Source organism: Methylobacterium sp. AC832, assembly GCF_979256025.1.
The window spans coordinates 1-57142 of the sequence record NZ_CEEDMV010000013.1 but is presented as its reverse complement, the minus strand read 5'-3'; the positions used below and the strand labels follow the sequence as shown (position 1 = coordinate 57142).

Sequence of the window (57142 nt, the reverse complement as noted above, 5' to 3'; positions counted from 1 at the left end):
CCATTCCGGTCCCTCGCATACCCCCTTGATCGCATGTGAGATTGAAGGACGGCTTTCGAAAGGAGCTTAAAGCTTTCTTGCCGCGAAACGGAGCATCGCCCGATCCGCACCGGCGACGTCGTGGACGCATCGGATGCCGGCCGGCTCGACGCGTCGCGCTTCACGGGCAGGCCGCGATGGTGTAGGCGCGACGGCTTGTTCCTGGGCCGCCCCTCCCCCGAGGGTAGCCCGCGAGACGCAGGCACCATGACCCTTTCGCTGTCAGAGACTTCTTCGCAGCCGGACGCCTCCGGCTCCATGCCGACCCGCATCGAGGCCACCTTCGCCCGCTGCCGCGCGGAGAAGCGCGCTGCCTTGGTGACCTACGTGATGGCGGGCGATCCCGATGCCGAGACCTCCTTGAAGGTGCTTCAGGCGCTGCCGGAGGCCGGCGCCGATATCGTCGAGTTCGGGCTCCCCTTCACCGACCCGATGGCCGATGGGCCGGCCATCCAGGCGGCGGCCTTGCGCGCCCTGAAGGGTGGACAGGACCTGGTCAAGACCCTCGGCCTCGTCCGTCGTTTCCGCGAAGGCAACACCGCCACGCCGGTCATCCTGATGGGATACTACAACCCGATCCACGCCTACGGCGTCGACCGCTTTCTCGACGATGCGGTCGCGGCGGGCCTCGACGGGCTGATCGTCGTCGACCTTCCCCCCGAAGAGGATGACGAGCTCTGCCTGCCGGCTCTGGCGAAGGGCCTGGCCTTCATTCGGCTGGCGACGCCCACCACGGATGAGCGCCGCCTTCCCGCCGTCCTCGCGAACACGGCCGGCTTCGTCTATTATGTGTCGATCAACGGAATCACCGGCACGGCGACACCGGATTTCGGCCGGGTGGCCGAGGCGGTGGGCCGTATCCGCAATCATACGGAGTTGCCCGTGGTGGTCGGCTTCGGTGTTCGGACGGGCGTGCAAGCGGCCGAGATCGCCAAGGGCGCGGACGGGGTGGTCGTCGGGTCGGCTCTGGTCGACGTGGTCCACCGGGCCGTCGTGGATGGCCGGGACGCCGCCGGAGCGGTGAGCGCCCTCGTGCGCGAACTGGCCGAGGGCGTGCGCGGGCGTTCCGCCTGAGCGCTGCCCCGGACCGATAATTCCGCGAGCCGGTCTCCGGCTCATCCGAGACCCCTTCCCTCAAGAATGGTCAGTCGACGATGGTTGAACCCATGAACTGGATCTCGGAGGTCGTGCGCCCCAAGATCAAGACCCTGTTCAAGCGCGAGACCCCAGAGAACCTGTGGGTCAAATGCCCCGATAGCGGGCAGATGGTGTTCCATAAGGAAGTCGAGGGGAACCATTGGGTCATCCCGGGCTCCGAGCACCATCTGAAGATGAGCGCGCAAGCGCGCCTCAAGATGATGTTCGACGAGGGCACCTGGATCGACGTGCCGCTGCCGGAAGTGGCGACGGACCCGCTGAAGTTCCGCGACGAGAAGCGCTACGCCGACCGCCTGAAGGATGCCCGCGCGAAGACCGGGATGCCGGACGCCTTCAAGATCGGCTTCGGCCGGGTCTCGGGTCTGCCGATGACATTGGCCGTGCAGGACTTCGCCTTCATGGCCGGCTCGCTCGGCATGGCGGCGGGAGAGGCCTTCGTGCGGGGCGCCGAGACGGCCCTCGACAAGCGCACGCCCTACATTCTGTTTTCGGCCTCCGGCGGCGCGCGCATGCAGGAAGGCATCCTTTCGCTGATGCAGATGCCCCGCACCACGGTGGCGGTCCGTCGGCTGAAGGCGGCGAAGCTTCCCTATATCGTCGTACTCACCAACCCGACCACGGGGGGCGTCACCGCCTCCTACGCCATGCTCGGCGATGTCCATCTCGCCGAACCCGGCGCCCTGATCTGCTTTGCCGGGCCTCGCGTCATCGAACAGACGATCCGAGAGAAACTGCCCGACGGTTTCCAGCGTGCCGAGTATTTGCAGGAACACGGAATGGTCGATCAGGTCGTGCATCGGCATGCCCTGAAGGATACGATCTCACGGCTCTGCGGTTTGCTGATGAACCAGCCCGCGGCGACACCGGCGCGCGCGGGCGCCGTTGCCGAACCGGCTTGAGCCCACGCGCGATACGGCGAGCCGATCCATGGATTCTTCCGACGCGCTGATGGCGCGCTTCCTGGCCCTTCATCCGCGTACGATCGATCTGTCCCTCGGGCGGATCGAGCGCCTGCTCGAACGGCTCGGACACCCTGAGCGCAAGCTGCCTCCGGTCATTCATGTGGCCGGCACCAACGGCAAGGGATCGACCATCGCTTTCATGCGGGCGATCCTCGAAGCCGGCGGTCTCGCCGCGCATGTCTATACCTCACCGCATCTCGTGCGATTCCACGAGCGTATCCGCATCGGCGCGGTGGGCGGCGGCAGCTACGTGCCCGAGGACCAGCTGGCCGACGCCCTGGCACGCTGCGAGGCCGCGAATGCCGGCGAACCGATCACCGTGTTCGAGATCACCACGGCCGCGGCCCTCCTCCTGTTCTCGGAAGCTCCGGCGGACGTGCTCCTGCTCGAAGTGGGCCTCGGCGGGCGTGTCGACGCCACCAACGTGATCGATCGTCCGGCGGCGGCCGTCGTCACGCCGATCGGCCGCGACCATGCGGAATATCTCGGCGATACCGTCGAGGCGGTGGCGACGGAGAAGGCCGGCATCTTCAAACGCGGCTGCCCGGCGATCATCGCCGCCCAGGATTACAAGGAAGCGGATTCGGTCCTCTGCCGCTTCGCCGAAGAAATCGGCGCCACGCCGATCCGGGTCGGCAACCAGGATTTCTCCGTCCATGCCGAGCGTGGGCGGATCGTCTATCAGGACGAGCTCGACCTGTTCGACCTGCCGCAGCCCCGGCTCAACGGACGTCACCAATTCACCAACGCCGCCACGGCGATCGCCGCCCTGCGCGCCGCGGGATTCGGCGATATCGGCGTCGAGGCCATCGAGACCGGTCTGAACAAAGTCGAGTGGCCGGGTCGCCTTCAGCGCCTCAACCGCGGCCGCCTCGCCGACATGGCACCGGCCGGCGCGGAACTCTGGCTCGACGGCGGCCACAATATCGACGGCGGCCGCATCCTCGCGACCGCGATGGCGGATCTCGGCGAGCGTAGCGACGTGCCGCTGGTCCTGGTGGCGGGCCTGCTCGGCACGAAGGACGCGGAGGGATTCCTGCGTAACTTCGTCGGGTTGGCGCGCGGTCTGATCGCGGTCCCCATCGGAGGTCAGATGGCGGCGCGCCCCGCCGAGGAGGTGGCGCAGATCGCCGCCGATGTCGGCCTCACCGCCTATGTGGCCTCCAGCGTCGAGGCCGCCCTGGAAAGCCTCGCCGACTTCGCCTTCGAGCAGCCGCCGCGCATCCTGATCTGCGGCTCGCTTTATCTCGCGGGCAACGTCCTGACCGCCAACGGTACGCCCCCGACCTGATCGCGCCGGCGGATTCGTCGCCGGCTCGGGCGTTCGTCGCGATTGCGAAGTCCGGCGAACCCTCCGGCGGGATCGTCGCCAGCTTCCGACAGGGTTAAAACATCGTTTGCCTTGGACAACCGCCGCGATCGAGAGTCTCGGGCGCCGATGCGGCGTGACGGAGACAACGTCTGTCCTTATTGTCCGGCGCCGAAGCCCCGAAACGATCCCCGCTTTTCACCGAAGCAGCCACACTTGTGGCATCGGGCATTGGGTGTGGCTCCTGCGCTACATCTCAGCTGCCCAAAATCGACTAGTTTGATTGTGGATCGGGCAACTCGCTGGGGATCAACGATGAAAAAGCTTCTTACCTCTTTCGCGGCCTTCACGGCCCTCACGGCTGCGGCCACCGCCGCCGACCTTCCGCGTCGCGCTGCACCGCCGGTCTTCGTGCCGGTGCCGGTGTTCACCTGGACCGGCTTCTACTTCGGTATCAACGCCGGTTACGGCTTCGACGCCGGTAGCGACAGCAACCGCTACAACCTCCCGGCCGGCTCCGTGCTGAACTCGGGCACCACCAATGGTGTTCTGTCGGTCGGCAACGGCAACAACAGCGAAGGTTTCGTTGGCGGTGGTCAGGTCGGCTACAACTACCAGTTCACCCCGGGCTCGGGCCTGGTCGTCGGTCTCGAAGCTGACGCTCAGTACACCGATTTCAGCAACCGTTCGCGTCTGTTCCCCGGTACGGCTGTAAGCTTCACCGGCACCCCGGGTGTTGCTGGTGGCTCCGCTGTCCGGACCCCCGGTAGCGAGATGAACTTCTTCGGTACCGTTCGCGGCCGCGTCGGTTACGCCTTCGACCGCGTCCTGTTCTACGGCACCGGCGGCTTCGCCTACGGCGACGGCGGCGCTGGTGGCGACGACTTCCGCACCGGCTACACCGCTGGTGGTGGTATCGAGTACGCTCTCCCCACCGACTCGTTCCTGAACTTCTTCCGCTCTTCGGCCGTGACGCTGAAGGTCGAAGGCCTCTACGTGAACCTCGAGCAGGATGGCCGCGGCGCCCGCTCCGTCTACAACCCTGCCACGGACGTGCTCACGCTCAGCCCCTCGGCTCGCGAGACCGAGTTCGCTGTCGTCCGCGCCGGTCTGAACTACAAGTTCGGCTCGTACTAAGCCGATACGTCGCAACGTCGACACAGGTCTCGAAACGGAGAAGCCCGGCCTTTATGGCCGGGTTTTTTCGTTTCCGAACCACGGCAAGCACCGGCCGGTGCGCTCCACCGGACATAAAAAAAGCCCGGCCATGAACGGCCGGGCTTTGTCCTCGAAAGCTTAGCGAGTGCGCTCAGGCGCTGGCCTGGATCCAACGGGACAGATCGCCCTTTGGAGCCGCGCCGACCTTCTGGCTCGCGAGCTCACCGCCCTTGAAGATGAGAAGGGTGGGAATCGAGCGGATGCCATATTTGGCGGCAATGCCGGGATTCTCGTCGACATTGACCTTGGCGATCTTCACCCGGCCTTGCATGTCAGCGGAGATTTCTTCGAGAGCCGGGCCGATCTGACGGCAGGGGCCGCACCATTCCGCCCAGAAATCCACGACCACGGGCTCGACGGACTTGAGAACGTCCTGCTCGAAGCTCGCGTCGGTCACTTTTACCGTCGCCATCACGATCCCTTTCACATTTCACGGGCGGCGCGACCTTGCCTGCGCCAGCTTGAGAACGAGAGTTGGCGACGTGAACCGGGACGGTCAAGGCGTAAGATGCCCAAGGCGGTACAGCCGTCCGATTCCCGCATGCATCATCCACCGATGTTCGACCCGGCGGGATGTGGGGCGCATGAATCACGTTGCCCCTCGCCAAAGCCATCGCCTCGCCCCATCTCCCCCTGTGATCGGCGATCCTTGAGGCGAGCGTTCCATCACGCACGCCCCTATGAAGCCGGTGCGAGATGAGTTCGACCGCCGTCCGGCGATCGAGCTTCGCAACAGGCCAAGAGCTGGTTTCCTGAAAGCCGGCCATGGAGGATATCACCACGTGACGCGCATCTCTCCGACCTTGCTTGCCTCCTTCGCCGCCCTGAGCCTCGGTACCGGTGCGTTCGCCCAGGATGGCAATTCCGGAACGCCTCAGCCGAGGATCGGAGGCGAGTCCTTCGCGGCGCCCCAGCACGAGGCCAAGGGGGGAGAGCCCGCCGAAACGGAACCCGCCAACACCACCTACAAGCCCCTGCTTCCCAACCAGACCCGTGCGCCGAAGCCCCTCGAGGCCACCAAGGTGCAGAGCGCCGTCGTCGCCAAGGGCCTCGACAGCGCCTGGGCCATGGAGTTCCTGCCGGATGGCCGCATGCTGGTCACGGAGAAAGCCGGCAAGCTGCGCATCGTCGCCAAGGACGGCACGCTCGGCCAGCCCATCGCCGGCGTTCCGAAGGTGGACGCGCGAGGCCAGGGCGGCCTCCTCGACGTGGCGCTGAGCCCGAGCTTCGTCTCCGACCGTCTCATCTATTTCAGCTATTCCGAGCCGCGCGATAAGGGCAACGGAACGACGGTGGCCCGCGCCAAGCTGATCGAGGAGAAAGATGGCGGCCGTCTCGATGAGATGAAGGTCATCTTCCGCCAGACGCCGTCCTATGAGGGCGACAAGCATTTCGGCTCCCGCCTCGTCTTCGCGCCGGACGGCAAGCTGTTCGTCACCGTCGGCGAGCGCTCGGACAAGGGACCGCGCGTCCAGGCCCAGGACCTCACCAGCGGCCTCGGCAAGGTCTTCCGCATCGACACCGACGGCAATGCGCCGAAGGACAACCCGTTCACGGGTGGTGAGAAGGCCAAGCCCGAAATCTGGTCCTACGGGCACCGTAACGTGCAGTCCGCGGCCCTGGATGGGCAGGGACGCCTCTGGACCGTCGAACACGGGCCGCGCGGCGGCGACGAGCTCAATCGTCCCCGGCCCGGATTGAATTACGGCTGGCCGGAAGTGACCTACGGCATCGAGTATAGCGGCGAGAAGATCGGCGAAGGTAAGACCCAGGCGGGCGGTACGGTCCAGCCGGTCTATTACTGGGATCCGGTCATCGGCCCGTCCGGCATGGCGCTCTATAACGGCACCCTGTTCCCGGCCTGGAAGGATGCCTTCCTCGTCGGCGGCTTGGTGAGCGGCGGCATCGTCGCCTTGAAGCTCGACGGCGACAAGGTGGTGACCGAGGAGCGCATCCCCCTCGATCACCGCATCCGCGACGTGAAGGTCGCCAGCGATGGGTCGGTCTATGCCGTGACGGACGGCCCGGACGGACAGATCCTCAAGCTCACGCCTTGATGCCGGGCTGAGCCGGACGATTCGACAGCGAGGCGAGCGCCGCCGAAATGGTGGGCTCGCCGAGATGGCGGATGACCGGCCCCGAGGTCCAGACCAGCAGCGCCTCGACGGGACGTCCCGGATAGATGTCCCGTAGGAGTGCCACATAGAGCGCGACCTGCGCCGCCTCGTCGCCCGGAACCGGGGCGCGATCAGGCGGTGGCCGGCTCGTCTTGAAATCCGCGAGCACGATCCTGTCGGGGCGGATGCTCAGGCGGTCGATCCGTCCGAAGACCGCCCGCTCTTCGCCGCCGACGCTGACGCGTCCCGAGACCGCGACTTCAGCCCTCGCATCGCTGGCGAAGAGTGCCTCCAGGGCAGGATCCTCCACCAGTCGCAGGACGTCCCTCACCAACCTTTCCTGTTCCGCCACCGAAAGGGACGGCGCCCGTGCCTTGACGAAGGCGGAGGCAGCGCTCGCTCGCTGATGCCGCTCGAGGCGGGGAAGGTGTTCGATCAGCGAGTGAATGAGGATACCGCGGCGGCGGGCATGCGGGTTCGCCTGCCGACGCGGCAGCGTGCGCTGCCCATCCGCGGCTCCGAGTGCCCCGGAGGGATTGAGCGGCGGCGCGACCTCGACCTCGCTGCGCGCCACTTGCCGCAACCATGGGGGAATCGACGAGATCGCCTCGTCGTTTGCGGAAGACCGGGCGGCGACGGGTTCCGCTGTGCCCTCGCGCCACAGGAGCGCGGGCCCATAAGCCGTCTCGATGGATTCGCCTGCCCCCAGGACCTGTTCCAACCCCTTCCGCACCATCTCGCACCAGGCATTCTCGCCCTGCTCCTCGTGGCCGCGATAGGGCGCGATGGTGAGGCGGTCCGCGGCGCGGGTCAGGGCCACATAGAGGAGACGGTTGTGCTCCTCGCGGGCACGGGCCTGATGCTCCGCACGGGCGGCGGCGACGGCCTGCGTATCCTGCGACTTCGACCCGGCCCAGACCGGCGGCAGGGCTTGGCCGCGCACGCCCGGCATGGCGAGGAGTTGCGGATCGTTGCGCCCGAGCGGCTCGCATCCGTCGATCATCACCACGACGGGTGCTTCGAGCCCCTTGGCGCCGTGGATCGTCATCACCCGGACCTCGTTGCGGCCGGATTCGAGGTCGCGCTTGACGGTGAGGCCGTTGACGCCGCGCCCCGGAGTGATGTCGTAACGGGTGAGGAAGCAATCGAGGGACGGAGCCTCGGATGCCTGCTCGGCCTCGGCCGCCTTCATCAGGAACACGTCGATGGCGTCCCCTGCCTCGCCACCGAGGCGGGATACCAGCCGCATCCGTCCTTCATGCGGCCCGAGCAGGCTCGCGTAGAACCCGAACGGCCCGTGCCGGGCCGCCAGGTCGATCCACAATGTGAGGGCTGCATGCCCGCGTCTCGCGGCCGGATCGCCCGCTTCGGCGTGGCGGGCCAGGGCATCCTCGAGCGTCTCCGCCTCCCCGCGGCCGGCGGCGATGCGAACGAGGTCGTCGTCGTCGAGCCCGACCAGCGGCGTCTTCAGGGCGCCGGCCAGGGTGAGATCGTCGGCCGGCAGCAACCCCGCCCGGCCGATGGAGACGAGGTCGTTCACCGCGATATGGGCGGTGATGTCCAGGCGGTCCTGGCCCGCCACGGGCACACCGCAGAGCTTCAGGGCGCGGATCACCTCCTCGAACGCCGCCGAGCGCTTCCGCACCAGGACGAGCACGTCCCCGGGGCGCCAGACGCGGCCGCCCTCGTCCCCGGTCGTGGTCCAGGCCTTCACCGCCCGCGCCACCCGGCGGGCGGTGACGATGGACGGCGCGTTGGCCTCTGTCGCGTCCACCGGTGCCGCCCAGGCATCGGGCTCCTCTTCCTCGGCGGGCACTTCGACGGGCCAGATCTCCACCACCCCCGGCGCCTCCCGCCGGGCCGTCTCATGCGTGGTGCCCACGGCGGCATCGTCGAAGGACAGGCCCTGGTAATGCTCGGGAACGGCGAAGGTGGCGTCCACCGCGCGGAGAATGCCTTTCGTCGAGCGGAACGACAGGTTCAGCGTCACGTCCTCGAAGGGCAGACCGGCCTGCTCGGAGGCCGTGCGCCATTCACGATGCACGGTCGAGAATTCGCGTGGTTCGGCGCCCTGGAAACTGTAGATTGATTGCTTGGGGTCACCCACCGCGAAACGGGTGCGAAGAACCTCGCGGGCGCCCTCGCCGCTGGCGAAATCGGCGGTGATGCGGCGCAGGATATCCCATTGGCGCGGATTGGTGTCCTGCGCCTCGTCCACGAGGACGTGGTCGATGCCGCGATCGAGCTTGTACAGGACCCAGGTCGCATCGACCCGCGAGAGCAGATCGAGGGCCTTGTGGATGAGGTCGTCGAAATCGAGGGCGCCGAGCCGCGCCTTCTGGCTCTCCACCCTGCGGTGGATCTCCGAGGCCAGGACGAACAGGGCCTGTGTCCGCTCCAGCGCCCGCGCCGCGCGCAGCGTATCGAAGAGCGGGTCGAGCCTGTCCCGCTCGGCGAGAAGGGCCTCCTTGACCTCGGCGGGGACATCCTTGGTGCCGAGGCTCTTGTCGGCTTTGGGCGTCCCCTTCTCGGTGAAGAAGACCGAACGGTAGAGATCGAGCTTCTCGATCGGGTCCTTCGCCGTCTCGGCGGCCACGAGCTTGTCGGCCAGCCCCTCATCGGTGGATTTTCCCGTGCGCAAGCGCTGCGCGAGCTCGCTCCACTGGTCGAGCCCACCGGTGAGCATCCGTTCCAGGATCGCTTCCGCGGTGTCGGCGGCGCGCAGGCCCAGGGCCTCGGACAAGGCCGCGACCGGCGCGGCGAGCCCGTCGGATCCGTCGAACAGGGACCGCGCCCGCATCGCCGCGCGCAGGACCGAGCGGAGGGTGTCGCCCGTGGCCTCCGGCCCGACGCGGTCCCAGGCCGCACGGAGTTCGGGGTTCCTCGCCGTCATCGCCAGGGCGAGCACCCTGTCGGTCTCGGCGGCGAACATGTCGGAGGCCTGGTTCTCGTCCAGCACCTGGAAACGGGCGGGGACGTTGGCCTCGAACGGGAACATGTGCAGCAGACGCTCGCACAGGGCGTGCAGCGTCTCGATCTTGAGGCCGCCCGGCGTTTCGACGGCACGGGCGAACAGGCGCCGCGCCACTTTCAGCAGGCGGCGGGCGGGCGGTTTGCCGGTCAGTTCGGTGAGTTCGGCCGTCAGCGCGGCATCGTCGAGGGTGACCCAACGCCCGAGGGTGCGGAACACCCGGATCGACATGTTCGCGGCGGCGGCCTTGGTGAAGGTGAGACACAGGATGCGTGCCGGCGGCGCGCCGTTCAGCAGGAGTCTCACGACGCGGTCGGTGAGAACCTTGGTCTTTCCCGCCCCCGCATTGGCGGAGACCCAGGCCGAGGCCAGGGGATCGGCGGCGCGGCGCTGGCTCGCCTTGGTGAGATCGTCGACGACGAAGGGCAACCTGTCTGCTCCGGGCTTGGCTCCCTCTCTCCATAGAGAAGGATGATCGCCCCGCCAAAGCACCCTATGTTCGGCGGGACGATTCTTTCAGGGCACCCCGTTCATGCACAGCCACAGCATCGAGACTTGGCGGCACCGCCACGATTTCCTCGGGACATCGCATGCGCGCAACGAGCGCCGGACCGTCCTCGTCGTCGGCCTCACCCTGGCGATGATGGTCGCCGAGATCGTGGGCGGGACGATCTTCGGCTCGATGGCCCTCACCGCCGACGGCTGGCACATGTCCACCCACGCGGCGGCGCTCGGTATCGCCGCCCTGGCCTATCGCTTCGCCCGTCTTCATGCCGACGACCCGCGCTTCGCCTTCGGCACCGCCAAGCTCGGGGATTTGTCCGCCTTCGCCAGTGCCATCATCCTCGCCATGATCGCGCTGGCCATCGGCTACGAGAGTCTCACTCGCCTCGGCAATCCTCAGGCCATCGCCTTCGGCGAAGCCCTGCCGATCGCGATCCTCGGCCTCCTCGTGAACCTCGCAAGCGCCTGGCTGCTTCACGGCGACGGGCACGACCACGGACATCACCACGATCACGATCACGGCCACGCCCATCACGAGGGGCACGGCCATCACGAGGGGCACGCCCATCACGAGGGGCACGGCCATGCCGATCACGGGGACACCAATTTACGCGCGGCCTATGTCCACGTCCTGGCCGATGCGCTGACATCGGTGCTGGCCATCGCCGCCCTGCTGGCGGGTCGCTATCTCGGCATCGCCTGGCTCGATCCGGCCATGGGCCTGGTCGGCGCGGCGGTGATCGTCGCATGGTCCTGGAGCCTGATCCGCTCCGCCGGCGCGACATTGCTCGATGCGGTGCCGGACCGGAATCTCGCCCACTCCGTGCGGACGCGGCTGGAAACGAACGGCGACACGATCACCGACCTCCACCTCTGGCGCCTCGGCCCTGGCCATACCGGGCTGATCGTCTCGCTGGTGTCCGACCACCCGCAGGCACCGGCGGCGTACAAGGCGAAGCTCGCCGATCTGGAAGGCCTCTCGCACATCACCGTGGAGGCGAATCTCTGCCCGAACCATGGGGCGGAACAGATTCGCGCTTAGGCTCACTTCCCGCGATTCGCGGATTTCCTCGGGCAGGACATCAAAGCACCCTCGATCGTCTCGGGTCCGCATTCTCGGGAAGGAAGGACGTCCTCACCCCTCGCCTTCCCCGGCCAGCGACCATTCCAGCACGCGGGCGAGGTGGTCGTAATCGCCGTAGGACCTGGCATATTTCGGGTAGGGCCGTGAGACATAGGCCGCCTCCCCCGCCATGAAGCGGGCGACGAGACCGCGAAACCGCCGCTCATGCTCCTCGACGATGGCGTCCAGGGTGCGCGGGTCGCCGCGCGGCGGCTTGACGGCGAGCGGCTCGAACGGCTTCCGGCCGCCAGTGGCATGGACATAGAGCAGATCCGGCGTCTCACGAGTCCGCGTCACGCCGTCGAACGCGCCGGCCTTCAGCATCGCCGCTTCCAGGGTGAGCTGGGGTGAGAAACCGGCGAAGACCTCTTTGTTGCTCGGCGGCTGTCCGGTCTTGAAATCGACGATACAGGCGGTTCCGTCGCGACGCTGCTCGATCCGGTCGGCCCGCCCGCGAAGCGTGAACGTGTCCTTGCCCATGGGGAGCGCCCAACGGCCGAACATTTCGGCCCGCACCCGGTCCAGGGCCGGACGGCGCTCGGTCTCCCAGTCCAGGAACTCGGCGGCGAGGCGCTCGTAGCGCGGCCACCATTCGGCGTAGAGTTCCGGGAAGTCCTGCCGAATCTCGGCGAATTCGTCATCGGCGAGGGCGTGCAGACGCTCGGCCGCGTCCTCCGGCAGGATGTCGGGATAGGTCTGCGCGAAATCGCCGAGGACCGCGTGGATCAGCGTTCCGCGCTCGCTGGCGCCGGGGCGGCCGGCAACGGGTTCCAGCGGATCGAGCCCGAGCACGTGCCGGGCGAAGATGATGTAGGGGTCGCGCACCAGCGTCTCGACCTCGGTGACGCTGAGGCTCCGGGGGAACAGGGCCGGGTCGGGCTTCGGCTTCGGCTGGGTCAGGCGCGGGGGGACTGGCCCCTCCCCGCGGTCGAGCGCTCCGGCATAGCCGAGGAAGCGCCGGCCATTCTCGCGGGCACGGTCCCAGCAGGCCTCGCCGGCGAAGGCCTGAAGCCGTTGGATGAAGCGCGACGGCACCGTCGGCGCCCCTTCGCGCTTGGCCGAGCGGGTGATGACGGCATCGTGGCAGCCGAGCGCCTGCACGAAATCATGGGCGGTCTGCCCGATCCGCCGCTCGGGCGGATTGAGGCCGATGCGCTCGCGCATGGGCCGGTTGAGGAACGCATCGGTGACCGTCTTCATCGGCCAGACGCCTTCGTCGAGCCCGCCGAGAACGATGCGGTCGGCATCGAGCAGCCGGGCTTCGAGGAGGCCGAGGATGCGCAGGCGCGGATGGGGGCGCTCTCCGCCACAGGCCACCACCCGCTCGCGCGCCAACGCCGTGAAGAAAGCCGGATAGTCGAGGGGCATTCCCGGCAGGAGGCCGGGCTCCGAGGTGGACAGGTCGTCGAACAGGGTATCGAGGACACAGAGCGAGTTGTCCTCCACGGGGTCCTCGCCCTCGGGCCGGGCGATCAGGCGTTCGAACACCGCCGCATGGCTGCGCCCCAGGGCCACCAGATCGGCGCTCCCCTCCTCCTCTGAGCGAAGGAATCCATCGAACGCCTGTTCGAGGCCGTCGACGATCCGGGCCGCCAGGTCCCAATCGATGTCGGTGAGGCGGCGCTGGGCGCGGGGGATGCGTCCCGTCGCCTTTCGCCGGTCGGCGAGCACACGACGCAAGCCGTCGAATCCCGGAGCCGGTGCCGGCCCTCGCAGGGCTCCGATCTCGAGGGCGGCCGCGCCGCGCCGGACCTCGTCCCGCGTCATCGACAGGTGGACCAGCGGATGGGCCAGGAGTGAGATCACTCGATGCGGCTTCAAATCCGCCACCATCTCGGCCGCCATGCGCGCCAGACGCCCGGCCGGGCTGACGGAGAGCGCCTCGCCGGCCGAATCCTCGGCGACGATCCCCCAGCGCGCGAGTTCGGCCGCCACCCGTATGGCGAGGTTGCGGTCGGGGGTGACGAGGGCGGCGGTGGCGCCGGGCGTCTCCAACGTCTCGCGCAGCGCGATGGCGGCGGCCAGGGCTTCTTCGCGCTCGTCGGCCGCCTCGATCACCGAGATGCCCGCCATGCCGGTCTCGGCGGTCTCGCGCCGCTCATCGGCGGTGAGGTCCGACCAGGCATCGGTGGTCTCGGCCGGGCGCAGGGCCTGGGACAGCAGGGCCGTGCGTGCTTGGCCTTGTGGCGTCGCTTGTCCGAGAGAGGCGATCGCGCCCCGGTCGAGATCGAGGCAGCCGGGGCCGAGGAGGCGATGCAGGATGGCCTGGGGATGGCCGTGGGCGATCTCACGCTCCGCCCCCTCCCCCGTCTCGATGGCGTTCCAGCCCGACTCGTCGAGATCGAGATCGAGCCCAGGCAGCACCACCGCGCCCCTAGGTAGCGCGGCGACGGCGGCGATCAGCTTGGCTGTCGCCGGCACCGACCCTGTGGAGCCAGCGATGATGACCGGGTCCGCGGGCTTGTCGCGCCGCAGCCGCGTCGCCTCCGCGAGGATGAGGGTGCGCGAGCGGGCCACCGGATCGCTCAAGGCGCGGTCGTGCAGGATCTTGGGCCAGTTCTCGGCTGCGATACGCACGAAATCCAGGGTCAGGCCGAAATATTGCGAGTACTCGGCCTCCACCGCCCCGGCGATCTCGGTCCAGGGCACACCCTCCACGGTGAGGGCGTCCATCAGCTTTTCGAGATCCGAGGCGAGATAGACCGCATCCGCCGGCGAGGAGGGGACGACGAAGGGGACATCGTCGCCCATGGGGAGAAGCTTGCGATCGATGGTCTCGGCCCAGGCCTGGACGAGGCGGGCGAGAATCAGCCGGCGCTCCAGGGGCGGCATCGCCGGGGCGAGCTGGTCGGCGCCGTCTTCCAGCAAGGGATTCGCGGCGACGTCGAGTTCGGCCTCGTCCGCCTCGCCCAAAGGGATCAGGCGTGGCAGTAGCGCGCTGCCGACCCGCTCCGCCAGGATCGCGGAGAGTGCCCGCGTGGCGCGTCGCGTGGGGAGATAGAGGGTGACGCTGGCCAGCGCGAAGGGATCGCCGGAGACATTCCCCACGAGCTGACCGGACAACAGCGCCTCGGCGAGGGTCGGCAGGAAAGGGGCGCTGGGCGGGATCGTGAAGACGTGGGACTCTGTCATTCCGTCAGTCCGATCGGTTCGCGTCACTGTACCTGCGCGCTCGCCTTCACCCGCGCCTCGGCGGCCTCGATCGCCTCCGGGGTTCCGACATGGAGCCATTGGCCGTCGAGGCGCAGGCCGAACAGCCGCTCCCTCTCGATGGCGCGGTCGAACAGCAGGTTGAGGGAGAACGAACCTTCCGGCGTGTCGGCGAAGAGCTCCGGCTTGAGGATGGCGACACCGGCATAGATGAAGGGCGCTACCTCGCGCTCGCCGCGACGCTGGAGCGCGCCACCGGCATTCATCACGAAATCACCCTTGCCCTCGTAGCCGAGGCTCGTCGCCGTCGGCGCGACGAGGAGCAGGATGTCCATCCGCTCCGGCTCCCAGGTTTCGAGGAGACGGCCGAGATTGGGCTTGGGCCCTTCGAGCCAGAACGAATCCGAATTGAGCACGACGAAGGGAGCGGCGCCGAGTAGCGGCAGCGCCTTCTTCACACCGCCTCCGGTCTCGAGCAGCGCCTCGCGCTCGTCGGAGATCCGGATCGCCGGAGCGGTGCGGCGGCGGGCCAGGTGCCCTTCGAGCAGGTCGGCGAGGTAGTGGACGTTGACCACCGCATCCATGATGCCGGCTTCCGCCGCCCTGTCCAACGCGTGGTCGAGCAGGGCGCGGCCGGCCACTTCGACCAGCGGTTTGGGCACCGTCGCAGTGATCGGACGCATGCGTTTGCCGAGGCCGGCGGCGAGGACGAAGGCCTGATGGATGGCGGGCACGGGGCTGTCGGACATTCCGTCGGCGTCTCGGGCGCGAGGGCTGTGGCATCGTCCCGGATGGGACATCCGGGGCGATGATCGCGAAGCACCAGCGGGTGCGGCGGCATCGTGGGGAACTCGCTCCCCGGGTCAAGCCCGAAAGCGCGGCCCCGCCAGCCCGGCTATCGGGCGGGAGCTACGTCAGGCCTCGCCTTCGTCCGGAGCCGCCTCGCTCACGAGATGCGGCAGGTGCTCCTGGTGCCAGAGGCGCAGGCGGGTGAGCGCCGGATGGGCGAGATTGCGGGCGAGATAGCCCTCGATCCGCGGCAGATGCGCCAGATAGGCCGGCTTGCCGTCCCGCTTGTCGAGGCGGGCGAAGATGCCAAGGATCTTGGTGGCGCGCTGCGCCGCCATCACCGCATAGGCCCGCGCGAAACCCTGCATGTCGAAATCGGGCTCGCGGTTGCGCCGCTCGCGCACATAGAGGCCGAGCAGGCGCAGCTCGAAATCCGCCGTGGCGTCGACGCGGGCGTCCTGTAGCAGAGAGGCGAGATCGTAGGCCGGGTGGCCGAGGACGGCATCCTGGAAGTCGATGACGCCGATGCGCTCCAGCCCCTCGCGGTCGGGCAGCCAGATCAGGTTCGGCGAATGATAGTCGCGCAGGGTCCAGGTCGGACGCTCCGGCTCGACCCCGCGCAGGACCTCGGCCCAGAGCGCCACGAATTCGGAGCGGGCGGGCGTGGGCAGCGAGGCACCCCGCACCGAGGGGCAGTACCAGTCCGGCAGGAGTTCGGTTTCGAACAGCAGGGCTTCGAGATCGTAGGGCGGCAGGACGTGGTCGATGCCGTCGGCGACGGGGAGAACCCCGGGAAGCTCGGTGGCATGGAGCTTGGCCAAGAGGCGCACCGCCTCGGCGTAACGCTCGGGGCGCGGACCGTTGGCATCCACCACCGGTTCCGAGCCGAGATCCTCGATGATGAGCAGGCCTTCGTCGAGATCCTCGCCGTAGATGCGGGGCGCCGAGAAGCCGAGGGCGCGGAGGCCACGGTCGACGCCGACGAAGGCGTGGACGCTCTCGGCGAGCTTGACGATGGCACTGTAGGGCTTGCCGTTGCGCACCGGCGGGCCATCGGGCCGGGCCGGGGAAATCATCAGCACGGCCTTGGTCCCGTCCGGCTTCACCAGACGCTCATAGAGCCGGGAGGACGCATCACCCTGCATGAGGATGCGTTCCGCCTCGTCCCAACCGCTGCGGTCGAGCAAAGCGCGCAGGGCGCGGGCGCGCTTCATGCGGGCGCGCATCTCGCCCTGGCCGTCGATGCGGGCCAAACGCGAGCCTTCCCCGAATTCCGGCCGCAGCGACAGGTCCACGGTCAGGATCGGGCCATCGCGCTGACCGAGGCGCTCGGGCCATTCCACGAGGGTGATCGCCGTATCGGTCATCTCGTCGAAGCCGAGCTCCACCAACTCGTCCGGACCGCGCAAGCGATAGAGGTCCGCATGGACGATCTGCCGGCCATTCTTCGCTTCGTAAGGCTGGATCAGGGTGAAGGTCGGGCTCGGCACTTCGAGTTCCGGATCGCCCGTGAGTTCGCGGATCAACGCCCGCGCCAGGGTGGTCTTGCCGCCACCGAGCCCTCCGGACAGCGCGACGATGTCGCCCGGCTGCAGGAATTCGGCGAGGAAGCGGCCGAGATCCTCGGTCGCGCCCTCGTCGGGAAGGACAAAGGCCCAGGCGGGTTTGGTCTCGCGCCGGGGCTCGCCCGAACCGTCCTCACTCACCGCCACATCCTCCGTCCGCGCCATTCGCTAGACCGCCGCGACGCCGGACCATGGAATGGCCGGGACGCAAGGCGGGCTGCTCATCTAACGCGGGCATCCTTAAACAAAATCGTCACGTACCCTAAGGGGTGCGACGCGTCCGGGCCAGCGGCGCAATCCGCGCGGCCGCGTTTTTACGAGGGATGACGCGGATGCGGCTACTCAGCCGCCGCGCGCTTGGGCTCCGGATTGTCCACGGGAAACGTGCAGGTCACGCGGGTGCCGCCGCCGGGCTTGGAGGCGAGCTCCACCCGGCCGCCGTGGAGCTCGACGAAGGAGCGCACGATGGAGAGGCCGAGGCCGACTCCGCGATGACGGGTTCCCAGCGTACGGCTCTCGAACCGGTCGAACACCCGCGCGGCGACGTCTTCCGGCATCCCGCGGCCCTCGTCGCGCACGGTGAGCGTGAGTTCCGACTCAGTCCGGCGAGCGGTGACCCGAACCAGTTGGCCGGGGGAGGAGAAACCGACGGCGTTCGAGAGCAGGTTGAACAGAATCTGCCGCACGCGCTTTCCGTCGGCGACGAAACTGCCGATGTCGTCGGGCATGTCGAGATCGAGGCTGATGGCGGATTCGGCGAGGCGATCCTCCAGGCCGCGAGTGGCCGCCTCTACGGTCGCCCGGACGTCGATGACTTCGCGGGCGAGTTCGAGCGAGCCGGCATCGATGGAGGCGAGATCGAGAATGTCGTTGATCATCACGAGCAACGCACCCGACGAGCGCATGATGTGGTCGGAATACTCGCGCTGGCGCTCGTTGAGCGCGCCCACGGTCTCGTCGCCGAGAAGCTGGGTAAAGCCGATGATGTTGGTGAGCGGCGAACGCAGCTCGTAGGAGACGTGGTGGACGAAGGTATCGCGGAGCTGCGAGGCCCGTTCCAGGGCATCGTTCTTGTCGGTCAGTGCCCGTTCCACGTTCACGCTGGCCGTGACGTCGATGAGCGTGAGCAGCGTCGCTCCCTCCGGCAGGGGCTGTGCGGCGCAATCCAGCACCGTGCCATCCACGATCTCCAGACGACAGGTGAGGCCCGCCCGGCTCTCGAGGCCGGTGATGGCGCCACGGATGTCGAGCCAGGGCTCCTCGTCCGGCGAGAGCCTCCGGCAGACCTCGATCACCGCATCCACGCGCGGACGCTCGCCCAGGGTCTCCTGATCCAGGCGCCACAATGTCGAGAAGGCGCGATTGGCGAAAGTCAGGCGTCCGTCCGCGCCGAACACCGCCACCGGTTCTTTCAGCGTGTCCAGCGTCTCGGCCTGGACACGCATCAGGGCGTTGTAGCGGGATTCGAGCTTCACGTTCTCGGAGACGTCGTCGAACAGGTAGGTCAGGCCACCTTGCGGGTTCGGGTCGGCGACGACGCGCAGCGAACGTCCGTCCGGCGGATGCCACCAGGTCTCACTGGCTTCGACGGCGCGGTAGGCAGCGAGCACGTCGGCCTTCCAGGCTCTGAAATCCGCCTGTTCGGGAAGCTTCCGGGCTGCCCGCAGATGGTCGAGGATCTCGCCGTCGAGGGGGCCGGAATCGAGGAACGCCTGATCGAGGCTCCAGAGTTGGCGATAGGCGGCGTTGTGGAAGATCAGTCGCTGGCGCGCATCGAACATCGCCACGGCGGTGGGAAGCTGGTCGAGGGTGCGGACATTGGCGTCCATCTGGCGCTGCAGGTCGGCGCGGACGCTCTCCAATTCGGAGACATCCACGGCGATTCCGACGCGGCCTGAATCGATGGCCGCCTCGGTGACATCGAGGATGCGGCGCCCGCCGGCCACCACCGCGGAGAGTCGCTTTGCCGCCCTGCCCCCGGACGCGGTGCGGTCGCCTTCACCGCGTGCGATGAGATCCCGCGCCTGACGGTCGAGCAATTCGATCCCCTCGGCGACCGCCGCCTCGCGGCTGCCGGCTTCGACGGCGGCGACATAAGCGGTGTTGACCCAGGCAAGGCCGCCGTCTCGGTTGCGCCGCCAGACCGGCTGGGGAATCGCGTCGAGCAGGTTCGCGAGGGCGGAGAGACCGCGCTTGGTCTCGTCGAGCGTTTCGCGCAATTCGGCGAGTTCGCGATGCTCCTCGGTGGTCTCGCGCAGGCGCAGCAGAGCGCGACCGGCCAGGGCCTGCCCGTGCGCGTCGACGATCCGCCCGGATTGGGCGCGGACGGTCATGCGGAACCCGGCGCCGCGTTCGCGCAGAGCGTCGAGAGACGCTTCGATGGCACCCGCATCCGCCGGCAGAAGCCATGTTCCGAAAGCCAGGATCAGCCCGGCGGGACCCGGTTTCACGCGGTTGCCGTCGAAGGCGAGGGTGAGGTCGCCCTCGATGACGGGCTCGCCACGCCCCGACCACGTGACGATGACCTGCCGCTCGGCACCGAGCAGCATCTCGGCCCGGTCTTCGGAGCTGCGCAGGGTGTCGAGATCGGCGATGAGTTCGCGCTCACGCCGGGTCCAGCGTCCGCGCTCGCGCAGGTGCAGCAGGGACAGGATCGTCGCGAAGATGATCAGGCCGATGAGGATCGCGAGGCCGGTGGCATTGTGCATGTGCAAGGGTAGGCCGATCACCCACGAGGATTGGTCGCCGACATAGCCGGCTCCGAGCGTCGCGGCGGTGGGCGACGGCATGGCCGTGCCCTCGCCGGACGCCGCCATGGCGTGACCGGCCACCATGACGCCCGCCGCCACACCGGCAGCGACAGAGACGACGGCAGCGCCGACACGCCCGTTCAGGCGTGCCGTTTCATCGACCCTCATGACACGTACCGCCCCTACGAACCGTCGCTGAGGCGCAGTTGCGCCCATCCCGCCAGACGCCCGAAAGGCGGCCGCGGGGTTACCTCCAGATGAGGAATCACCCCACACTAGCGCGAGCCGGAATCCTGCCGGAAGAGGGTTAAGCTTATCTTCACCATGTCGCCGATCGGTTGCCCGGCCATCGGCGCAGAAAGGACACACTTGTGCCGCGGGTGCGCCATGGCCGCTGCGGAAAAAAAAATGCCCGGCGCTAAGCCGGGCTTTCTTCGATGTCGCTCACAAGGGCCCGGCAGCGCCGGTTCCCGGAAGCGGTGTCAGTAGCGGTAATGGTCGGGCTTGAACGGGCCGTTCTCGGAGACGCCGATATAGGCGGCCTGGTCGGGGCGGAGCTTCGAGAGCTTCACGCCGATCTTCTCGAGGTGGAGCATGGCGACCTTCTCGTCGAGGGCCTTCGGCAGGGTGTAGACCTGTTTCTCGTACTTGCCGGGGTTGGTCCAGAGCTCGATCTGGGCCAGCGTCTGGTTGGTGAACGAGGCCGACATCACGAAGGACGGATGGCCCGTGGCGTTGCCGAGATTCACCAGGCGACCCTCCGACAGGAGGATGATGCGGTGGCCGTCGGGGAAGGTGATCTCGTCCACCTGCGGCTTGATGTTCGACCATTGCATGTTCTTCAGGCCGGCGACCTGAATCTCGTTGTCGAAATGGCCGATGTTGCAGACGATCGCCCGGTCCTTCATCGCCCGCATGTGGTCGAGGGTGATGATGTCCTTGTTGCCGGTCGCCGTCACGAAGATGTCGGCGCGGGGCGCGGCATCTTCCATCGTCACGACCTCATAGCCTTCCATGGCGGCCTGGAGGGCGCAGATCGGATCGACTTCCGAGACCAGCACGCGGCAGCCGGCATGGCGCAGCGAAGAGGCCGAGCCCTTGCCGACATCGCCGAAGCCCGCGACCATGGCGACCTTGCCGGCCATCATCACGTCGGTGCCGCGGCGGATGCCGTCGACCAGCGATTCGCGGCAGCCATAGAGGTTGTCGAACTTCGACTTGGTGACGGCGTCGTTCACGTTGATCGCCGGGAAGAGCAGCTTGCCCTCCTTGGCGAGATTGTAGAGGCGGTGCACGCCCGTGGTGGTCTCTTCCGAGACGCCCTTGATCGAATCGGCGAGGCCGGCGAACCAGCCCTTGGGCTTCTCGGCGAGCTTCTTCTTCAGGAGCGCGAAGAAGATCTCTTCCTCTTCCGACTCGGGCTTGTCGAGGAAGGCGGTGTCGCCGTTCTCGGCGCGGAGGCCGAGATGCACGAACATCGTAGCATCGCCGCCATCGTCGAGGATCATGTTCGGCATCGAGCCGTCATGCCAGTCGAACAACTTGGAGGTGTAATCCCAGTACTCGGTGAGCGTCTCGCCCTTGATGGCGAAGACCGGGATGCCGGCGGCCGCGATGGCGGCGGCGGCATGGTCCTGCGTCGAGTAGATGTTGCACGAGACCCAGCGGATGTCGGCGCCGAGCGCCTTCAGGGTCTCGATCAGCACGGCCGTCTGGATCGTCATGTGCAGCGAGCCGGCGATCTTCGCGCCCTTCAGCGGCTGCGACGGACCGTATTCCTCGCGCGTCGCCATCAGGCCCGGCATCTCGGTCTCGGCGATGGAAATTTCCTTGCGGCCATAATCGGCCAGACCGATGTCCTTGACGATGTAATCCTGGGCCATGGGGTCGCTTCTCCGTTTCTCGCGTCGTTATGGCGAGGCCTATAGCAGGCGAACCGGCGCGAGGCAATCAAGACATAAAGATGTCTTTATACGTGTTCCAGGCTGCGTCGGTTTGGGATTGGGATAGCGGGACGGGAGGGAAAGAGCGGATGGGACGCTTCACCGACGAGATGCGCGCGCGCCTGCCGGCCGGCTTCACGCTGCCGCCGGAGATCGCCTCGCTGTTCGACTGGATCGAGGAGCGGGGCCTTCTGCACGAAAGCCAGCGTGTGACCGGCGACAGGTTCGGGACGCTTCAGCCGCTGGAGGCGCCTTACCGCGGCGCGGTCGTTCTGATCCGAGTCGAGCGTGAGGCTGAGGCCCGCTCCTATGCCGAGGGCTGGTTCGGAAACCCGGACACTGCCGCGCGCCTGATCCCCTTCGCCCGGACCGGCGCGGACGGTTCCTACGCGGCTTTCTGGCTCGATGACGACGGATATCAGCGCATCGTCCATCTCGGTTCAGAGGGAGATGGTCTCTGCGTGCTCGGACGGACCCCGCTCGATTTCCTGCGGCTTCTGGCCATCGGGCACAACGAGTTGGGGACCGGGCTCGCGCATCCCGAGGCGGAGCCGGAGGACGAACCGGATTACGAGATGGAGGTCGACAACCCGCCCTTCCGAGATTGGCTGACGACCACCTACGGCGTGACGATACCCAGGACGGTCTCGGAGATCGTGCCGACACCGCCGGACAGTTTCGCCAAGGCGAGCGACGACCCGTTCTGGCAATGGGTTCGCCGATTGCAGGAAGCCAGGAACGGGGCCGCCCCGCCCAGCCCCTGATTCGCCCTGAGGCCTGCCTCATCTCAGGCTGCCTGACGGGGCTCCTCCACGAGTTCGTCGGCGGGGCCGAAGAACTCGAACCGCACTCGCTCGGCCGGAACGCCGTGCCGGGCGAGACCGTGGACGAGGGAGGCGAGGAACGGCTTGGGGCCGCACAGATAGTAGGTCGCCTCGGTGAGCGGAGTCTCCCGTGCCAGCCAATCCGCCGTGATCAGGCCGTCGGCATCGTAATCGATGCCCTGGCGGTCTCCGTCCTCCGGCACGGCGTAGAACGTCCGGACCTCGATGTTCGGCGCTCGGGCCGCCAAGCCACGGACATGCTCGCGCATCGCATGGAAACGCCCGCTGATGGAGCCGTGGACGTACCAGACCGGCCGGTCGGCCCCTGTTTCGACCAGCGTTTCCAGCATACTCAGCATCGGCGTGAGGCCGACACCGCCGCTTACGAGGACGACGGGGGCGGTCGTCGAACGGTCGAGGAAGAAATCGCCGGCGGGAGGCGCCAAGCGCAGGGCAGTGCCTGGCTTTGCCTCCGCATGCAGCCAGTTGGAGACGATCCCGGCCGGTTCGCCCGGCCGCTCCTCACGCTTGACCGTGATGCGGTAGGCCCGGTCGTTCGGCGCACAGGAGATCGAGTAGTTGCGCTTGAGCACGCCCTGGCCGGGCAGGTCGATGAGCATACCGAGATACTGGCCGGGCTCGTGACGCAGGACCGGCCCGCCATCGCGCGGCGCCAGCACGAATGAACGGATCGTCTCGCTCTCCTCTGTCACCGATTCGACGACGAAGTCCCGCCAGCCGTTCCAGCCACCGGGCTTGTGCGCGAGATCGCGCGCGATCTCCGCCTCGCGGCCGATCAGGATATGCGCCAGGAACCAGTAGGCCTCCCCCCATGCGGCGCAGATCTCGGCGGTGGCCGCATCGCCGAGCACGTCCTGGATCGCACCGAGGAGCGCATCCGCCACGAAGGGATAATGTTCCGGCAGGATGTTCAGGGCGACATGCTTCTGGGCGATCCGCTCGACCGCGCCACTCAGCGCGCCGAGATCGTCGATGTGGCGCGCATAGGCGAGCACCGCCAGGGCCAGCGCCTTCGGCTGCGAACCGGTCTCGCCGTGATGCGACTGGTTGAACAGGTCGCGCATCGCCTCGTCCCGGAACAGGCGCTCGTACATCCGCTTCGTGATGGTGAGTCCATGGGCTTCGAGGGCCGGAACGGTGGCCTTGATGAGAGCGATGGTGGCGGGCGTCAGGGGCTGGGACAAAGACAGGCTCCAAAGGTTCATTTCATATGAACCTTATCGCCGATGTGTTTTAGAAGATGCAAGCGGAATGTATCTTTAAAACCCTGTAGGAGGGTTGAATGCGCCTCACCCGCTACACCGACTACGCCCTGCGCACCTTGATCTATCTTGGGCTGAACGAGAGCCGGGTGAGTTCGATCGCCGAGATCGCGCGCGCCTACGGGATCTCGGAGAGCCATCTCACGAAGGTGGTGCATCAGCTCGGCCGGATCGGCCTCGTCCAGACCACGCGCGGTCGCGGCGGCGGCCTGCGGCTCGCCCGTCCCCCCGCCGAGATCGTGGTCGGCGCCGTGGTGCGGCAGACGGAAGAGGATCTGGCCCTCGTCGAATGCTTCGCGAACGGGGCCTGCGCGATCACCCCGTCCTGCCGCCTCCGGAAGGCGCTGGGCGAGGCCCTCGCCGCCTTCCTCGAGGTGCTGGACCGGTACACGCTGGCCGATCTTCTCGCGGAGGGCGCCGCGCCCGATCTCGCCTTCCTCCTCGGCCTGCCAGCGCCGGGCGTGATTGCGCCACCGACGATCGAAGCGACCGCGCCGGTCCCTCCTGAGCGCGGTCGATGAGCCTCAGCCCTCGTCGCGCAACTGCCGCCGGATGATCTTGCCCGAAGTCGTCATCGGCAGGGACTCGCGGAACGCGATCTCGCGCGGATATTCGTGGGCCGAGAGACGCGAGCGGACGAAGGCCCTGATCTCGTCGGCCAGGGCGTCGCTCGCGACGAACCCTTCACGCAGGACCACGAAAGCCTTGACGATTTCGGTGCGGAGCGGGTCCGGCTTGCCCACCGCCGCCGCGGAGGCGACGGCCGGATGGCGCAGGAGGCAATCCTCGATCTCCACCGGGCCGATGCGGTAGGCCGCCGAGGTGATGAGGTCGTCCTCGCGGCCGATGAAATGGACGTAGCCGTCCGCATCCCGCCGGGCGGTGTCCCCGGTGAGCATCCATTCCCCGCGAAACTTCGCGGCGGTGGCTTCGGGCTGGTTCCAGTAGCCGAGGAACATCACCGGGTCGGGCCGGGCGACGCAGATCTCGCCGGGCTCGTCCACCGCCGTCTCGCTGCCGTCGGCGCGCTGGATCATCACCCGGTGGCCGGGCACCGGCCTGCCGGTGGAGCCGGCCCGTGCGATGCCGGCGGTCTTGCAGGAGGCGAGGACGAGGTTGCACTCGGTCTGGCCATAGGCCTCGCCGATGGTGAGGCCGAGTTCGCCACGGACCCATTCGAAGGTCTCGGGCCCCAGCGCCTCGCCGGCCGAGGCGATGTTGCGCAGGCGGGAGAGGTCGAAGCGTCCGCGCGGGTCGGGCACGCCGCGCAGCATCCGGAGGGCGGTGGGCGGCAAAAAGGTTGTGGTGATGCCGAGTTCGGCGATGAGCGCCAGGGCCGTCTCCGGCGCGAAGCGCGCGGTGGCCCGCGCCACCACCGGCACGCCGTGATGCAGGCTCGGCAGGACCGCGTTGAGGAGGCCGCCCGCCCAGGCCCAATCGGACGGCGTCCACATCAGGTCGCCGGGTTTGGGGGGGAAGTCGTGCATCATGGCAAAGCCCGGCAGATGGCCGAGGAGCACGCGATGGGCGTGGAGCGCCCCCTTGGCGAGACCGGTCGTGCCGGACGTGTAGATCATCAGTGCCGGATCGTCGGCCCGGCTGTCGATGGCCGTGAAGCCGGCCAGGGCCGAGCCGATCAGGTCGGCATAGGCGTGCACGCCCTCGGCGGCACCGTCGAGGCAGATGAGATGGGCCAGAGCCGGGAGGGCATGGCGGATGCCCTCGATCTTCGCCAGTCCGGCCGCATCGGTGATGAGCGCGGCGGCGCCGGAATCCGACAGGCGGTATTCCAGCGCCTCTGGGCCGAACAGGCCCGCCAGCGGCAGGGCGATGGCGCCGAGCTTGTAGGCGGCGGCATGGGCGATCACGACGGCGGCCGATTGTGGCAGAAGCACCCCGATGCGGTCGCCGGGGCGCAGGCCGAGCCCGGCGAGGGCTTGCGCGAGGCGGTTCGACGCCTCGCGCAAGCCTCCGAATGTCGTCGTCGTCACCGCCCCCGACGACGAGACGTCGTGGATCGCCGCGCGTTCCGGCTCGATCCCGGCCCAGCGGTCGCAGACATCGACGCCGATATTGAACCGCTCGGGGATGTCCCAGGCGAAGCCCGACACCAGGGCATCGTAATCGGAAGCCGGTTTCAACACGGCGGAGACCTCACGCCGCGGCAGGTTTGAATCCGCCGGCGAACACGAAATCCGTGATCGGACGACGGCCGGTCGGGCTCTCCTTCGCCGTCTGCTCCTCCGTGAGATTGCCCGCTTCGATCATACGGCCGACGCCGTAGGCCGCCTCGACCCGGTAGGTCTCCGGCACGTTCAGGGCTGTGATCGTGCGCTCCCGGTCGAACCCGGTCATTCCGTGCGCGTGCCAGCCCTGGCGGATCGCCTGGAGCTGGAAATTCGCCGAGGCCGCGCCGGCATCGAGGGAATGGCTCCAGGACGGCTTGAGCTCGTCGCCGACCTTCATTTGCGTATTCGACACCAGGATCACGATGGCGCCGGTATCCTTCACCCATTTCTGGTTGCCGGGCACGATCAGGTCGAAGAAAACCTGCCAATCGGGCGTGTCGCGCAGGGCGTAGAGGAAGCGCCAGGGCTGCGAGTTATACGCGGACGGCGCCCATCGGGCAGCCTCGAACATCCGCAGCAATTCCGCTTCCGGCACGGCCTCGCCGGTGAAGGCGCGGGGCGAGCGACGCTCGACGAAGAGCGGATCGATCTCATGGTCGGTCTGACGAGGCGGCAAGGCTATCTCCGAACGTGACGACCCCACCTGGCGCCATCGGCCGGCAGGGGACTCCTAGCGAGATGCACGAGGTCGGGTGCAAAGCGCAAATGCCCCTTGCGCATCCGGCTTCCGGCAATGTGGAAATTTCCCCGGGATTGCATGCAAGATCGTTCGAATTTGAACGATCTTTTTCAAGGGGGTTCAGCACTGTTAGGGATCATAATGCGTATTGGCGTTTTTATCGACGTGACGATGCGACCGAACGGCAATGTCGAGGTTGAAGACGGTGCTGTCTGAGGCTTGGACGACAATGAATTCGGGGCGAACGACTTTGAGCCGTGGGCGGATCGCGTGAGTGAAAGACCGGTACGCCGGCTTAGTGCAGGCGGAACTTTGGCACCCGATCTTCCCGGTGCCGGCAAAGACATGCGCCTGCTCGGTGCTATCGATCGGCAGTTGCATGCCAGGACCCTCAAACTCGCCTTCGAATCCGAGCTCGAAGCACGTTTCGAGTACGACACGCGCGAGAAGCGCGTCCGGGACATCCGTTACACGATCGTCCTCGGCATGGTGGTCTTCCACGTCTACAACGTCGCGGGTTTCGTGACGACGCCGGACCTCGCCCTCCTCAATGTCGGGTTGCGGGTCCTGGCGATGACGCCGCTGGCTCTGCTGATCATCTGGGCGGTAGGGTGGGTCAGTGGTCCGGTCCGCGAAGCCATTGGCGGAATCGGCATGCTTGCGGCCACCGGTATCCCCATCCTGATTTTCTGGATGGGAACGGGTCCGCTGGTCTCGCTGACAACGGCGACGATCTGGCTCAGCGTCCTCTTCGCCAACATCACCCTACCGCTGCGGTTCTTCTGGGCCTGCTTCCTGTCGGGTATCACGGCCATCGCGGTGGCGGCGGGACTGTATCTGAAGCCGGACATCGCAGCGCCGGTGGGCGGCGTCCTCGGCCTAGACATGATGACGGGCATCCTCTTCAGCCTCGTCGCCACCTACAAGATCGAAGCCGCGAACCGGCGTGACTACCTCGTCAACCTGCGGGAAAGCTTGCGCGCCAAGCGCCTGGCCGAGGACAACACGACCCTCGCTCATCTTTCCACCACCGATCCGCTTACCGGCATCGCCAATCGGCGCGCTTTTGCGCGCGAGCTCTCCGAGTTCTGGGAAGCGAGCCTCGGAGGCCGGCATTTCGCCGTGATGCTGATCGACGTCGATTATTTCAAGCTGTTCAACGACCATTACGGCCACGGCGCCGGCGATACGTGCCTGCGTGAAGTGTCCGCCCTGCTGGCGAAGACGGCTGCGGGGTCGGGTGCGTTCGTCAGCCGCTATGGTGGCGAGGAATTCGCAGTCCTGATGCACACCAGCGATCCCGACGAGGCCTATGGGGTCGCGGAACGGTTCCGCCGCAGCATCGCGGAGAAGGGCCTGATTCACGGAAACCGGAACGATCACCTCGGCTTCGTCAGCGTCAGCATCGGCGTGGCGACGAGCTGCGGCCCCGCCGCCACGGCCGTAGCGCTGGTCGAAGCGGCCGACATGGCTCTCTACGAGGCAAAAGGCACCGGCCGGAATCGAACCTGCCACAGCGGTAAGAACGGCAACGGCGAAGGAGGCCCCACGAGATACGTGGCGGCCGCGCAGTGGAGCGCCACCGAAAGACAGCCGGTCGCCAAAACCGGGTGAGCGGCAAGCATCTCTGTCAGGGCTGAGGCAGCGGTCTCAGAGCGAGCCGACCGGAAATCCGTGCCGGTCCCGTCCCACGACAGGACGAGACCGGCGTGAATTGAGCGTGAATTAATCGACGACCTTCGCCGTGGGACGGTCGTTGCCCTGAGCTGTTTCGTCGTGCCAGTCGCCCTTGCCGTCCTGGTAGCGGATACCCTCGGTGGAGCCCGGCACCTGCTGTTCGGCAGCGGCGGCCTGGGCGGCCTGCAGCGCTTCGTCGTGGCTCGGGAAGGTCTCGGAGAAAACGTCGCCGACCTTGTAGGCGAAGCCGCCATCGTGCTCGACGATGCGATAGGTGATCTCGGACATGCTGGTTCCTCCTCACGGCGCCTGCGTTCTTGCGCCACGTGCTTGGCATGGCGAACGGAGCGGGGCTGTCCCAGGTTCCGTCCCCAGCTTCCGTCGCGACTCAGTGACGGGTGGCTGGAGCCTGCGTCATGCGAGAAACGGCCGCCTCGCAACCGGCGATCAACGAACCGCGCACATCGCCGGAATCGTAGCCGGCGCCATCGGGGAAGGCCATGATATGCGTGACGTCGTCCCCCTCACGGTGGATATGGCCGAGCCAGCCCTCGGCGACACGCTCGAAGCGCACCTCGAAACGCGCGCCGTCATGCTCGAATTCATGAGGGTCCATCTGTTTCTTCCTTTCGAGCCGCAGGAGGACGGCGCATCGGACGATGCCTCGCCGGATGTGGGAAGCCGGGCTATGGCGTCAAAGACCGACTGAAAAGGAAATCGGCGATGCGCCTGAACCTGACTGCAGCCTTCCTCCTGACGATCCTGGCCGGCCCATCGGCCTGGGCGCAATCCGGCGGAAGCCTGTTCGGAAGCCCCGAGCGCGTACCGGCCAACCCCTTCGCGTCGAACTATCCGTCCGCGGCTCCTTCACGTTCCGATGGGGTCTACGAACGCTCGTCGCGCGGAGGCACGAGACGACAAGCCGCACGCCCGCGGCGGGTCGAGCCGCTTCGCCCGCCCCGCGACATTCCGCAATGATCTCGGGTTTCGGGCGTCAGCTCTGGCTCAGCTCACCGGCGATGGCGGTGACGATGCGCGGATCGTTGGGTTCCACCGACGAGGGATAGGCGCCGACGAGGCCGCCATCGCGGCCGATCAGGTATTTGTGGAAGTTCCAGTTCGGTGTCGAACCGGGCTTCTCGGCGGCGGCCCAGCGATAGAACGGGTGGGCCTGCGGCCCGCGCACATGGGTCTTGGCGGCGACGGGAAAGGTGACGCCGTGATTCCGGCGGGCCGCCTCGGCGATGGCAACGCCGTCGAGGGGCTCCTGATTGCCAAAATCCGGCGACGGCACGGCGATCACCGTCAGGCCGCGCCCGCCGAAGCGCGTCCACAGAGCCTGAAGCCCGGAGAACTGTCCGGCAAAGCCGCAGGCGGTGGCGGTGTTGACGATGAGGATCGGCTTGTCCGCGAAATCCTTGAGAGCGATCAGCCCGCCTTCCGGTTTCTCGAAGGCGAAGGCCCTCGCATTGCCCTCGCTGGTCGCGGCGCGCGCACCGGTTGCGATGACGCTGCCGAGAAGAAACAGGGCCTGTCGGCGAAGTAGGGTCATCGAGGGTCGCTCCCTGGGCGGACAGAGGCTGGAATCGGCCCGCTTTCGCCCTGACGGAAACTAGTCCGGCGATCCGGACTGTCCACTATCGGGTGCATCGCGGGTGGAACCTTTCGCAAGGGCTCAGCTTGAGCGAGGACCGAGTTCGACCACCGAACCCAGAGCGGAAAGACACGCCCCTATGCGCATCCTGTTGCTTGCAGCGACCCTCGCAACGCCCCTCGTCTTCGCTGGAGCGTCGATCGCCGGTGCTCAGACGGCGGATCCGCAGAATGCGGGCTCGGCTCCGGCTCCGGCGGCCCCCGCCACTCTCAACAACGACCTGCGTCCGACCTTCGTCGCACAGGCGCCGTCCGACCGGGTCACCTCCAAGCTGATCGGCCTGACCATCCAGAACGGCGCCAACGAGACGATCGGCGAGATCGCCGACATCGTTCTCGACGAGAGCAGCACGATCAAAGCCTGGGTCGTCGGCGTCGGCGGATTCCTCGGCATCGGTACGAAATACGTAGCGGTGGATCCGAGCGCCCTGAAGCTCGCCCGAGTCGACGACAAGGCGATGAAGGCGACGATCGACACCAACAAGGACCAGCTCCGCGCCGCGCCGGAATATGTCTATCTTGGTCAGGCCAAGCCCAATTCCGGCGACACCAAGTCGACTGAGACGAGGGCGCCCGACGCCAAGCCGGCGGAAACCAAGACGGCTCCCTGACGCCGAAGGCACGCCGGCATAGCGTGCCTTGGAGCCGTGGCGATGTAACGAGAAGGGCGGCCGAGACAGTGATGTCTCGGCCGCCCTTCTCGTTACCCGATCGGAAGAACCTTAAAGATCAATCTCGGTTTCCGAGAGCCTCGCGCACGGTGCTGGCGACCGCGTCGTTTCTGACCTCGTTCGTCACGTAGACGTCGTCATGGCCGTCCTCGATCACCTCGGGCAGAGGGTCGCGCGGCGCTTCGTTGGCGAAGACGATCCGCAGGTCGGGCCGCAGGGCGCGCGCTTCGAGAACAAGCTTGGTCGAACACAACTCGCCCTTGAGGCTGATATCGGTGACGAGCACGTCGACCGGGAGGCCGAGGGCCAGAACCGTCATCGCATCGACGCCGGAATCGACGGTCGTGGCGGCGTATCCGGCACGCCGGATCTGCGATGCCACCTCGTCGCGCCAGTGCTTCTGTCGTCCAGCGATCAGAACCTGAACGCCGTAGGCTCCACCGGTGGAAGCCGTCGGTTCCATGGTCGAAACTCCTCGTTTCCGCCTGGGCGCGCCTGGATCGGCTCAAGCCAGTTCCAGCACGTATCTTCTGTGCGACGCGTCATCGTAGGACACGTTTGCACTGCAGGACAAGGCGTCCGCAGATATCCGTCGCGTCGGATACAGGAAATCCCCGAGGAGCTTGACTGTTCCCTCGAAAGCGCCCGCCGGTGTTGACGTGGCGGCGGTGGGCGATGCAACACCGCCGCGCCGCCAGATAATCGATAGCGGCGGATTGCCGGAGCCCGACCGACTGATGTCATCCGCCAAAACTCCCCCCGTCTCGCCCCTCGCACCGAAATCCGTGCCGGACCTACCGCCCATCGCCGGCGTCGGCATCGCCACCGCGCAGGCGGGCATCCGCTATTCCGGGCGCACCGACGTGCTCTATCTGGCGTTGCAGCCGGGGACACAGGCGGCGGGCGTGTTCACCCGCTCGAAATGCCCCTCCGCACCGGTGGATTGGTGCCGTGAGGCCCTGGCGAGGGAAGGCGCCCGCGCCCTCATCGTCAATTCCGGCAATGCCAACGCCTTCACCGGAGCGCGTGGACGGGACGCCGTGGAACTCACCGCGAAGATCGGTGCCGAGGCGGCGGGATGCCGGCCCGACGAGGTCTTCATCGCCTCCACCGGCGTCATCGGCGAGCCCCTCGACGCGACCAAGTTCGAAGGTGTGCTGAGCGATTGCGCGGCCCGGACCGAGACCGGCCCAGCAGCCTGGGCGGCGGCGGCGCAGGCGATCATGACCACCGACACCTTCCCCAAGCTCGGCACGCGCACGGCGACGATCGACGGGACAACGGTGACGATCAACGGCATCGCCAAGGGCGCGGGCATGATCGCGCCCGACATGGCGACGATGCTGAGCTTCGTCTTCACCGACGCGGCCCTGCCGCAGGTCGTGCTGCAGACCCTTTTGAGCGCCGGCACGCAGACGAGCTTCAACTGCGTGACGGTGGATGGCGACACCTCCACCTCCGACACGCTGATGCTGTTCGCCACCGGAGCCGCCGGCAACGCACCCGTGACCGATCCGGGCGACGCCCGCCTGTCGGGCTTCCGCGCGGCGCTGGACGATCTGCTCATCGAGCTGGCGCAGCTCGTCGCCAAGGATGGCGAGGGCGCGCGCAAGTTCGTCACCGTCAACGTGAAGGGCGCGACGAACGATGCCTCGGCGCACCGCATCGCCATGTCCATCGCCAATTCGCCCCTGGTGAAGACGGCCATCGCCGGGGAGGACGCCAATTGGGGCCGCGTCGTCATGGCGGTGGGCAAGGCCGGGGAGCCCGCCGACCGCGATCGCCTCGCGATCTGGTTCGGCGACGTCCGCGTCGCCCGCGAGGGCGCCCGCGACCCGGATTACAGCGAGGCGGCAGCGAGCGCCGTCATGCGCGAATCGGACGTCGCCGTGACGGTCGATCTCGGCCTGGGCAACGGCACGGCGCGGGTTTGGACCTGTGACCTGACCAAGGGCTATATCGAGATCAACGGGGATTACCGTTCATGAGCCGCTCGTCCGAGCGCGCTCCGCGCCGGTTCCGGATCGCCGTCGCATCCGTTCTACTCGCCGCCCTGGCGCTTCCCGCATGGGCGGACGAGCACGACAAGCGTGAGAGCCGCATCGTCGTCACCGGCCGCGCCCGCGCCGAGACGCCACCGGATTTCGCCTCGGTGGAGATCGGGATCGAAGCCAAGGGCGCGACGCCCGCTGCCGCCCTCGACGGAGCGAGCAACGTCGCCCGCGCGCTCATCACGCTGTCGGTCGGGTTTGGCGTCGGCGAGAGCGATATCGGCACGACGGCGGTCACCCTCACCCAGGCGACGCGGGAGGTACGCCAGCCCGACGGCAGCACCACCGAGAAGCCGGACGGCTACCGCGCCGCCAACAGCGTGCGGGTGCGCCTCGCCGATATGGGCAAGCTCGGCGAGCTGATGCGCAAGGCTTTGGACGCGGGCGCCAACCGGATCGAGGGCGTGGCGTTCGGCCTGAAGGATCCGAATGCGGCGGAGGCCTCCGTACAGGTAGCGGCCATGAAGGATGCGATGGCGCAGGCGGGACGCCTCGCCGAGGCCGCCGGCGTGAAGCTCGGAGCGCCCCTGCTGATCCAGACAACGCCCCAGGGCGGTGGGATGCCGATGGCGATGGCGGCGGCCCCGATGCGGTCCAAGCGCTCCGGCGTGCCGGTGCCGCTCGCGGCGGGCACGATCGAGACGAGTGCCGAGGTCTCGGCCAGGTTCGCGATCCTGCCGTGACACAAGACTCCGCCGTGACGCCGCCTCCGTTCCGCATCCTCCTCGTCGTGGCGGTCGCCCTGGTGGATGCGGATGGCCGCGTCCTCCTGGCCCAGCGCCCGGAGGGCAAGCAGCTTGCCGGTCTCTGGGAGTTCCCCGGCGGCAAGGTCGAGCCCGGCGAGCGGCCGGAGGAAACCCTGATCCGTGAATTGCGGGAGGAGATGGGGATCGAGGTGAAGGAGGCCTGTCTCGCCCCGCTGACCTTCGCGAGCCACGCCTATCCCGACTTTCACCTGCTGATGCCGCTCTATGTCTGCCGACGCTGGGAGGGCATGGCTCGTTCCATGGAGGGGCAGGCGCTGAAATGGGTGCGCCCGCGCGAACTCAAGGACCAGCCGATGCCCCCGGCCGATGCGCCGCTGATCCCGTTCCTGGTCGATCTCCTCGGACCTTGATGGCTGCACCCTGCCGCCACAGGTTGTCCGTCGGAGGCGGGAGACGGAAAGCATGGCGCGCAAGACAGCGGTAAAGACGGTCCCCAAGCCGAGCGCGGTCGCGGCGGAGAAGCCGAAGCGCGTCACGCGCAAGACCACGCCGTCGCCCGAGACCTTGGCGCCGCTGGGGCTCGACCGATTGATCGGCCTCGTCCTCGACGAGACCGGGCGCAATCCCGCCTTCAAGAAGCTCGTCACCGCGGCGATCGCGGGATTGCAGGGCCCCGATGCCGTCGCTGCCCTGATCGACAGACGGTTGACCGCCCTCGAACGGGCCCACGGTTACATCGACTGGCAGAAGCGGCGCAGCTTCGCCGCCGATCTCGACGCCACGATCTCCACCATCGTCTCGGAACTGGCTCCCCTCGACGTGGATTCCGCCCTCGACCGGTTGATCCGTTTCCTCGGCGGGGCGCAGGGCGTGCTGGAGCGCGTCGACGATTCGAGTGGTCAGGTGGTGGGCGTCTACGAACGGGCGACGCATGCCGCCGCCGATCTGGCGCTTCGGCTTCCTCCGGCGGACGCCGCCCAATTGGCCGTGAAACTGGTACCGCTCCTCGAGACGGACGGGTTCGGCATCCTCGATGCCCTGCTGCTCACGGTGGTGGAGGGCCTGCCCGATACCGCCTTGGAGCCGGTCGACGCGGCCCTCGCATCGGCGACGCCGCCGGAACCGAAGGCATCGGGCAAGCCGGCGGCTCGTTCGGCTACGATGAGCACGCAGGGCTGGGACCGGAAGATGGAGCGCATGCGCCTGCTGCGGATGCGCCAGGCCCTGGCCGACCGGCGCGGCGACGTCGAGGCTTTTATCGCCCTGGAGCAGGCGATCTCCCCGGATCATCCCAATATTTTGGCCGTGGCGGAGCGTCTTCTCTCGGCGAACCGCGCCGCCGAGGCGCTCGACTGGATCGGACGGCGGCAGAAGCGCGGAATCGTCGTCGTCACCCGCGAGCAGATGCTCACCGGAAGCTTCGACCCGGACGCGCCCCAGCGTGAGCGAGCCTCCCTCGAAATCCGCATCCTCGACGCGCTCGGCCGCAGGGACGAGGCCCAGGCAAAGCGCTGGGCCTGTTTCGAAGCCCGTCTCGACCGGGAGATGCTGCGCGACTACGTCGCCAAGCTTCCCGATTTCGAGGACGAAGAGGCGCTGGAGCGTGCCTTCGACCATGCGGCCTCTCACGACGACCCCTACCGCGCCCTGCATTTCCTCGTGCATTGGCCAAAGCGCGACCGTGCTGCGCGCCTCGTCATCGACAAGGCCGGAACATGGGATGGCAACCGCTATGAGATCCTCGCTCCCGCGGCGGAGGCTCTGGAAGAGGCGAGCCCGAAGGCGGCGAGCTTGCTCTACCGCTGCATGATCGACGACATGCTGAGCAAGGGCCGCTCCAGCGCCTACGGTTACGGCGCACGCCACCTCCTGGCCCTCGATGCCCTGGCGCAGCGCCTCGAACCGGGCGACCTCACGCCGGACCACGCCGCCTATCGGGACGCGTTACGCAAGGCGCACGGGCGGAAATCGGCCTTCTGGGAGAAGGCTGGTCAATCCCGCGTGTGACGGAACTCAGCCCACCTCGATGGCGTCGACCCTGTCCGGATAGAAGGCGAGATGATCCTTGATTTCGGCGACGGCGGGAAACGGAGTCTCGTAGCTCCAGACCGCGTCGGCCCGAACCGTGTCGCCGACCGTTAGCGTGTAGTAGCTGGCCTCGCCCTTGTAGGGGCAGTGGCTCCTGCGCGCCGAGCGGGTGAAATGCTCCCAGCGCGCATCGGCGCGGGGCAGGTAATAGACCGGCCCGTAGCTCGCCTCGTGGAGGACGAGGGCAGCTCCCGATTCCGCGATCACGGTTCCGTCTAAGATGACGCGGACGCGCAGAGGGCTCGTCTCGATGGTGATGGGATGGTCCGGGCCGGGCTGTTTCATCATCGTCTCCTCAGGAATCGCTGGTTGTGCCGGGCGTGATCTCGGGAACGCCCAGGGCGTCGGCGAGACGGGACTTGGCGCTGCCGGGCTTGAGCGGCTTCTGCTGGCTCTCATGCGGCGCCCAGCCGGAGAGCCACAGGATCTCGAACGTCGCCCTCAGGCGCCCGTCGGAATCGGCGAAGCGCTCGGCATAGATCGCGGCCATCCGCATGAGGGTGTCGCGGCGCAGGGGCGTGCGGCGGCGCTCGATGAGCACGTTGGTGAGGCCCATGGCGCGCAGGTCGCGCATCAGGGCGAAGGGATCGGCGTAGCGCACGGTGATCGTGTCGACATCCGTCACCGGCAGGGCGAAGCCGGCGCGTTGGAGCAGGCTGCCCATCTCGCGCACCTCGGCGAAGGGCGCCACGCGCGGGCTGATTCCGCCTTCGATCTCGGCCTCGGCCTGCCCGAAGGACTGGCGCAACTCGGTGAGGGTACGACCGCCGAGGAGACAGCCGATGAACAGCCCGTCGGGCTTCAACACCCGCCGCAGCTGGGCCAGCGCACCCGGCAGATCGTTGACGTGCTGCAGGGCCAGCAGCGACAGGGCGAGATCGAAACGGGACGCCGCCAGCGGCAGCGCCTCCGGATCGCCGACCGCGACGGCGAGACCATCGCCGGCCTCTGCCAGTGGCGCCACACGGGTGACGGCGCCGACGCGGCCGGAGCGCAGAAGATGGCGGGCGGGGGCGGAACTCGGCGTCACGAGGTCGAGCGCCTCGGGAAAGGGGCGCAGCACCGCAGCGAGACGATCGTCGAGATCCTCGGCGAGTCGCGCCAGCAGGAAATCGGCATAGCCCGCACGGGTGGCGCGCAGGAGGCGGAGACGGGCAAGGGCCGTATCGAAGAGTGGCGGTGGGCTGGTCATCTCGCTCCTATAGCTGGCGCGAAAACGTGATCCTGCCAGCCGGAACGGGGCAGAGCGGCGGGAGGTTGGCGCATCATAACGGAAACCGGAGACCGGATTCATGATTCGACTTCTGACGGGAATCGCCTTGTCCACCCTCGCGGCCCTCTCGCTGAGTGGGGCCGCCGAAGCCAAGGGCTGCATCAAGGGCGCGCTCGTGGGCGGCGTCGCCGGCCATATGGCCGGACACGGCAAGATGGGGGCGGCAGCCGGCTGCGCCATCGGACACCACAGGGCCAACAAGAAGGACAAGCAGCAGAATCAGGGCCAGCAGCCCGCGGCACAGTAAGGCGCCGCTTTCCGGACGTCGCTTCGCCGGGACAATGTTGCGTAAGGTTTTCCCTTTGCAAGGTCTTCGCGAAGCGACGAACTGGACCTAAGCACGCAGTATGGTGTCCGCCGCTCAGCTTCTCAGGCGGGGTGTCCGTTCGATATCGGCGGGCGCCCTTGGCCTGATCTACCCGCCGACCTGCGCCGGCTGCGGTGCCGCCACCGCCGATCCGCATGCCCTGTGCCCCCGTTGCTGGTCGAGCCTGCGCCTCATCGAACAGCCCTATTGCCCGCGCCTGGGCACGCCGTTTCCCGTCGATCTGGGGCTCGGCCCCCTCTTGTCCCCGCGCGCCATCGCCGATCCCCCCGTCTTCCGGCGGGCCAGGGCCGTCGCGCTCTACGACGATGTGGCGCGCGATCTCGTCCACCGCCTGAAATACGAGGACCGGCTCGATCTCGCCGCCCCCATGGCGCGGATGATGGCATCGGCGGGTGCCGAATTGCTGAGGGAGGCCGATTGCCTCATTCCCGTGCCGTTGCACTGGACCCGGCTGTGGCGCCGTCGTTTCAATCAGGCCGCCCTCCTCGGCCGCGGCATCGGCCGCATTGCTTCACTACCCTGCGAGACCTCGCTTCTCACACGGGTGAAGGCGACGCGCTCGCAGGTCGGGCTCAGCCGCGCGGCGCGGGCGACGAATCTCCAGGGCGCGTTCCGGGTCCCCGCATCGGCGAAGCCCAGGCTCCAGGGGCGAAGGGTTCTGCTCATCGACGATGTCACCACCACCGGCTCCACCGCCAATGCCGCATCGCGGGTGCTCTTGCGGGGAGGAGCGGCTTCGGTGGACGTCCTCACCTTCGCCCTGGTCGCCGCCGAGGCAGGCTGAACCAACAAACCGACCTCCGCCCTTGACAGCCGGGCTCCGCCACGGCCTCCCAACGTCCATGACAGGATTGACGTCACGAGACATCGCGGTGATCGGCGGAGGCCCGGCCGGGCTGGCGGCCGCCGAGATTCTGGCCGAGGCCGGTCACCGCGTCACGCTCTACGAGCGGATGCCCTCGGTGGGGCGCAAGTTCCTCATCGCCGGGCGCGGCGGCCTCAACCTCACGCATAGCGAGCCGCTGGAGGCGTTCCACCGCCGCTACCACCCGGCGCATGCGTCTTTCGCGAAGGCGGTCGACGCGTTTCCTCCGCAAGCCTTGCGGGACTGGTGCGAGGGGCTCGGCCAGCCGACCTTCGTCGGGTCGAGCGGTCGTGTATTCCCGAAGAGCTTCAAGGCCTCCCCGCTCCTGCGGGCCTGGCTGGGGCGGCTCGATGCAGCCCGCGTCCGCATCCTCACCCGTCATCGCTTCCTCGGTTGGGAGGCGGATGGAAGCCTGGCTTTCGAGACGCCGGACGGGCGGGTCACTGTAACCCCTCAAGCGACCCTGATGGCCCTCGGTGGTGCGAGCTGGCCACGGCTCGGCTCGGACGGGGCTTGGGTCCCGCTTCTCACCGGGGCAGGCATCGCCGTCTCGCCGCTCAAACCCGCCAATGTCGGCTTCAGCGTGCCATGGTCGGACGTGTTCCGCGAACGTTTCGCCGGGACGCCCCTGAAGCGCGTCGTGCTCAGGCTCGGCGACGAGACCGTGCGCGGCGAGGCCATGATCACCACGGACGGGATCGAAGGCGGAGCGGTCTATGCGCTGTCACGCCTCATCCGCGATGCGATCGAGGAGCGCGGCGAGGCCCGTCTCGTCCTCGATCTGCGGCCGGACCTCGGCGAGGATGCGCTGATGCGACGCCTCGCGACGCACAAACAGGGCGCCTCCCTCGCCACGCGTCTGCGCAAGGATGCGGGGCTCGACCCCGTGGCGGCGGGAGTTTTGCGCGAGGCGGCCGGCCGCGCGCTTCCATCCTCGGCGGGCGATCTCGCCGCCTTGATCAAGGCGGCTCCCTTGCGCCTGCTCGCTCCCCGTCCGATCGACCGGGCGATCTCCACGGCGGGGGGCGTCGCCTTCGAGGCCGTCGACACCCGCTTCATGCTGAAGGCGCGGCCCGGCGTGTTCGTCGCCGGCGAGATGCTGGATTGGGAAGCCCCCACCGGCGGCTACCTGCTGCAGGGGGCCTTTTCCAGCGGTCGCGCGGCGGCCGCCGGGATGATGGGCTGGCTCGAGGAAGCCGGCGCGGGCCTATAACCGCGTGCAGAACCCGACCATGCCCTTGGCATCGGACGGGCAGGACGCGCTGGCGCCGCCATTGGCGAAGGACGGGCTACCCGAGGACAGGCAATAGGCCGAGACGAAGGCCTCGCCACTGGCACAGCTCAACTCGCAGCCGCTTGTCGAACACGTCTCGTTGCGGACGGGACGAAGGCTGGAGTTGGCGGCGCTGGCCGTGATGCCAGCCGCCCCCGGCTCGCCCTGAGGACCGGCAGGGCCCCTGGGACCCGTTTCCCCCTTGGGGCCGACATCGCCTTTTGGCCCAACCTCACCCTTGGGACCGACATCGCCCTTGGGACCCATATCGCCCTTGGGACCGATCGGTCCCTGGGGGCCAGTCTCCCCCTTGAGCCCGGCCTCGCCCTTCGGTCCCGTCTCCCCTTTCGGCCCAGCCTCGCCCGCGGGGCCCGCAATCCCCTGCGGTCCGACAAGCCCTGCCATGCCCTGGGGCCCGGTTTCGCCTGCGGGGCCCGCATCGCCCTTGGGGCCGGGCTCGCCCGTGGGTGCGCAATTGGCCACCACCGCCTCCCTCTCGTCCTCACCGGCCTTCAGCGCCGCGACGCAGGTAGCCGGCCGGTAGGGAAGGCGGAACAGGAAACGCCCGCGCGAATCGGCCATCACCGAGATGTCTTCGTCGAGAATGACGACGGTGCCGGCCTTGCGCACGCTGCCCGAGATTCGCAGGTCTCCCCCCTCGATCCGCGCATCGTAAACCTGGATCGGCTGCGACGGCGTCACGACCCGCCTGGTCCTGGCCCTGGGCCCCGGAGCCGCTGCGGCATCGGTCGCCGGGGCGGCGCTCATCCCACGGCCCGGCTGGCCGGGGCTGACCTGGCCTGGCGCCTGCGCGAAGGCGGCCCCGGAGAAGGAGCCCACGAGCAACATCAGGCCGATCAGCGATTTGCCGAACAGGGAACCGGCCTTCTGGCTGTTTCCGGACGGGCGATGAAGGGCCTGGCACTGGGCGGCTTGGTCGAGGCGCATGGGCATTCTCTCCCGGCTGATGCGCCGGGGGTCCGGCACGGCGGAGGGACAATGCCGGGTCCGGCCATGGGGTCAAGTCCACAATGAGGGGCTCGAACGCCCTTCCGATTCTCGGCCGTCCACACTCATCCACAGCCGTCCACAGGGGAAACGACTGTTTGCGTTGGGAAATTTTTCAGACCCCTGAAACCTGTTGAGTGTGTTCTTGTTTTGTTCTTATCGTCCGGCGACGGTGCGGACAGGATGGCTTTGGCTCAACGGACAATGCGCGATGAGGGCGAGACGAACACGGACGAGTTCGCGCGGCGCCGGAGGGTTGCGATGGCCGCCCTGCGCGATCACGGGGGAGGACATTCCGACGCCCTCCGCGTCGAGTCGTTGCCCCTGGGAATCGCGCATATCGATTCGGGGCTTCCCGGCAACGGCCTCACTCTCGGGCGACCGCACGAGATCGCGCCGGAAGCCGAGGGCGACGAGGCGGCGGCCCTGGGCTTCACCCTCGCCCTCGTGGCGCGTCACCTGGCGCGGGTGGAGGGAGAGGCGCTCCTCGTCATCGGCAAGGGCCATCCGACGCCCTACGGCCATGGTCTCGCCGGGCTCGGCCTCGATCCGGGCCGCCTGCTGATCCTGGAGGTGGAGAACGACGCGGATGCCTACCGCGCCGTGGAGGAAGCCCTGCGGTCTCAGGGCCTGAGGGCAGTGGCGGGGCTGGTGGATGCCGGCCTGCCGCTGAAACAGAGCCGTCGGCTGCATCTGGCGGGCGAGGCGGCCTCCCGCCTCCTCCTCGTCCTGCGGCCGCCGCAGGCGGAAAACCCGAACATGGCCGCGACCCGCTGGCGGATCGGGTCGGGGGCGGCCCTGCGGGACCGCTTCGGCTGCATCGAGCGGCCCTGCTGGCGGGCACGGCTCGACCGCTGCCGCAACGGACGGACCGGGGATTGGCTTCTGGAGTGGGATCATGCCGCGCATCGTTTCGGTCTGGCTGGAGCAGTGGCCGCTGACGCGCCTCAGGCGCGCTCGAACACGGCTTGAACACGCGGCGCCAGAAGCGGTCGCGCCCTCCGTCGTGGCCGCCATCGGCCCGGGGGGTCTGCGCATCACCGCGGTGGATGCCGCCGCCTGGGCCCTGGGCCTGCGCCCGGGAGAGCCCCTGGCGCGAGCCCGAGCGAGGATCGGCCCCGGCATCGCCGTCCACCCCGCCGACCCGGAGGCCGATGCCGCCGCCCTCGCGCGGCTCTGCCTCTGGGCCCGTCGCTACACGCCCGTGGTCGCGCCGTTCGGACCGGCAGAGGGTGCTGCCGGCTTCTTCCTCGACGTGGAGGGGGCGAGCCATCTGTTCGGCGGTGAGGAAGGCCTGATGGCCGACCTTTCCGGTCGCCTGTCGGCCAATGCGATTCCCGCCCGGCTGGCCCTGGCCGACACACCCGCCTGCGCTTTCGCCCATGCCCGCCACGGCGGTTCGGCGAGGCCCGTCATCGTGCCGCCCGGAGACAATGCACCGTCCCTGCGCGACCTCTCCGTCGCCGCCCTGCGGATCGAGCCGTCCATCTCGGATTCGCTGCGTCGCCTCGGCCTGCGCCGGATCGGAGCGCTGGCCGACGCACCCCGCCCTCCCCTCGCCCGACGCTTCGGCGAGACCCTGCTCCTGCGCCTCGATCAGGCATTGGGGAGGAGGCCCGAACCGCTGGTCTCCCTGGCCGAGCCTGCCGCCTTCGGCGCGAGCCAGGGCTTCCTCGACCCGATCGGACATCAGGCCGGCATCGTCGCCACTGCCATCCGGCTGATGCGGGAGATCGCCCCCCGTCTCGCCGCATCGGGCATGGGTGCGCAATCCCTGCGCTTGAGCCTGCATCGGGTCGACGGCATCGAGAAGACCCTCGATCTCGGCCTGTCGGAACCGACCCTGTGCCCCATCCAGATCGGTCGGCTGCTGGACCTGCGCCTCGACCGGCTCGGCCCGGCCCTCGATGCCGGCTTCGGCTTCGAGACCGTGCGGCTCGACGTGACCGGCATCGGCCGGCTGGAAGCGCGCCAGGACTCCCTCGCTGATACGGGCCTCGATCGACGCGCGGAAGGCAACGGAACCGCCCGCCTCGCCGATGCCCTGCGCCAGCGCATCAGGGCCAGGGTGATAAGGGTGAGCCCACGAGCGAGCCATATCCCCGAACGCGCCGACGCCCTGGAACCGTGGCGGGTGAACCATGTGGCCCTCGACTGGACCGGGCGGGGGAATACGCGCCCGGGCGGCCCCATGCCGTCCCGTCCCCTCGTCCTCTTCCCTCGCAGCGAAATGGCCGACGAGGTGTTCTCGCTGGCCCCCGACGGGCCGCCCCAGCGTTTCCGCTGGCGCCGACGTCTGCACCGGATCGCCCATGCCGAAGGACCGGAGCGCATCGCCGACGCCTGGTGGCACGCCCCCGCACCGGCCCGGGATTATTACGTGGTCGAGGACGAATCCGGCCGGAGGCTCTGGGTCTACCGGGAAGGCTTCCACACGGCGCAGCAGGCCGCACGCTGGTTCGTGCAGGGATTGTTCGCGTGAGTGCCGAGATGAGCGCCCTCCCCTCTCCCCGCCGGGCGGGGAGAGGATCGCAGGCACCTTGCCGTGACTGCGATGAGCGGAGGCGAAGCCGGAGCGAGGGTGAGGGGGTCTCTTCGGATGAGGCTCCTTCGGACGCGCCCCCTCACCCTCGGCTGCCGCCTCGCCGCGCCGACAACGGGGTCGTCGCGGCCCTCTCCCCGCTCGCGGGGAGAGGGGATTGCGCGAACGGCCCATCTTTCTGCGCATGACCCCGCCCTATGCGGAGCTCGCGGTCACCACGAATTTCTCGTTCCTGCGCGGAGCCTCGCATCCGCAGGAAATGGTGGCGCAGGGTGCCGAATTCGGGTTCCACGCCATCGGCATCGCCGACCGCAACACGCTGTCGGGCGTGGTGCGCGGCCATGCCGAGGCCAAGCGCCGGAAGAAAGCGGGCGAAGCGACGGTCCGGTATCTGCCGGGCGTCCGTCTCGTCACCGAGGAAGGTTTTGAGGCGGTCGCCTACCCGATGGACCGGGATGCCTATGGCCGGCTCTGCCGGTTGCTCACGGATGGCAACCGCCGTTCGGAGAAGGGCGAATGCCGGTTCGGCATCGCAGAGGTGCTCGCGGCGGCAAGGGGCCAGATCTTCATCGCCATTTCTCCGGAGGATTTTCTGCCTCCCGAGGATTTTCTGCCTTCGGAAAACGGCTCGCCGCCGGACATGGCGGACGAGGCCTTCGCCCGTCACCTCGCCGATCTGGCGGAGGCGGCGCCGGGCCGCGTCTTCCTCGGTGTCAGCCACCGCTACCGTGGCGACGAGCGCCGCCGCCTCGGCCGGCTGGCCGGGTTCGGGAAACGCCTCGGCGCGCCGATGGTGGCGGTGTCGGATGCGCTCTACCACCATCCCGACCGGCGCCCCCTGCAGGATGTCGCCACCTGCATCCGCGAGGGTTGCACCCTGGTCGAGGCCGGCTACCGGCTGGAGGCCAATGCCGAGCGCCACCTGAAGCCACCGGAGGAGATGGCCCGGCTCTTCGCGGACCACCCGGAGGCGATCGCGCGCAGTGTCGAGATCGCGCAAGCCTGCGAGTTCTCGCTGGAGGAGCTGAAATACGAGTATCCCGACGAGACCGTCCCCCCCGGCAGGACGGCCCAGGGGCATCTCGAATACCTGACCCGGCAACGGGCGGAGCTACGCTACCCGGACGGTATCCCGGAGACGGTCGAGACGGCCCTCGCCCACGAATTCGACCTGATCCGCCAGCTCGATTACGCCCGCTACTTCCTCACCATCCACGACATCGTCGAATTCGCCCGGAACCGGGGAATCCTGTGCCAGGGCCGCGGCTCGGCGGCCAATTCCGTGGTCTGCTACTGCCTCGGCATCACCTCGGTGGACCCGACCAAGATCCGGCTGCTCTTCGCCCGCTTCATTTCCGAAAGCCGCGACGAACCGCCCGATATCGACGTCGATTTCGAGCATGAGCGCCGTGAGGAGGTGATCCAGCACCTCTACGATCGCTACGGGCGGGAGCGCGCGGCCATCTGCGCGACGGTGATCCATTACCGGCCCCGCAGCGCGATCCGCGAGGTCGGCAAGGTGCTGGGCCTCACCCCCGACATCACCGGCATGATGGCCGACACGGTATGGGGCTCATGGGGCGACGGTCTGCCCGACCAGCATATCGCGCAAGCCGGGCTCGACCCCGCCAACCCGGCGATCCGGCAGGCGGTGGACCTCGCGATCCAGCTCATCGGCTTCCCGCGCCACCTGTCCCAGCATGTGGGCGGCTTCGTGCTGACGCGGGGGCGTCTCGACGAGACCGTGCCGATCGGCAATGCGGCGATGCCGGACCGCACCTTCATCGAATGGGACAAGGACGACATCGACACGATCGGCCTTCTCAAGGTCGACGTGCTGGCGCTCGGCATGCTGACCTGTCTCAAGCGCGGCCTCGACTTCCTGCGCGAGGATTTCGGCGTCGCCTACGAGACCCTGGCCGACATCCCGCCGGAGCAGCCGGACGTCTACGCGATGCTCTCGAAGGCCGATTCCGTCGGCGTGTTCCAGGTCGAGAGCCGGGCGCAGATGTCGATGCTGCCGCGCCTGAAGCCGAAGGAATTCTACGATCTGGTGGTGCAGGTCGCCATCGTGCGCCCCGGCCCGATCCAGGGCGACATGGTCCATCCCTACCTGAAGCGCCGCTCGGGCGAGGAACCTGTCGTCTTCCCATCCCCCTCCCCCGACCATGGGCCGAAGAACGAACTCGAAGAGGTATTGAAGCGGACCTTCGGCGTGCCGCTGTTCCAGGAACACGCCATGCAGATCGCGATCACGGCGGCCGGATTCACGCCGTCTGAAGCCGACGGCTTGCGCCGGGCCATGGCGACCTTCCGGCACAACGGGCTGATCGTGAATTTCAGGACCAAGTTCATCGAGGGCATGGTCGGGCGCGGCTATCCGCGCGATTTCGCCGAGCGCTGCTTCAAGCAGATCGAGGGATTCTCAACTTATGGCTTTCCCGAGAGCCACGCGGCGAGCTTCGCCCTGCTGGTCTACGCCTCGGCCTGGATGAAATGCCGGCACCCGGACGTTTTCCTGGCCGCGATCCTGAACTCGCAGCCCATGGGATTCTACCAGCCGGCCCAGCTGGTGCGGGATGCCCGCGCCCATGGGGTCGAGGTGCGCGGGCCCGACGTCAACGCCAGCGAATGGGACTGCACTCTGGAACCGGCCTCGGAGCAGCGTGGGCCGGAGCGCCGCTTCGCCGTCCGCATCGGCCTGCGGCAGGTGAGCGGCCTGCCGAAAGCCGCCATGGCCCGGCTCGTGGCCCTGCGCGGCAACGGCTATGCCAGCGTCGAGGGCCTCCAGGCCGCCCTGACCCTTCCCCGCAACGCCCTCGAGCGCCTGGCGGAAGCGGATGCCTTCCGCTCCCTCGACCTCGACCGCCGCGCCGCGCTCTGGGCTGTGCGGGCCCTCGAAGGAACGTCGATGCGGGCCAGCGCCGGGCGGGGCGTCCCCACCGACCGGCGCACCCATCTCCTCGATGCGCCGATGCCGCTCTTCGCCTTCCATGCCGACGATGGGCTGTTCCGGGCCGAGCCCGCGGTGGAGCTGCCCGCCATGGCACTCTCCGAGCATGTGGCGGAGGATTACGTCTCCACCGGCCTCTCGCTCAAAGGCCATCCGGTGGCGTTCTTCCGGGCGCGCCTCGCCCGCATCGGCGCGATCCCGGCGGCGGCCCACCACGACCCTTCATGGGCGCAGAATGCCCGCGTCACGGTGGCGGGCCTCGTCCTCACCCGGCAGCGCCCCGGCACCGCCAAAGGCGTAGTGTTCCTGACGCTGGAGGACGAGACCGGCATCTGCAACGTCATCGTCTGGAAGAAGGTGTTCGACGCCAACCGGCGCATCGCCATGAGCGCGCGCTTCCTTGCCGTGCGCGGCCGCATCCAGCGCTCAGGGCTGGTGGTCCATCTCCTGGCCGAGCAGTTTCGCGACCTGACGGAGGAATTGCGGACCCTACGGGAGGGCGGCCTCCCCCTCCCCCCTGAGACGACGGATTTCGGGGCCCCGCCCGACCGGCGCGTCTACCGCAGCCGGGATTTCCATTGAGGGGCGGTGCACATCCCCTCTCCCCGCTGGCGGCTACCGGATTCGCCCATCTGCTTTTGCAGGCAGAGCGCGTCCCTCTCCCCCTTGTGGGGAGAGGTCAGGAGTGGGGGTGGCTCCGCCAGCCTCCGTAAGCTGAGGGTCACCCCACCACCCCCACCTCCAACTCCTCCCCACAAGCTCGACGGATCTTGAGCAGGCACGAGATCCGCTGGGGAGGAGGGCTTGCCCCCTCAGGGCCGAAGCAGGACCTTGCCCACGGCTTCGCGGCGCTTGAGGATGCCGAGCGCGTTCTCGTACTCACTCATCGGATAGGTGCCGTGGATCTTGGCTTTAAGCCGTCCTTCCGCCACCCAGGCCAACAATTGCTCCTGGTTCGCCCGGTGAGCCTCGGGCTCGCGCTCCACGAACACGCCCCAATGCACGCCCTGGATATCGATGCCCTTCAGGAGGGCGAGGTTCAGGGGGATGCGTGGGATATCGCCGGCCGCGAATCCGACGACGAGGTAGCGTCCCTTCCAGCCGAGCGAGCGTAGCGCAGGCTCGGCGTATTCGCCGCCGATCGGATCGTAGATCACATCGACGCCCCGTCCCTCGGTGAGCTTCTTCAACCCCTCGCGCAGATTGTCCGCGCTGTAATCGAGGCTCATCTCGGCGCCGTGCGCCTGCGCCACCGCGAGTTTCTCAGGCGAGGAGGCGCAGGCGATCACCTTGACCCCCATGATCACGCCGAGTTCCACCGCGGCGAGACCGACGCCGCCCGAGGCACCGAGGACCGCCAAGGTCTCGCCGGGCTGGAGCCGCGCGCGATCCCGCAGGGCGTGGAGCGAGGTGCCATAGGTGATGGTGAGGCCGGCTGCCTGCTCGTCGCTCACCCCATCGGGGACGGCGGTGAGATGCCGGGTGCCCACCGCGATGCGCGCGGCGCAGGTTCCGTAGGTGCGGTGGACGATGACCCGGTCCCCGACCCCGAACCCCTCGACGCCCTGCCCCAGGGCCTCGATGATTCCCACGGCCTCACCGCCGGGTGAAAACGGCAGATCGGGCTTCACCTGGTAGCGCCCTGCGATGATGAGCGTATCGAAGAAGTTCAGTGCCGCCAGCGTCACCCGCACCACGGCCTCACCGGGTCCGGGCATTGGATCCGGCAAGTCGGCGATCGCGAGATCCTCGGGGCCGCCGAGCCTGGTGCAGAGCAAAGCCTTCATGCCGATCCTCCCTTGAGCCGCAGCGCCTTTTGCTTGAGCGCGCTTGCACCGATTGGCGGCAGCAGCGCAAGCGTTCGTCGTCAGCGGCGCTCGTAGAGCCCGGTTCAGGCCGGACGCGAGGCCGCGACCATGTAGTTCACCGCGGTGTCGCGGGCGGGCCGCCAACTCCCGTCGAGGGGATTGAACACGACGCCGGTCGTATCGGTGACGGCGAGGCCGCCGCGCGCGATGGCGCGGGACAATTCCTCCGGCTTCACGAACTTGTTCCAGTCATGGGTTCCGCGCGGCAGCCAGCCGAGAACGTATTCCGCTCCGACGATGGCCAGCGCGAAGGAGCGCATCGTGCGGTTGAGGGTGGCGGCGAACAGGAGACCGCCCGGTTTCACCGCCTGGCAGGCACTCGCGACGAAGGCCGGCATGTCGACCACGTGCTCCACCACCTCCATGATCAGGACGACGTCGAAAAGCTCGCCCGCCGCCACCACTTCTTCGATGGTCTGCGAGCGGTAATCCACCGTCACGCCCTCGGCCTCCGCATGGGATCGCGCCACGGCGATGTTGGTGGGGGCCGGATCGAGCCCGGTGACGCTGGCGCCGAGCCGCGCCAGGGGCTCGGACAGGACGCCGCCGCCGCAGCCGACATCGACGATGGTCAGCCCCTTCAGCGGATAGGGCGCGCGCGGGTCTCGGCCGAAGGTTCTGCAGATCGCGTCGCGGATATAGGCGAGACGCACCGGGTTGAAACGGTGAAGCACCTTCATCGGCCCGTCCTCGGCCCACCAGGTCGCGGCGATCCCTTCGAAGCGCGCGACTTCCTCGGCGTCGATGGAAGAGGGTGCCGCTGGATTCATTCGCCTGACCTTCCGACTCGGATGCGGGCCATCCCGCCCGCATGCCCGATTGTTGACACGTCCGAAGGGCCCTTGTACCCGCCCAGGCACCGGCCGGTATAGCGGCGGGACACGACTGCGGCGATTGCCGCCGGCGTCGTGCCCGCAGCGGGCGGCCAGCCTGAAATGGATCGACGCGGACCCGACATGCCCCGTTTGGTGATGAAGTTCGGCGGCACATCGGTGGCGACCGTGGACCGTATCCGCAACGTGGCGCTCCACGTGGCGCGCGAGATCGAGGCCGGCTACGACGTCGCCGTCGTGGTCTCGGCCATGTCCGGCAAGACCAACGAACTCGTGGCCTGGGTCAAGGACGCCAACCCGCTCTACGACGAGGCGGAATACGACGCCATCGTCGCATCGGGCGAGCTCGTCACCGCTGGTCTCCTCGCCGCGGCGCTTCAGAAGAACGGGATCAAGGCCCGGTCCTGGCAGGGCTGGCAGATCCCAATCGAGACCTCGGACGCCCACGGCTCGGCCCGTATCACCGCCATCGATCCCAAGAATCTCAAGGCTGGCTTCCAACGCGGCGAAGTCGCCGTGATCGCCGGCTTCCAGGGTATCCATACCGAGACCGGCCGCGTGACGACGCTCGGCCGCGGCGGCTCGGATACCAGCGCGGTCGCCATCGCCGCCGCCATCGGCGCGGAGCGCTGCGACATCTATACCGACGTCGACGGCGTCTACACCACCGACCCGCGCGTGGTGCAGAAGGCCAAGCGCATGGAACGCGTGACCTTCGAAGAGATGCTGGAGATGGCCTCTCTCGGGGCCAAGGTGCTCCAGGTCCGCTCCGTCGAGCTCGCCATGGTCCATCGCGTGCCGACCACGGTGCGCTCCAGCTTCGACCCACCCGACAACGCCCGCACAGGCACCCTCATCTGCGACGAGGACGACATCGTGGAACAGCAGATCATCACCGGGATCGCCTTCTCGAAGGACGAGGCGCAGATCACCCTTCGCCGCGTCAAGGACAGCCCCGGGATCGCGGCCGCGATCTTCGGACCGCTGGCGGATGCCAACATCAACGTCGACATGATCATCCAGACCGTGTCCGGCGACCAGTCGACCACCGACATGACCTTCACGGTGCCCTCGGCCGATTACGACCGCGCCCGCACGATTCTCGATGCCCAGAGCGGCATCATCGAGTTCGCCCAGATCGAGGGCGCCACCGATGTCGTCAAGGTTTCGGCCATCGGCGTTGGCATGCGCAGCCATGCGGGTGTCGCCGCCAAGGCATTCAGGGCCCTGGCGCAGAAGGGAATCAACATCCGCGCGATCACCACATCGGAGATCAAGTTCTCGGTCCTGATCGACGCGGCCTATACGGAGCTTGCCGTGCGTACGCTCCACTCGCTATACGGCCTCGATCAGGCTTGAGCGCCTGCCCTCTCCGCCGCGCATGAAACTTGCGCGTGCGGAACCGGGGACTGAATTCGGATCGAGGAGACCATGCCTGCTGCGCCCGGAGGACCGCGCCTGCTGCTGCGCCGCCTCCGCGAAGCGATGGCGGAGCCGGTCAGTCCACAAGCTCGCCTCGACCGCATTGTCACCCTCATCGCGGCGAACGTCATCGCCGAGGTCTGCTCGGTCTATGTCCTGAGCGATGACAACACCCTCGAACTGTTTGCCACCGAGGGACTGAACCGTTCGGCCGTCCACCTGACCCGGATGCGGGCCGATGAAGGCCTCGTCGGCCTCATCGCCAAGACCGCCGAGCCGCTCTCGCTCTCGGACGCCCAGTCCCACCCCGCCTTCTCGTATCGCCCAGAGACCGGGGAAGAGGCCTATCACGCCTTCCTCGGCGTGCCGCTGCTGCGGGCCGGGAACACGCTCGGCGTCCTCGTGGTGCAGAACCTCACTTACCGGGTCTATTCGGAGGAAGAGATCGAGGCGCTCCAGACGACGGCGATGGTGCTGTCCGAGATGATCGCTTCGGGTGAATTGCAATCCCTGGCCCCAGGTGCGGGCTCGGCCGCGCGCCGCGCCGTGAGCCAGCGCGGTGTCGCGCTCGCCGATGGCATCGGCCTTGGCCACGTGGTGCTGCATGAGCCGCGCATCATCGTGAAGCAGCTCATCGCCGAAAACCTGGAGCGCGAGGTCGAGCGCCTGGAGGAGGCCATCGGAGAAGTCCGCTCGGCCATCGACGACCTCGTGGAACGCGGCGACAGCATCGGCACCGGCGAATCGCGTGAGGTGCTGGAGACGGTGCGGATGTTCGCGCACGACAAGGGCTGGCTGCGCCGCATGCGCGAGGCGGTCCATTCCGGCCTGACCGCGGAAGCCGCCGTAGAGCGCGTCCAGTCGGACAACCGCGCCCGGATGATGCGTCAGAGCGATCCGTATCTGCGCGACCGCCTGCACGACCTCGACGATCTCGCCAACCGTCTTCTGCGCACGCTGATCGGCACGGAGAGCAACGGCACGCATCGCGAGCTTCCCGAAAACGCGATTCTCGTCGCCCGCTCCATGGGCCCGGCCGCCCTCCTCGACTACGATCGCGCCTCCCTGCGCGGCGTGGTGCTGGAGGAAGGTGGCCCGACGAGCCATATCGCCATCGTCGCACGGGCGCTCGGCATCCCGGCGGTGGGCGAGATCGCCAATGCCACGGCCCTCTGCGATGCGGGCGACGCCATCATCGTCGATGGTGTAACCGGCGAGATCCAGGTCCGTCCCGGGCCTGAGATCGAGGCGGCTTATGCCGAGCAGGTCCGCCTGCGCGCGCGCCGTCAGGAACAGTACCGGGCGCTTCGCGACCTCCCCGCCGTCACCAGGGACGGGGTCGCCATCGGCCTGCAGCTGAATGCCGGACTGCTGGTCGACCTCACCCATCTCCATGAGACCGGCGCGGAGGGCATCGGCCTGTTCCGCACGGAATTGCAGTTCATGGTGGCGCAGCGGATGCCCTCGGCCGCCGAGCAGCAATCGCTCTACGAGGCGGTGTTCGCCGCCACCGGCGACCTGCCCGTGACGATCCGTACCCTGGATATCGGCGGCGACAAGATCCTGCCCTACATGCCGGCCCTCGAGGAGGAAAACCCGGCTCTCGGCTGGCGCGCCATCCGCATCGGCCTCGACCGCCCCGCCCTGTTGCGGGTGCAGTTGCGCGCGCTGCTACGGGCGGCGTCCGGCCGGCCTCTCAAGATCATGTTTCCGATGGTGGCGACGGTGGACGAGTTCGTCCGCGCCAAGGCCATCGTCGACCGGGAGAAGGCGCATCTGCGCCGCCACGGCCATATCCTTCCGAGCGATTGCCGCCTCGGCGTGATGGTCGAGGTACCGTCTCTCCTCTTCCAGATCGACGAGATCGCCAAGGTCGCCGACTTCCTGTCGGTGGGCTCGAACGACCTGATGCAGTTCCTCTTCGCGGTGGACCGCGAAAACCGCCGCGTCGCCGACCGGTTCGACACGCTCAGCGTGCCGGCCCTGCGTGCGTTCCGCCTCATCGCCGAGCGCGCGGCTGCCGCCGGCTGCCCCGTCACCATCTGCGGCGAGATCGGCGGCAAGCCCTTGGAGGCGATGGCCCTGATCGGCCTCGGCTTCCGCAACCTGTCGATGTCGCCCGCCGCCATCGGCCCGGTGAAGGCCATGGTTCTCGGAATCGACGCGTCCGCCGTGGCGGCGGTGATCGATGCCGAGATGGAGCGTTCCAGCGACAGCGCTTCCCTGCGGCCGGTCCTGACGGCCTTCGCCAAGGCCCACGGCGTGCCTATCTAGCGAGCGTGACGGCGCTTACGCCGGCAGCTGAGCTTCTCGCACGTCCGTTCGACATTCCCTTTCCACAGTTGAGAGTATCCTCCGGGCGATGACCCCAATTCCTTCAGACCGTCTCGACGCCATTCTGACGCGGCATGACATCGTCACCGCCACGCTCAGCGCAGGTTCGGCCGATTCCGACAGCTTCGTCCAGCTGTCCCGGGAACTCGCCGAACTCGACGGCGTGGTGGCGGCCATCCATGCTTACCGCGCAGCCGCGACGAACCTCGCCGAAATCGAGGCTCTCATCGACGAGCCGGGGGGCGATGCCGAGATGCGTGCGCTCGCCGCCGCCGAGAAGCCCGATGCGGAAGCGGGGCTCGAGGCCGCCCACAAGGCGCTCCAGGTCATCCTGCTGCCCAAGGACGCCGCCGACGAGAAGAGCGCCATTCTCGAAATCCGTGCCGGGACCGGTGGCGACGAAGCCGCGCTCTTCGCCGGCGATCTGTTCCGGATGTACGCGAAATATGCGGATCTGAAGGGCTGGAAGGTCGATGTCATCTCCGAGAGCGAAGGCACGGTCGGCGGCTATCGCGAAGTCATAGCCGAGGTGAAGGGCAAGGGCGTCTTCGCCAAGCTGAAATTCGAGAGCGGAGCCCACCGGGTCCAGCGTGTGCCCGATACCGAGGCCCAGGGACGCATCCACACCTCCGCCGCCACCGTGGCGGTCCTGCCCGAGGCCGAGGAGGTCGATATCGTCGTCAACGATGCCGATCTGAAGATCGACACGATGCGCTCCCAGGGTGCCGGCGGCCAGCACGTCAACAAGACGGAATCGGCGATCCGCATCACCCATATGCCGAGCGGCATCGTCATTTTCGTCCAGGAAGAGCGCTCGCAGCACAAGAACCGCGCGCGCGCCATGTCGCTCCTGCGGGCCAAGCTCTACGATGCCGAACGGACGGCAAAAGATGCCGTTCGCGCAGCAGACCGCAAGTCACAGGTCGGTTCGGGAGACCGGTCGGAGCGTATCCGCACCTACAATTTCCCACAGGCGCGGGTGACCGACCACCGCATCAACCTCACCCTCTACAAACTGGAAGAGGTTCTCGCGGGTGAAGCGCTGGACGAACTCGTGGATGCCCTCATCACTGAGCACCAAGCCGAACTCATGGCCGCCGAAGGCATGGCGTGACGGAAGATGGTCTGAGTGACTCTCGCGTGACCGGGGGCGGGGCGGATGGAACGGGCATCGACCCATGGCTGTCTCGCTCGCAGGCGCTCAGCCGGATCACGGCGGCTTTCCGCGAGGCCGGGATCGATGGCGGGGCCAGCGATGCCCGATTCCTCTTCCTTCACGTCCTAGGCATCACTCAGACCGAGCTCGTCCTTTCCGACGCGGAGACTCTGGGCGAGCAGGGCGCCAAGCGGCTCGGCGAGGCAATGCAACGGCGCCTCGCGGGTGAGCCCGTCGCCCGCATCCTCGGCGAGTGGGAGTTTTGGGGTCTTCCCTTCATCCTGAACGCCGCGACCCTGGTTCCCAGGCCCGATACCGAGACGATGGTGGATGCCGCACTGTCGCTTCATGCTACCCGCGACCGGCCCCTACGCCTCCTGGATCTCGGAACCGGATCCGGCTGCATCCTCATTGCGCTCTTGAGCGAATGGACACAGGCATTCGGCGTGGGTGTCGACCGTTCGCACCAAGCGCTCGGTTGCGCCCGCAGCAACGCCCGGATGAACGGTGTCGGACGGCGTGCCGCTTTCCTTGCCGGCGATTGGTGCTCCGCTCTCGGCAAGCCGTTCGACGTCATTCTCTCGAACCCGCCCTACATCCCGAGCGCCACCATTCCGATGCTCTCCCACGAAGTTCGCTACCATGATCCCATTGGCGCCCTTGATGGCGGGGAGGATGGCTTGGCCGCCTACAGGAGGATCACCGCGGAGGTGAGCGGGGCGTCGGATGGCCGGCGCCTGCTCGCGCGGGATGGGGCCCTGGTGTTCGAGGTCGGTTACGATCAGGCGGAGGACGTCGTCCGGATCGGCCATGAGGCGGGATTCGCGCAAGGTTCGATCCGGCACGATCTGGCCGGTCACGCCCGCGTCGTCACATTATCGGGCCTTTGACCACCGGAAACCGCGAGAAGGCTCGGAAAAAAAGCTTGTTGTGGGCTTGGGGAGCCGCTAATGTCACAGTCAGGTCGCGAACGGTCCGTTAAGGCGGATCGAGGTAGAAATGTCGGCGGCGTCTAGCACGCGATGTTTTTAGACGATCTCCCCACCATCGAGCCGATACGCACGAGATTCCGTGTGGAAGCTTGATGAACTGAGTTCCAGACATCCGATCGACGCCGAGATGCGAGCGTGGGAATCGGTTGGCCGGACATACGGCGAGCACGGCACAATCGATCGCGGAACCATCGACCGGATCTTACGAGGACAGGAAAGAGCCCGAGCGGGTTCATTCTCCTTCGCTCGTAGCCCCGCCGCATCATCAGACGCTCCGATTTGAACGAGGGTCAATCGAGACCGATGAGACCAAACCAGAATAGACGGATGCGCGGTCGCAACCGCCCCAAAGGTCCCAATCCGCTGACGCGTTCCTACGAGTCCAACGGGCCGGATGTAAAAATCCGCGGGACGGCTCAGCACATCGCGGACAAATACGCCCAGCTGGCGCGTGATGCGCAAGCGAGCGGCGATCCGGTGGCGGCCGAGAATTACTTCCAGCACGGCGAGCATTATTTCCGCATCATCTCCGGTGCCCAGGAGCAGAACCGCCAGCAGAATGGCGGTTACGCCCGCAACGGCTACGATGACGACGAGGATGGCGAAGACGAGGGCCAGGGCACGAGCCAGGGCTATGCCGCCAACGGTTACGGCAACAGCTACGGCGAGGAATACGGCGATCCGGCGCAGCAGCCGCAGCCGCAGCCTCAGTCCTACGAAGCGCCACGCCAAGACTCGCGGCAGGATTCCCGGCAAGATTCCCGCCCCGATCACCGCCAGGATTCCCAGTCCGACCAGCGAAGCCCGCGGCGCGACCGCTTCCAGAATCGTAACGACCGCCCCCAACGTTTCGAGAACAATCGGGACGGTCAGCGCCAGGAGGGTGGCCGGCAGGACGGGAACCGACAAGACGGTTCGCGCCAAGACGGTTCGCGCCAAGACGGTTCGCGCTATGAGGGACACCGTAGCGACGGTGGCCGCCAGGAGTATAACCGGCAGGATTCCTTCCGTGGCGAGAATGCCCGGCAGGATAATCCGAGGCAGGACAATCCCCGGCACGAGCAGCCGCGGCAGGATTACGGCCGCCAGGATCAGCCGCGCACGGACTTCAACCGCGCTCAGAACCGCAACGACAGCTCCCGCTACGAAAGCCAGCGCAGCGAGTTCCAGGGCAACGACACCGCGCCGAAGCCGGACCAGGTGTCTCAGGACGTGTCTCGCCAGGAAGCTCCCCGGCAGGAGGCCTATCGCCAGGACAATCCTCGACAGGAGCCTGCGCTTAGAAACGAGCCTGTGAGACAGGATCCACCGCGTCAGGAAAACCAGCGCCAGGAGAGCCCGCGCCCGGAATCCTCGCGCAGTGACAGCCGGCGTTCGGAGACGGCTCCGCGCCGTTCCCGCCGCCGCGAGGAACCCGATCTTCGCGCTGAAGACGATGTCAGTGCCTTGCCGGCTTTCCTGACGGCAGCTCCTCGTCCGGCCGCTACACCGGTGGCAGAACGCTTTGTCGAACCCGCTGGCGAAGCGGAGCCGAAACGCGATCTCGCCGGAGAGGTGACGAAGGACGATTCAGCTCCGGCAGCACCGAAGCCACGTCGTCGCCGTCGTCCTCGCTTCGAGGGACCGGAAGGCTCAGAGGGCGGCAGCACGAACGCCGACGATACACCCTCCACCGTCGAATAGTTTGCAAAGGACCCGCCGCCTATTCCAGGCGCGGACAACCGGATGAAGTTTTGCAAAAGCCGCCCTCTCATGTGGGGCGGCTTTTTTCTTGCCGCAGACAAAAGTCTTGCTGCTCTTTCATCCACGCCAATCGCAATAGGCACGGACGTGATGGCGCTGCCTGCGGCGGCGTCCAATCTCTCCGAATGGCGCTATCTCCCAAATCCAGGAATGATCGGAAGGCGGTAAAGCGACGCCGTGGAGAAGATCGAACCGCTCGATGACGCGGCCGTCGCGGTCTTCTGTCAGCTCCTCGGTATCGGTGATGAGGCAGACATGTGCCCGCAGACCCGCCAAACCCCGGAGATGCGTGGCGACGATCTCGGCTCCCAACCCATGGGGAAGCGGAATGCCACGGGACTCGAACCAGTCCACGGGCAGGATCGGCAGTTGTGAGAGTAGATTGGCGGAGACGACGAGATCGACATCGTCGCTGTTGAATACGGCAAGAGGATCGGCATGCCGCTCCCCCTCCCCTCTCAGCCAGTTCGCGCATCCGCTGAGATCCACGATCTGCAGGCTGACATTCGCATGGCGGCGCGCCATCCATCGGGCTGGCCAGGGATGGATCATGTCCACCAGGATCACACGCTCGAAGCGTTCGGCCAGATACGACAAGGGTACATCGTCGAGAAGGCCCGAGCCTAGGATCACGGCGGTGCGACGGCGGACGAGATCCGCACAAGACTGCATGATAGCGGATCGGGCGGCCGCGAGGTGATCCGCCCACGCCAGACGGCAACGGCGCGAACGTGACAGCAGCCGAACGCTCTCACTCAGATATCCGAGCCTCCGCTGCGCGCGCGATGCCGGCGTCGTCAGATAGTGGATGGCCTCGATCAGCATGGATGCCTCACGGCTCGACGAGGGGCCTCATATTAGGCCAAGGATCGAGTTTGTTCGCGGAAGAACACCCATGGGAGTGGAGCTCGCTGGAACTTAAGCGCGGCTGTTACGGTTCATCGAAGTGCAAAAGCACTCCATTGATCAGGGAAGCACCGTGTCGAGCCTTATCCGTATTCTCCTTGCCATTTTTCTCCCGCCGATTGCAGTGCTTCTGACGGTTGGGATTGGCGTGCAGTTCTTCCTGAACATCCTGCTGTGCATTCTGTTCTACCTGCCTGGCTCGATTCACGCGCTTTGGGTTGTGATGCGGTCTCGGTGATTGGTGCTGGGGCGTTGGAGGTTGGGATGTGGACATGACGAAGCCCGC

The 57142-nt window shown here is 67.7% G+C and carries 48 protein-coding genes; 27 read left to right on the top strand and 21 right to left on the bottom strand.

All coding sequences use genetic code 11. The features are described from left to right. Window positions 1–297: 297 nt before the first annotated feature. The 4 genes from trpA (at window position 298) to AC0IXR_RS24300 (ending at window position 4605) form a co-directional block, all read left to right on the top strand. The gene (gene trpA, locus AC0IXR_RS24315; RefSeq protein WP_207413164.1) at window positions 298–1113 is read left to right on the top strand and encodes a tryptophan synthase subunit alpha; all 816 of its coding nucleotides are present in this window, start codon (window positions 298–300) and stop codon (window positions 1111–1113) included. Window positions 1114–1193: 80 nt separating this feature from the next. Then, window positions 1194–2096, top strand: a complete 903-nt coding sequence (gene accD / locus AC0IXR_RS24310) for an acetyl-CoA carboxylase, carboxyltransferase subunit beta (protein ID WP_056429110.1) — start codon at window positions 1194–1196, stop codon at window positions 2094–2096. A 28-nt stretch (window positions 2097–2124) separates the two neighbouring features. Beyond that, complete coding sequence (locus AC0IXR_RS24305) at window positions 2125–3450, top strand: bifunctional folylpolyglutamate synthase/dihydrofolate synthase (RefSeq protein ID WP_056429106.1); 1326 nt, start codon at window positions 2125–2127, stop codon at window positions 3448–3450. A 333-nt stretch (window positions 3451–3783) separates the two neighbouring features. Further along, window positions 3784–4605: an outer membrane protein gene (locus AC0IXR_RS24300; RefSeq protein WP_311276678.1), complete on the top strand. Its 822-nt coding sequence runs from the start codon at window positions 3784–3786 to the stop codon at window positions 4603–4605. 172 nt (window positions 4606–4777) lie between these two features. On the opposite strand, the gene trxA is transcribed toward AC0IXR_RS24300, so the two are convergent. After that, a complete protein-coding gene (gene trxA, locus AC0IXR_RS24295; protein ID WP_056429100.1) occupies window positions 4778–5098 on the bottom strand; it encodes a thioredoxin in 321 nt (106 codons plus the stop codon). A gap of 370 nt (window positions 5099–5468) precedes the next feature. On the opposite strand from trxA, the gene AC0IXR_RS24290 reads away from it, so the two are divergent. Further along, window positions 5469–6743, top strand: coding sequence for a PQQ-dependent sugar dehydrogenase (locus tag AC0IXR_RS24290; protein WP_461228309.1), 1275 nt, complete (start codon window positions 5469–5471; stop codon window positions 6741–6743). Here the strand turns inward: AC0IXR_RS24290 and addA are convergent. Then, window positions 6733–10203: a double-strand break repair helicase AddA gene (addA, locus tag AC0IXR_RS24285; RefSeq protein ID WP_471762492.1), complete on the bottom strand. Its 3471-nt coding sequence runs from the start codon at window positions 10201–10203 to the stop codon at window positions 6733–6735. The two genes, AC0IXR_RS24290 and addA, sit on opposite strands and share 11 nt — an antisense overlap. 103 nt (window positions 10204–10306) lie before the next feature. Here addA and dmeF point away from each other — a divergent pair, with 103 nt between their 5' ends. Beyond that, window positions 10307–11320 carry a CDF family Co(II)/Ni(II) efflux transporter DmeF gene (gene dmeF, locus AC0IXR_RS24280; protein WP_471762491.1) on the top strand — a complete coding sequence of 338 codons (1014 nt, stop codon included), beginning with the start codon at window positions 10307–10309 and terminating at the stop codon, window positions 11318–11320. 93 nt (window positions 11321–11413) lie between these two features. Here the strand turns inward: dmeF and addB are convergent, their stop codons facing one another. From addB to ahcY, 5 genes are all read right to left on the bottom strand, one after another. After that, window positions 11414–14533, bottom strand: coding sequence for a double-strand break repair protein AddB (addB, locus tag AC0IXR_RS24275; RefSeq protein ID WP_471762490.1), 3120 nt, complete (start codon window positions 14531–14533; stop codon window positions 11414–11416). A gap of 23 nt (window positions 14534–14556) precedes the next feature. Next, window positions 14557–15300 carry a nucleotidyltransferase family protein gene (locus AC0IXR_RS24270; protein ID WP_056429086.1) on the bottom strand — a complete coding sequence of 248 codons (744 nt, stop codon included), beginning with the start codon at window positions 15298–15300 and terminating at the stop codon, window positions 14557–14559. A 165-nt stretch (window positions 15301–15465) separates the two neighbouring features. After that, the gene (gene tsaE, locus AC0IXR_RS24265; protein ID WP_311276673.1) at window positions 15466–17070 is read right to left on the bottom strand and encodes a tRNA (adenosine(37)-N6)-threonylcarbamoyltransferase complex ATPase subunit type 1 TsaE; all 1605 of its coding nucleotides are present in this window, start codon (window positions 17068–17070) and stop codon (window positions 15466–15468) included. 173 nt (window positions 17071–17243) lie between these two features. Continuing rightward, a complete protein-coding gene (locus AC0IXR_RS24260; RefSeq protein ID WP_461234343.1) occupies window positions 17244–19823 on the bottom strand; it encodes an ATP-binding protein in 2580 nt (859 codons plus the stop codon). Between the two features lie 314 nt (window positions 19824–20137). Further along, entirely contained in the window at window positions 20138–21538 is a 1401-nt protein-coding gene (gene ahcY / locus AC0IXR_RS24255) for an adenosylhomocysteinase (protein WP_207413157.1), read from the bottom strand. A gap of 149 nt (window positions 21539–21687) precedes the next feature. Between ahcY and AC0IXR_RS24250 the strand changes: the two genes are divergently transcribed. Then, window positions 21688–22362 carry a hypothetical protein gene (locus AC0IXR_RS24250; RefSeq protein WP_471762489.1) on the top strand — a complete coding sequence of 225 codons (675 nt, stop codon included), beginning with the start codon at window positions 21688–21690 and terminating at the stop codon, window positions 22360–22362. Between the two features lie 23 nt (window positions 22363–22385). Here AC0IXR_RS24250 and hmpA read toward each other — a convergent pair whose 3' ends face one another. After that, the gene (gene hmpA, locus AC0IXR_RS24245) at window positions 22386–23627 is read right to left on the bottom strand and encodes an NO-inducible flavohemoprotein (RefSeq protein ID WP_311276670.1); all 1242 of its coding nucleotides are present in this window, start codon (window positions 23625–23627) and stop codon (window positions 22386–22388) included. A 98-nt stretch (window positions 23628–23725) separates the two neighbouring features. On the opposite strand from hmpA, the gene AC0IXR_RS24240 reads away from it, so the two are divergent. Continuing rightward, a complete protein-coding gene (locus AC0IXR_RS24240; protein WP_056429073.1) occupies window positions 23726–24226 on the top strand; it encodes an Rrf2 family transcriptional regulator in 501 nt (166 codons plus the stop codon). 3 nt (window positions 24227–24229) lie between these two features. On the opposite strand, the gene AC0IXR_RS24235 is transcribed toward AC0IXR_RS24240, so the two are convergent. The 3 genes from AC0IXR_RS24235 to AC0IXR_RS24225 form a co-directional block, all read right to left on the bottom strand. Continuing rightward, a complete protein-coding gene (locus tag AC0IXR_RS24235; protein WP_471762487.1) occupies window positions 24230–25849 on the bottom strand; it encodes an AMP-binding protein in 1620 nt (539 codons plus the stop codon). Window positions 25850–25859: 10 nt separating this feature from the next. Further along, window positions 25860–26450, bottom strand: a complete 591-nt coding sequence (locus AC0IXR_RS24230) for a nitroreductase family protein (RefSeq protein ID WP_471762486.1) — start codon at window positions 26448–26450, stop codon at window positions 25860–25862. A 192-nt stretch (window positions 26451–26642) separates the two neighbouring features. Next, the gene (locus AC0IXR_RS24225) at window positions 26643–26894 is read right to left on the bottom strand and encodes a hypothetical protein (RefSeq protein ID WP_162239906.1); all 252 of its coding nucleotides are present in this window, start codon (window positions 26892–26894) and stop codon (window positions 26643–26645) included. Here AC0IXR_RS24225 and AC0IXR_RS24220 point away from each other — a divergent pair. Continuing rightward, window positions 26889–28127: a GGDEF domain-containing protein gene (locus AC0IXR_RS24220; protein ID WP_471762485.1), complete on the top strand. Its 1239-nt coding sequence runs from the start codon at window positions 26889–26891 to the stop codon at window positions 28125–28127. The two genes, AC0IXR_RS24225 and AC0IXR_RS24220, sit on opposite strands and share 6 nt — an antisense overlap. A gap of 111 nt (window positions 28128–28238) precedes the next feature. On the opposite strand, the gene AC0IXR_RS24215 is transcribed toward AC0IXR_RS24220, so the two are convergent. Together AC0IXR_RS24215 and AC0IXR_RS24210 are read right to left on the bottom strand one after the other, a co-directional pair. Then, window positions 28239–28478 (bottom strand): hypothetical protein, encoded by a 240-nt coding sequence (locus AC0IXR_RS24215; protein ID WP_018042095.1) that lies wholly within the window; start codon window positions 28476–28478, stop codon window positions 28239–28241. A gap of 100 nt (window positions 28479–28578) precedes the next feature. Beyond that, a complete protein-coding gene (locus tag AC0IXR_RS24210) occupies window positions 28579–28806 on the bottom strand; it encodes a hypothetical protein (protein ID WP_056429065.1) in 228 nt (75 codons plus the stop codon). Between the two features lie 107 nt (window positions 28807–28913). On the opposite strand from AC0IXR_RS24210, the gene AC0IXR_RS24205 reads away from it, so the two are divergent. Beyond that, on the top strand, window positions 28914–29168 hold the full coding sequence (locus AC0IXR_RS24205; RefSeq protein ID WP_056453908.1) for a hypothetical protein: 255 nt from the start codon (window positions 28914–28916) through the stop codon (window positions 29166–29168). Window positions 29169–29184: 16 nt separating this feature from the next. On the opposite strand, the gene AC0IXR_RS24200 is transcribed toward AC0IXR_RS24205, so the two are convergent. Continuing rightward, on the bottom strand, window positions 29185–29742 hold the full coding sequence (locus AC0IXR_RS24200) for a glutathione peroxidase (RefSeq protein WP_311276664.1): 558 nt from the start codon (window positions 29740–29742) through the stop codon (window positions 29185–29187). A gap of 181 nt (window positions 29743–29923) precedes the next feature. Between AC0IXR_RS24200 and AC0IXR_RS24195 the strand changes: the two genes are divergently transcribed. Beyond that, window positions 29924–30454, top strand: a complete 531-nt coding sequence (locus AC0IXR_RS24195; RefSeq protein WP_056429055.1) for a PRC-barrel domain-containing protein — start codon at window positions 29924–29926, stop codon at window positions 30452–30454. Window positions 30455–30572: 118 nt separating this feature from the next. Here the strand turns inward: AC0IXR_RS24195 and AC0IXR_RS24190 are convergent, their stop codons facing one another. After that, complete coding sequence (locus tag AC0IXR_RS24190; RefSeq protein WP_056429052.1) at window positions 30573–30977, bottom strand: response regulator; 405 nt, start codon at window positions 30975–30977, stop codon at window positions 30573–30575. A gap of 274 nt (window positions 30978–31251) precedes the next feature. Here AC0IXR_RS24190 and argJ point away from each other — a divergent pair, with 274 nt between their 5' ends. Genes argJ through AC0IXR_RS24170 form a run of 4 tightly spaced genes read left to right on the top strand, consistent with a single transcriptional unit; the run spans window position 31252 to window position 35279 of the window. Beyond that, entirely contained in the window at window positions 31252–32502 is a 1251-nt protein-coding gene (gene argJ / locus AC0IXR_RS24185) for a bifunctional glutamate N-acetyltransferase/amino-acid acetyltransferase ArgJ (protein ID WP_056429049.1), read from the top strand. After that, window positions 32499–33248, top strand: coding sequence for an SIMPL domain-containing protein (locus AC0IXR_RS24180; RefSeq protein WP_471762484.1), 750 nt, complete (start codon window positions 32499–32501; stop codon window positions 33246–33248). Before argJ ends, AC0IXR_RS24180 begins: the two co-directional genes overlap by 4 nt. Further along, the gene (gene mutT / locus AC0IXR_RS24175; RefSeq protein WP_471762483.1) at window positions 33245–33682 is read left to right on the top strand and encodes an 8-oxo-dGTP diphosphatase MutT; all 438 of its coding nucleotides are present in this window, start codon (window positions 33245–33247) and stop codon (window positions 33680–33682) included. The genes AC0IXR_RS24180 and mutT overlap by 4 nt, the downstream gene beginning before the upstream one ends. A 52-nt stretch (window positions 33683–33734) precedes the next feature. Further along, window positions 33735–35279: a DUF6880 family protein gene (locus tag AC0IXR_RS24170; RefSeq protein WP_471762482.1), complete on the top strand. Its 1545-nt coding sequence runs from the start codon at window positions 33735–33737 to the stop codon at window positions 35277–35279. Between the two features lie 6 nt (window positions 35280–35285). Here AC0IXR_RS24170 and AC0IXR_RS24165 read toward each other — a convergent pair whose 3' ends face one another. Further along, window positions 35286–35645 carry a DUF427 domain-containing protein gene (locus AC0IXR_RS24165; RefSeq protein WP_461229694.1) on the bottom strand — a complete coding sequence of 120 codons (360 nt, stop codon included), beginning with the start codon at window positions 35643–35645 and terminating at the stop codon, window positions 35286–35288. 10 nt (window positions 35646–35655) lie between these two features. Further along, a complete protein-coding gene (locus AC0IXR_RS24160) occupies window positions 35656–36552 on the bottom strand; it encodes a methyltransferase domain-containing protein (RefSeq protein WP_471762480.1) in 897 nt (298 codons plus the stop codon). Between the two features lie 100 nt (window positions 36553–36652). Between AC0IXR_RS24160 and AC0IXR_RS24155 the strand changes: the two genes are divergently transcribed. The 3 genes from AC0IXR_RS24155 (at window position 36653) to AC0IXR_RS24145 (ending at window position 39039) form a co-directional block, all read left to right on the top strand. Continuing rightward, on the top strand, window positions 36653–36880 hold the full coding sequence (locus AC0IXR_RS24155) for a hypothetical protein (protein WP_471762479.1): 228 nt from the start codon (window positions 36653–36655) through the stop codon (window positions 36878–36880). Between the two features lie 100 nt (window positions 36881–36980). After that, on the top strand, window positions 36981–37745 hold the full coding sequence (locus tag AC0IXR_RS24150; RefSeq protein WP_471762478.1) for a ComF family protein: 765 nt from the start codon (window positions 36981–36983) through the stop codon (window positions 37743–37745). 58 nt (window positions 37746–37803) lie between these two features. Further along, a complete protein-coding gene (locus AC0IXR_RS24145) occupies window positions 37804–39039 on the top strand; it encodes a TIGR03862 family flavoprotein (RefSeq protein ID WP_471762477.1) in 1236 nt (411 codons plus the stop codon). Here AC0IXR_RS24145 and AC0IXR_RS24140 read toward each other — a convergent pair. Then, window positions 39034–40047 carry a collagen-like protein gene (locus tag AC0IXR_RS24140; protein ID WP_471762476.1) on the bottom strand — a complete coding sequence of 338 codons (1014 nt, stop codon included), beginning with the start codon at window positions 40045–40047 and terminating at the stop codon, window positions 39034–39036. The two genes, AC0IXR_RS24145 and AC0IXR_RS24140, sit on opposite strands and share 6 nt — an antisense overlap. A 321-nt stretch (window positions 40048–40368) precedes the next feature. Between AC0IXR_RS24140 and AC0IXR_RS24135 the strand changes: the two genes are divergently transcribed. The 3 genes from AC0IXR_RS24135 (at window position 40369) to AC0IXR_RS24125 (ending at window position 46184) form a co-directional block, all read left to right on the top strand. Then, a complete protein-coding gene (locus tag AC0IXR_RS24135) occupies window positions 40369–41079 on the top strand; it encodes an ImuA family protein (protein ID WP_246748078.1) in 711 nt (236 codons plus the stop codon). Continuing rightward, window positions 41006–42589: a Y-family DNA polymerase gene (locus tag AC0IXR_RS24130; protein ID WP_471762474.1), complete on the top strand. Its 1584-nt coding sequence runs from the start codon at window positions 41006–41008 to the stop codon at window positions 42587–42589. Before AC0IXR_RS24135 ends, AC0IXR_RS24130 begins: the two co-directional genes overlap by 74 nt. Window positions 42590–42833: 244 nt before the next feature. Continuing rightward, on the top strand, window positions 42834–46184 hold the full coding sequence (locus AC0IXR_RS24125) for an error-prone DNA polymerase (RefSeq protein WP_471762496.1): 3351 nt from the start codon (window positions 42834–42836) through the stop codon (window positions 46182–46184). Between the two features lie 230 nt (window positions 46185–46414). On the opposite strand, the gene AC0IXR_RS24120 is transcribed toward AC0IXR_RS24125, so the two are convergent. Further along, the gene (locus tag AC0IXR_RS24120; protein ID WP_471762473.1) at window positions 46415–47389 is read right to left on the bottom strand and encodes an NADPH:quinone oxidoreductase family protein; all 975 of its coding nucleotides are present in this window, start codon (window positions 47387–47389) and stop codon (window positions 46415–46417) included. Between the two features lie 104 nt (window positions 47390–47493). Next, a complete protein-coding gene (gene ubiG / locus AC0IXR_RS24115) occupies window positions 47494–48240 on the bottom strand; it encodes a bifunctional 2-polyprenyl-6-hydroxyphenol methylase/3-demethylubiquinol 3-O-methyltransferase UbiG (RefSeq protein ID WP_471762472.1) in 747 nt (248 codons plus the stop codon). A gap of 186 nt (window positions 48241–48426) precedes the next feature. Between ubiG and AC0IXR_RS24110 the strand changes: the two genes are divergently transcribed. The 5 genes from AC0IXR_RS24110 (at window position 48427) to AC0IXR_RS24090 (ending at window position 55890) form a co-directional block, all read left to right on the top strand. After that, the gene (locus AC0IXR_RS24110) at window positions 48427–49662 is read left to right on the top strand and encodes an aspartate kinase (protein ID WP_471762471.1); all 1236 of its coding nucleotides are present in this window, start codon (window positions 48427–48429) and stop codon (window positions 49660–49662) included. Between the two features lie 72 nt (window positions 49663–49734). Then, on the top strand, window positions 49735–51999 hold the full coding sequence (gene ptsP, locus AC0IXR_RS24105) for a phosphoenolpyruvate--protein phosphotransferase (RefSeq protein ID WP_056429002.1): 2265 nt from the start codon (window positions 49735–49737) through the stop codon (window positions 51997–51999). Window positions 52000–52087: 88 nt separating this feature from the next. Next, on the top strand, window positions 52088–53173 hold the full coding sequence (gene prfA, locus AC0IXR_RS24100; protein WP_018042072.1) for a peptide chain release factor 1: 1086 nt from the start codon (window positions 52088–52090) through the stop codon (window positions 53171–53173). 26 nt (window positions 53174–53199) lie between these two features. Continuing rightward, window positions 53200–54105 (top strand): peptide chain release factor N(5)-glutamine methyltransferase, encoded by a 906-nt coding sequence (gene prmC, locus AC0IXR_RS24095; RefSeq protein WP_471762495.1) that lies wholly within the window; start codon window positions 53200–53202, stop codon window positions 54103–54105. A 429-nt stretch (window positions 54106–54534) separates the two neighbouring features. Further along, window positions 54535–55890, top strand: a complete 1356-nt coding sequence (locus tag AC0IXR_RS24090) for a DUF4167 domain-containing protein (protein WP_471762470.1) — start codon at window positions 54535–54537, stop codon at window positions 55888–55890. A 117-nt stretch (window positions 55891–56007) separates the two neighbouring features. Here AC0IXR_RS24090 and AC0IXR_RS24085 read toward each other — a convergent pair whose 3' ends face one another. After that, window positions 56008–56775 carry a hypothetical protein gene (locus AC0IXR_RS24085; protein ID WP_461234364.1) on the bottom strand — a complete coding sequence of 256 codons (768 nt, stop codon included), beginning with the start codon at window positions 56773–56775 and terminating at the stop codon, window positions 56008–56010. Window positions 56776–56929: 154 nt separating this feature from the next. Between AC0IXR_RS24085 and AC0IXR_RS24080 the strand changes: the two genes are divergently transcribed. Beyond that, complete coding sequence (locus AC0IXR_RS24080) at window positions 56930–57094, top strand: YqaE/Pmp3 family membrane protein (RefSeq protein ID WP_082470365.1); 165 nt, start codon at window positions 56930–56932, stop codon at window positions 57092–57094. Window positions 57095–57142 lie beyond the last annotated feature (48 nt).

Coding starts and splice junctions, on each gene's coding strand:
- AC0IXR_RS24085 (WP_461234364.1), bottom strand. CDS start 56,775: ATGCTGATCGAGGCCATCCACTATCTGACGACGCCGGCATCGCGCGCG.
- AC0IXR_RS24210 (WP_056429065.1), bottom strand. CDS start 28,806: ATGGACCCTCATGAATTCGAGCATGACGGCGCGCGTTTCGAGGTGCGC.
- addB (WP_471762490.1), bottom strand. CDS start 14,533: ATGACAGAGTCCCACGTCTTCACGATCCCGCCCAGCGCCCCTTTCCTG.
- ptsP (WP_056429002.1), top strand. CDS start 49,735: ATGCCTGCTGCGCCCGGAGGACCGCGCCTGCTGCTGCGCCGCCTCCGC.
- argJ (WP_056429049.1), top strand. CDS start 31,252: ATGTCATCCGCCAAAACTCCCCCCGTCTCGCCCCTCGCACCGAAATCC.
- AC0IXR_RS24190 (WP_056429052.1), bottom strand. CDS start 30,977: ATGGAACCGACGGCTTCCACCGGTGGAGCCTACGGCGTTCAGGTTCTG.
- AC0IXR_RS24270 (WP_056429086.1), bottom strand. CDS start 15,300: ATGTCCGACAGCCCCGTGCCCGCCATCCATCAGGCCTTCGTCCTCGCC.
- AC0IXR_RS24150 (WP_471762478.1), top strand. CDS start 36,981: ATGGTGTCCGCCGCTCAGCTTCTCAGGCGGGGTGTCCGTTCGATATCG.
- AC0IXR_RS24110 (WP_471762471.1), top strand. CDS start 48,427: ATGCCCCGTTTGGTGATGAAGTTCGGCGGCACATCGGTGGCGACCGTG.
- AC0IXR_RS24195 (WP_056429055.1), top strand. CDS start 29,924: ATGCGCATCCTGTTGCTTGCAGCGACCCTCGCAACGCCCCTCGTCTTC.
- AC0IXR_RS24180 (WP_471762484.1), top strand. CDS start 32,499: ATGAGCCGCTCGTCCGAGCGCGCTCCGCGCCGGTTCCGGATCGCCGTC.
- AC0IXR_RS24090 (WP_471762470.1), top strand. CDS start 54,535: ATGCGCGGTCGCAACCGCCCCAAAGGTCCCAATCCGCTGACGCGTTCC.
- AC0IXR_RS24140 (WP_471762476.1), bottom strand. CDS start 40,047: ATGCGCCTCGACCAAGCCGCCCAGTGCCAGGCCCTTCATCGCCCGTCC.
- tsaE (WP_311276673.1), bottom strand. CDS start 17,070: ATGGCGCGGACGGAGGATGTGGCGGTGAGTGAGGACGGTTCGGGCGAG.
- AC0IXR_RS24205 (WP_056453908.1), top strand. CDS start 28,914: ATGCGCCTGAACCTGACTGCAGCCTTCCTCCTGACGATCCTGGCCGGC.
- AC0IXR_RS24135 (WP_246748078.1), top strand. CDS start 40,369: ATGGCCGCCCTGCGCGATCACGGGGGAGGACATTCCGACGCCCTCCGC.
- AC0IXR_RS24170 (WP_471762482.1), top strand. CDS start 33,735: ATGGCGCGCAAGACAGCGGTAAAGACGGTCCCCAAGCCGAGCGCGGTC.
- dmeF (WP_471762491.1), top strand. CDS start 10,307: ATGCACAGCCACAGCATCGAGACTTGGCGGCACCGCCACGATTTCCTC.
- AC0IXR_RS24125 (WP_471762496.1), top strand. CDS start 42,834: ATGACCCCGCCCTATGCGGAGCTCGCGGTCACCACGAATTTCTCGTTC.
- ahcY (WP_207413157.1), bottom strand. CDS start 21,538: ATGGCCCAGGATTACATCGTCAAGGACATCGGTCTGGCCGATTATGGC.
- accD (WP_056429110.1), top strand. CDS start 1,194: ATGGTTGAACCCATGAACTGGATCTCGGAGGTCGTGCGCCCCAAGATC.
- AC0IXR_RS24130 (WP_471762474.1), top strand. CDS start 41,006: ATGCCGCGCATCGTTTCGGTCTGGCTGGAGCAGTGGCCGCTGACGCGC.
- AC0IXR_RS24160 (WP_471762480.1), bottom strand. CDS start 36,552: ATGACCAGCCCACCGCCACTCTTCGATACGGCCCTTGCCCGTCTCCGC.
- AC0IXR_RS24200 (WP_311276664.1), bottom strand. CDS start 29,742: ATGACCCTACTTCGCCGACAGGCCCTGTTTCTTCTCGGCAGCGTCATC.
- AC0IXR_RS24225 (WP_162239906.1), bottom strand. CDS start 26,894: ATGCAACTGCCGATCGATAGCACCGAGCAGGCGCATGTCTTTGCCGGC.
- AC0IXR_RS24145 (WP_471762477.1), top strand. CDS start 37,804: ATGACAGGATTGACGTCACGAGACATCGCGGTGATCGGCGGAGGCCCG.
- AC0IXR_RS24240 (WP_056429073.1), top strand. CDS start 23,726: ATGCGCCTCACCCGCTACACCGACTACGCCCTGCGCACCTTGATCTAT.
- AC0IXR_RS24300 (WP_311276678.1), top strand. CDS start 3,784: ATGAAAAAGCTTCTTACCTCTTTCGCGGCCTTCACGGCCCTCACGGCT.
- AC0IXR_RS24215 (WP_018042095.1), bottom strand. CDS start 28,478: ATGTCCGAGATCACCTATCGCATCGTCGAGCACGATGGCGGCTTCGCC.
- AC0IXR_RS24155 (WP_471762479.1), top strand. CDS start 36,653: ATGATTCGACTTCTGACGGGAATCGCCTTGTCCACCCTCGCGGCCCTC.
- trpA (WP_207413164.1), top strand. CDS start 298: ATGCCGACCCGCATCGAGGCCACCTTCGCCCGCTGCCGCGCGGAGAAG.
- AC0IXR_RS24120 (WP_471762473.1), bottom strand. CDS start 47,389: ATGAAGGCTTTGCTCTGCACCAGGCTCGGCGGCCCCGAGGATCTCGCG.
- AC0IXR_RS24165 (WP_461229694.1), bottom strand. CDS start 35,645: ATGAAACAGCCCGGCCCGGACCATCCCATCACCATCGAGACGAGCCCT.
- AC0IXR_RS24250 (WP_471762489.1), top strand. CDS start 21,688: ATGGGACGCTTCACCGACGAGATGCGCGCGCGCCTGCCGGCCGGCTTC.
- prfA (WP_018042072.1), top strand. CDS start 52,088: ATGACCCCAATTCCTTCAGACCGTCTCGACGCCATTCTGACGCGGCAT.
- AC0IXR_RS24260 (WP_461234343.1), bottom strand. CDS start 19,823: ATGAGGGTCGATGAAACGGCACGCCTGAACGGGCGTGTCGGCGCTGCC.
- trxA (WP_056429100.1), bottom strand. CDS start 5,098: ATGGCGACGGTAAAAGTGACCGACGCGAGCTTCGAGCAGGACGTTCTC.
- AC0IXR_RS24305 (WP_056429106.1), top strand. CDS start 2,125: ATGGATTCTTCCGACGCGCTGATGGCGCGCTTCCTGGCCCTTCATCCG.
- ubiG (WP_471762472.1), bottom strand. CDS start 48,240: ATGAATCCAGCGGCACCCTCTTCCATCGACGCCGAGGAAGTCGCGCGC.